This window comes from Pseudacidovorax sp. DMC4, from assembly GCF_056314265.1.
Genome location: NZ_JBQUYR010000009.1, coordinates 1 through 56499 on the forward strand (window position 1 = coordinate 1; position 56499 = coordinate 56499).

General features: G+C 68.2%; 51 protein-coding genes and 1 other RNA gene (1 of these 52 only partly in view). 32 read left to right on the top strand and 20 right to left on the bottom strand.

The annotated features are described in order from the left end of the window. Nucleotides 1-365 precede the first annotated feature (365 nt). The 8 genes from ACT54X_RS17450 to ACT54X_RS17485 all read left to right on the top strand — a co-directional run bounded on the left by ACT54X_RS17450 (nt 366) and on the right by ACT54X_RS17485 (nt 9366). Nucleotides 366-1424 (top strand): LacI family DNA-binding transcriptional regulator, encoded by a 1059-nt coding sequence (locus ACT54X_RS17450; RefSeq protein WP_476347650.1) that lies wholly within the window; start codon nt 366-368, stop codon nt 1422-1424. A 47-nt stretch (nt 1425-1471) separates the two neighbouring features. Next, complete coding sequence (locus tag ACT54X_RS17455; protein WP_476347651.1) at nt 1472-2482, top strand: ABC transporter substrate-binding protein; 1011 nt, start codon at nt 1472-1474, stop codon at nt 2480-2482. Between the two features lie 4 nt (nt 2483-2486). Further along, the gene (locus ACT54X_RS17460; RefSeq protein ID WP_354321833.1) at nt 2487-3290 is read left to right on the top strand and encodes an ABC transporter permease; all 804 of its coding nucleotides are present in this window, start codon (nt 2487-2489) and stop codon (nt 3288-3290) included. 80 nt (nt 3291-3370) lie between these two features. Continuing rightward, nucleotides 3371-4093 (top strand): ABC transporter permease, encoded by a 723-nt coding sequence (locus tag ACT54X_RS17465; protein WP_476347795.1) that lies wholly within the window; start codon nt 3371-3373, stop codon nt 4091-4093. Next, complete coding sequence (locus tag ACT54X_RS17470; protein ID WP_476347652.1) at nt 4083-5141, top strand: ABC transporter ATP-binding protein; 1059 nt, start codon at nt 4083-4085, stop codon at nt 5139-5141. Before ACT54X_RS17465 ends, ACT54X_RS17470 begins: the two co-directional genes overlap by 11 nt. Beyond that, on the top strand, nt 5141-5971 hold the full coding sequence (locus tag ACT54X_RS17475; protein ID WP_354321830.1) for a phosphodiesterase: 831 nt from the start codon (nt 5141-5143) through the stop codon (nt 5969-5971). Before ACT54X_RS17470 ends, ACT54X_RS17475 begins: the two co-directional genes overlap by 1 nt. A 172-nt stretch (nt 5972-6143) precedes the next feature. Continuing rightward, on the top strand, nt 6144-7811 hold the full coding sequence (locus ACT54X_RS17480; RefSeq protein ID WP_476347653.1) for a Na/Pi cotransporter family protein: 1668 nt from the start codon (nt 6144-6146) through the stop codon (nt 7809-7811). An 886-nt stretch (nt 7812-8697) separates the two neighbouring features. Then, nucleotides 8698-9366, top strand: coding sequence for an NAD(P)H-dependent oxidoreductase (locus tag ACT54X_RS17485; RefSeq protein WP_354321828.1), 669 nt, complete (start codon nt 8698-8700; stop codon nt 9364-9366). A gap of 99 nt (nt 9367-9465) precedes the next feature. Here ACT54X_RS17485 and ACT54X_RS17490 read toward each other — a convergent pair whose 3' ends face one another. Together ACT54X_RS17490 and ACT54X_RS17495 are read right to left on the bottom strand one after the other, a co-directional pair. Next, nucleotides 9466-10023, bottom strand: a complete 558-nt coding sequence (locus tag ACT54X_RS17490; protein WP_294378614.1) for a DUF924 family protein — start codon at nt 10021-10023, stop codon at nt 9466-9468. A gap of 127 nt (nt 10024-10150) precedes the next feature. After that, complete coding sequence (locus ACT54X_RS17495) at nt 10151-11164, bottom strand: bile acid:sodium symporter family protein (protein WP_476347654.1); 1014 nt, start codon at nt 11162-11164, stop codon at nt 10151-10153. A gap of 69 nt (nt 11165-11233) precedes the next feature. Here ACT54X_RS17495 and ACT54X_RS17500 point away from each other — a divergent pair, with 69 nt between their 5' ends. Next, nucleotides 11234-12151, top strand: a complete 918-nt coding sequence (locus ACT54X_RS17500; protein WP_476347655.1) for a LysR family transcriptional regulator — start codon at nt 11234-11236, stop codon at nt 12149-12151. Between the two features lie 30 nt (nt 12152-12181). Here the strand turns inward: ACT54X_RS17500 and ACT54X_RS17505 are convergent, their stop codons facing one another. The 12 genes from ACT54X_RS17505 to ACT54X_RS17560 all read right to left on the bottom strand — a co-directional run bounded on the left by ACT54X_RS17505 (nt 12182) and on the right by ACT54X_RS17560 (nt 25014). Beyond that, a complete protein-coding gene (locus ACT54X_RS17505) occupies nt 12182-13177 on the bottom strand; it encodes a quinone oxidoreductase family protein (RefSeq protein WP_354321825.1) in 996 nt (331 codons plus the stop codon). A gap of 85 nt (nt 13178-13262) precedes the next feature. Further along, complete coding sequence (locus tag ACT54X_RS17510; RefSeq protein WP_476347656.1) at nt 13263-14060, bottom strand: SDR family oxidoreductase; 798 nt, start codon at nt 14058-14060, stop codon at nt 13263-13265. A gap of 169 nt (nt 14061-14229) precedes the next feature. Further along, nucleotides 14230-15153 (bottom strand): DMT family transporter, encoded by a 924-nt coding sequence (locus tag ACT54X_RS17515; protein WP_294378605.1) that lies wholly within the window; start codon nt 15151-15153, stop codon nt 14230-14232. A 1-nt stretch (nt 15154) separates the two neighbouring features. Continuing rightward, on the bottom strand, nt 15155-16771 hold the full coding sequence (locus ACT54X_RS17520) for a gamma-glutamyltransferase family protein (protein ID WP_476347657.1): 1617 nt from the start codon (nt 16769-16771) through the stop codon (nt 15155-15157). A 44-nt stretch (nt 16772-16815) separates the two neighbouring features. Next, nucleotides 16816-17781, bottom strand: a complete 966-nt coding sequence (locus ACT54X_RS17525) for a Bug family tripartite tricarboxylate transporter substrate binding protein (protein WP_476347658.1) — start codon at nt 17779-17781, stop codon at nt 16816-16818. 224 nt (nt 17782-18005) lie between these two features. Further along, the gene (locus ACT54X_RS17530) at nt 18006-19517 is read right to left on the bottom strand and encodes a tripartite tricarboxylate transporter permease (RefSeq protein ID WP_294378600.1); all 1512 of its coding nucleotides are present in this window, start codon (nt 19515-19517) and stop codon (nt 18006-18008) included. Nucleotides 19518-19530: 13 nt separating this feature from the next. Continuing rightward, nucleotides 19531-20019 (bottom strand): tripartite tricarboxylate transporter TctB family protein, encoded by a 489-nt coding sequence (locus ACT54X_RS17535; protein ID WP_354321821.1) that lies wholly within the window; start codon nt 20017-20019, stop codon nt 19531-19533. A gap of 115 nt (nt 20020-20134) precedes the next feature. Next, on the bottom strand, nt 20135-21976 hold the full coding sequence (gene tfpB, locus ACT54X_RS17540) for a type IV pilus assembly ATPase TfpB (protein WP_354321820.1): 1842 nt from the start codon (nt 21974-21976) through the stop codon (nt 20135-20137). Further along, nucleotides 21973-22737 carry a class I SAM-dependent methyltransferase gene (locus tag ACT54X_RS17545; protein WP_476347659.1) on the bottom strand — a complete coding sequence of 255 codons (765 nt, stop codon included), beginning with the start codon at nt 22735-22737 and terminating at the stop codon, nt 21973-21975. The genes tfpB and ACT54X_RS17545 overlap by 4 nt, the downstream gene beginning before the upstream one ends. Continuing rightward, nucleotides 22734-23264 carry a DNA-deoxyinosine glycosylase gene (locus tag ACT54X_RS17550; protein WP_476347660.1) on the bottom strand — a complete coding sequence of 177 codons (531 nt, stop codon included), beginning with the start codon at nt 23262-23264 and terminating at the stop codon, nt 22734-22736. Before ACT54X_RS17550 ends, ACT54X_RS17545 begins: the two co-directional genes overlap by 4 nt. 133 nt (nt 23265-23397) lie before the next feature. Beyond that, a complete protein-coding gene (locus tag ACT54X_RS17555; RefSeq protein ID WP_354321817.1) occupies nt 23398-23973 on the bottom strand; it encodes a hypothetical protein in 576 nt (191 codons plus the stop codon). A gap of 198 nt (nt 23974-24171) precedes the next feature. Next, nucleotides 24172-25014, bottom strand: coding sequence for a TatD family hydrolase (locus ACT54X_RS17560; RefSeq protein ID WP_294378595.1), 843 nt, complete (start codon nt 25012-25014; stop codon nt 24172-24174). Between the two features lie 89 nt (nt 25015-25103). On the opposite strand from ACT54X_RS17560, the gene ACT54X_RS17565 reads away from it, so the two are divergent. The 4 genes from ACT54X_RS17565 to ACT54X_RS17580 all read left to right on the top strand — a co-directional run bounded on the left by ACT54X_RS17565 (nt 25104) and on the right by ACT54X_RS17580 (nt 29259). Beyond that, nucleotides 25104-26096, top strand: a complete 993-nt coding sequence (locus ACT54X_RS17565; protein WP_294378594.1) for a S1C family serine protease — start codon at nt 25104-25106, stop codon at nt 26094-26096. Between the two features lie 92 nt (nt 26097-26188). After that, nucleotides 26189-27205, top strand: a complete 1017-nt coding sequence (locus ACT54X_RS17570) for an AAA family ATPase (protein ID WP_294378593.1) — start codon at nt 26189-26191, stop codon at nt 27203-27205. Further along, on the top strand, nt 27206-28204 hold the full coding sequence (locus ACT54X_RS17575; RefSeq protein WP_294378592.1) for a DUF58 domain-containing protein: 999 nt from the start codon (nt 27206-27208) through the stop codon (nt 28202-28204). 14 nt (nt 28205-28218) lie between these two features. Beyond that, on the top strand, nt 28219-29259 hold the full coding sequence (locus ACT54X_RS17580; RefSeq protein ID WP_234195049.1) for a VWA domain-containing protein: 1041 nt from the start codon (nt 28219-28221) through the stop codon (nt 29257-29259). 179 nt (nt 29260-29438) lie between these two features. On the opposite strand, the gene ACT54X_RS17585 is transcribed toward ACT54X_RS17580, so the two are convergent. Then, on the bottom strand, nt 29439-29936 hold the full coding sequence (locus tag ACT54X_RS17585; protein ID WP_017757033.1) for a YciE/YciF ferroxidase family protein: 498 nt from the start codon (nt 29934-29936) through the stop codon (nt 29439-29441). A gap of 147 nt (nt 29937-30083) precedes the next feature. Further along, nucleotides 30084-31349 (bottom strand): NADP-dependent isocitrate dehydrogenase, encoded by a 1266-nt coding sequence (gene icd / locus ACT54X_RS17590; RefSeq protein ID WP_017757034.1) that lies wholly within the window; start codon nt 31347-31349, stop codon nt 30084-30086. A gap of 254 nt (nt 31350-31603) precedes the next feature. Between icd and ACT54X_RS17595 the strand changes: the two genes are divergently transcribed. Beyond that, nucleotides 31604-31789 (top strand): hypothetical protein, encoded by a 186-nt coding sequence (locus ACT54X_RS17595; protein WP_017757035.1) that lies wholly within the window; start codon nt 31604-31606, stop codon nt 31787-31789. Nucleotides 31790-31956: 167 nt separating this feature from the next. On the opposite strand, the gene ssrA is transcribed toward ACT54X_RS17595, so the two are convergent. The 4 genes from ssrA to ompA all read right to left on the bottom strand — a co-directional run bounded on the left by ssrA (nt 31957) and on the right by ompA (nt 34517). Then, nucleotides 31957-32342, bottom strand: a transfer-messenger RNA (tmRNA) gene (gene ssrA, locus ACT54X_RS17600). Between the two features lie 13 nt (nt 32343-32355). Then, the gene (locus tag ACT54X_RS17605; RefSeq protein ID WP_294378591.1) at nt 32356-33033 is read right to left on the bottom strand and encodes an HAD-IA family hydrolase; all 678 of its coding nucleotides are present in this window, start codon (nt 33031-33033) and stop codon (nt 32356-32358) included. Next, entirely contained in the window at nt 33030-33758 is a 729-nt protein-coding gene (gene ubiG, locus ACT54X_RS17610; protein ID WP_294378590.1) for a bifunctional 2-polyprenyl-6-hydroxyphenol methylase/3-demethylubiquinol 3-O-methyltransferase UbiG, read from the bottom strand. The genes ACT54X_RS17605 and ubiG overlap by 4 nt, the downstream gene beginning before the upstream one ends. 99 nt (nt 33759-33857) lie before the next feature. Next, a complete protein-coding gene (gene ompA / locus ACT54X_RS17615; protein WP_043113615.1) occupies nt 33858-34517 on the bottom strand; it encodes an outer membrane protein OmpA in 660 nt (219 codons plus the stop codon). A 230-nt stretch (nt 34518-34747) separates the two neighbouring features. Here ompA and gyrA point away from each other — a divergent pair, with 230 nt between their 5' ends. From gyrA to ACT54X_RS17705, 18 genes are all read left to right on the top strand, one after another. Continuing rightward, the gene (gyrA, locus tag ACT54X_RS17620; protein ID WP_294378589.1) at nt 34748-37387 is read left to right on the top strand and encodes a DNA gyrase subunit A; all 2640 of its coding nucleotides are present in this window, start codon (nt 34748-34750) and stop codon (nt 37385-37387) included. Further along, nucleotides 37384-37998 carry a DUF2059 domain-containing protein gene (locus ACT54X_RS17625; protein ID WP_294378588.1) on the top strand — a complete coding sequence of 205 codons (615 nt, stop codon included), beginning with the start codon at nt 37384-37386 and terminating at the stop codon, nt 37996-37998. The genes gyrA and ACT54X_RS17625 overlap by 4 nt, the downstream gene beginning before the upstream one ends. A 43-nt stretch (nt 37999-38041) precedes the next feature. Beyond that, complete coding sequence (gene serC, locus ACT54X_RS17630) at nt 38042-39163, top strand: 3-phosphoserine/phosphohydroxythreonine transaminase (RefSeq protein ID WP_294378587.1); 1122 nt, start codon at nt 38042-38044, stop codon at nt 39161-39163. A gap of 21 nt (nt 39164-39184) precedes the next feature. Next, nucleotides 39185-40306 carry a prephenate dehydratase gene (pheA, locus tag ACT54X_RS17635; protein ID WP_294378585.1) on the top strand — a complete coding sequence of 374 codons (1122 nt, stop codon included), beginning with the start codon at nt 39185-39187 and terminating at the stop codon, nt 40304-40306. A gap of 8 nt (nt 40307-40314) precedes the next feature. Further along, the gene (locus ACT54X_RS17640; RefSeq protein ID WP_294378583.1) at nt 40315-41184 is read left to right on the top strand and encodes a prephenate dehydrogenase; all 870 of its coding nucleotides are present in this window, start codon (nt 40315-40317) and stop codon (nt 41182-41184) included. Between the two features lie 95 nt (nt 41185-41279). Next, a complete protein-coding gene (locus tag ACT54X_RS17645; RefSeq protein ID WP_294378582.1) occupies nt 41280-43289 on the top strand; it encodes a bifunctional 3-phosphoshikimate 1-carboxyvinyltransferase/cytidylate kinase in 2010 nt (669 codons plus the stop codon). A gap of 209 nt (nt 43290-43498) precedes the next feature. Then, entirely contained in the window at nt 43499-45184 is a 1686-nt protein-coding gene (gene rpsA, locus ACT54X_RS17650; protein WP_354321809.1) for a 30S ribosomal protein S1, read from the top strand. Between the two features lie 60 nt (nt 45185-45244). Continuing rightward, nucleotides 45245-45535, top strand: a complete 291-nt coding sequence (locus ACT54X_RS17655) for an integration host factor subunit beta (protein ID WP_017761062.1) — start codon at nt 45245-45247, stop codon at nt 45533-45535. A gap of 168 nt (nt 45536-45703) precedes the next feature. Next, the gene (locus tag ACT54X_RS17660; RefSeq protein WP_234194829.1) at nt 45704-46021 is read left to right on the top strand and encodes a LapA family protein; all 318 of its coding nucleotides are present in this window, start codon (nt 45704-45706) and stop codon (nt 46019-46021) included. Continuing rightward, nucleotides 46011-47165, top strand: a complete 1155-nt coding sequence (lapB, locus tag ACT54X_RS17665; protein WP_294372441.1) for a lipopolysaccharide assembly protein LapB — start codon at nt 46011-46013, stop codon at nt 47163-47165. Before ACT54X_RS17660 ends, lapB begins: the two co-directional genes overlap by 11 nt. A gap of 114 nt (nt 47166-47279) precedes the next feature. Beyond that, nucleotides 47280-47594, top strand: coding sequence for a ComEA family DNA-binding protein (locus tag ACT54X_RS17670; RefSeq protein ID WP_354321806.1), 315 nt, complete (start codon nt 47280-47282; stop codon nt 47592-47594). A 152-nt stretch (nt 47595-47746) separates the two neighbouring features. After that, nucleotides 47747-48715 (top strand): TRAP transporter substrate-binding protein, encoded by a 969-nt coding sequence (locus ACT54X_RS17675; RefSeq protein WP_294372444.1) that lies wholly within the window; start codon nt 47747-47749, stop codon nt 48713-48715. A gap of 15 nt (nt 48716-48730) precedes the next feature. Further along, a complete protein-coding gene (locus tag ACT54X_RS17680; RefSeq protein WP_294372448.1) occupies nt 48731-49237 on the top strand; it encodes a TRAP transporter small permease in 507 nt (168 codons plus the stop codon). Then, the gene (locus ACT54X_RS17685) at nt 49230-50525 is read left to right on the top strand and encodes a TRAP transporter large permease (protein ID WP_294372449.1); all 1296 of its coding nucleotides are present in this window, start codon (nt 49230-49232) and stop codon (nt 50523-50525) included. Before ACT54X_RS17680 ends, ACT54X_RS17685 begins: the two co-directional genes overlap by 8 nt. 243 nt (nt 50526-50768) lie before the next feature. Then, a complete protein-coding gene (locus ACT54X_RS17690; protein ID WP_294372451.1) occupies nt 50769-52001 on the top strand; it encodes an alpha/beta hydrolase family protein in 1233 nt (410 codons plus the stop codon). A 167-nt stretch (nt 52002-52168) separates the two neighbouring features. Continuing rightward, entirely contained in the window at nt 52169-55135 is a 2967-nt protein-coding gene (locus ACT54X_RS17695; RefSeq protein ID WP_294372453.1) for a monovalent cation/H+ antiporter subunit A, read from the top strand. A 1-nt stretch (nt 55136) separates the two neighbouring features. Continuing rightward, the gene (locus tag ACT54X_RS17700) at nt 55137-55484 is read left to right on the top strand and encodes a Na+/H+ antiporter subunit C (RefSeq protein ID WP_017761071.1); all 348 of its coding nucleotides are present in this window, start codon (nt 55137-55139) and stop codon (nt 55482-55484) included. Next, nucleotides 55481-56499, top strand: partial view of a monovalent cation/H+ antiporter subunit D gene (locus tag ACT54X_RS17705; RefSeq protein ID WP_294372458.1) — the 5' portion only. Its footprint extends 691 nt past the window's final position; only the first 1019 of its 1710 coding nucleotides appear in the window; its start codon is at nt 55481-55483; its stop codon lies off the right edge, out of view. Before ACT54X_RS17700 ends, ACT54X_RS17705 begins: the two co-directional genes overlap by 4 nt.

Here is a 56499-nt window from a genome sequence, read left to right on the forward strand (position 1 = left end):
GTAGGGTCTGAAGCTACCGCCGATGCCTGTCGATGTCCCTACATCCCGGCTCCTCGCCCTTTCTTACGGTTTGGTTGATGGAAACCAAACCATACAAGCCTGTCGAAGGCCCGCCCTTGTGGCAGCAGGCTGCGACAAGCTCGGCCCGAGCGGAGCCAAGAGCGAGGTTCGGTCCAGCAACGGCAGCACCGTCCCGCACCTGCGCGCACGCCGCGCACTTCGCGTACAGCGCCGTGCCTTCCGCTGAAGCCCTGGTGACCATCAGCCGCGGGTAATCCCGGTTCCCGAATGCGTCATGACGGTGTCACATGCGCACCTTCAAATGAAAACGTTTACATGATGTTTTCCATCGAAGGTTTCTCCGCATGAGCATCCAGGCCGTCGCCGACAAGGCCGGCGTCTCCATCGCCACCGTCTCACGCGTGTTCAACGCGCCCGACAAGGTGCTGCCCGCCACGCGCGCGCTGGTGGAGTCGGTCGCGCGCGAGCTGGGCTACCTGCCCAGCGCCAGCGCGCGCACCCTGCGAACCCAGCGCAGCCGGGTGCTGGGCGTCGTGCTGCCCACGCTGCTGAACCCCACCTTCGCCGAATGCCTGCAGGGCCTGGCCCAGGCCGCGGCCGAGGCCGGCCATGCCATCGTGCCGCTGACCACCGGCTACGACCTGGACGCCGAGCAGCGCGCGGTCGACCAGTTGCTCGCCCGCGAGGTCGAAGGCATGGTGCTGGTCATCTCCAACCCGCAGACCTCCGCCGCGCTCGCCCGGCTGCAGGCGCGCCAGCGGCCCTATGTGCTGGCCTACAACCGGCATCCGGCGCATTGCTGTGTGGCGGTGAACAACGAGGCCGCCTCGGCCGAGGCCGTGGCGCATCTGGCCGCGCTGGGGCACCGGCGCATTGCCATGGTCAGCGGCACGCTTGCCCAGTCCGACCGCTCGCAGCAGCGGCACCGCGGCTTTCTGGCCGGCATGGCCGCCGCCGGGCTCGAGGCGCCGCCGCTGATCGAGGTGCCCTTCGTCGAAGCGGCGGTCGACGCGCTGCGCGAACGGCTCTCAGCCAGCGACCGGCCCACTGCCCTGTTCTGCTCCAACGACCTGCTTGCCATCCGCGCCGTGCGCGCCGCGCGCCTGGCCGGCCTGCGCGTGCCGCAGGACCTGTCGGTGATGGGCTTCGACGGCATCGCGCTGGGAGACGAACTCACACCCCGTCTGGGCACCATCGAGCAGCCCGCCGCCGACATCGGCCGCCGGGCCGCGCAGCTGCTGATGGCGGCGCTGGATGAGCAACGCACGCCGGTGCCCGCGGACAGCCTGCTGCTGCCGCACCGCCTGCGCACCGGCGAATCGTGTGCGCCGCCGCCAGTCACGGCGGCCGACGAGCCCGCCTCCCCCACAACCCCCAAGAGCCGATGCCGCCCCGCGCGCTGAACCGGCCTGCCTCTGTCCGTCCCTCTCCCATCCAAAGGAACGCTTCCATGACCTCCAAGCTCCTCGCCGCCACCCGCCTCGCGGTCGCCGCCGCCGGCTTCGCCGCCACGGCCGCCTTCGCGCAGACGGCCATCTGCTACAACTGCCCGCCCGAATGGGCCGACTGGGGCAGCCAGATCAAGGCCATCAAGGCCAGGACCGGCGTCACCGTCCCGCCGGACAACAAGAACTCCGGCCAGGCCCTCGCGCAGCTCGTCGCCGAGAAGGGTAGCCCCGTGGCCGACATGACCTACCTGGGCGTGACCTTCGCCATCCAGGCCCAGAAGGACGGCGTGGTGCAGCCCTACCAGCCCGCCAACTGGAAGGACATCCCCGACGGCCTGAAGGACCCGCAGGGCAACTGGTTCACCATCCATTCGGGCACCCTCGGCTTCATGGTCAACGTGGATGCGCTCAAGGGCAAGCCGATCCCGAAGTCGTGGGCCGACCTGCTCAAGCCCGAGTACAAGGGCCTGGTGGGCTACCTGGACCCGGCCTCGGCCTTCGTCGGCTACGTGGGCGCGGTGGCGGTGAACCAGGCGCGCGGCGGCAGCATGGACGACTTCAAGCCGGCCATCGACTACTTCAAGGCCCTGCAGAAGAACGAGCCCATCGTGCCCAAGCAGACCGCCTATGCCCGCGTGCTCTCGGGCGAGATCGGCATCCTGCTGGACTACGACTTCAACGCCTACCGCGCCAAGTACAAGGACGGCGCCAACGTGGCCTTCGTGATCCCGAGCGAAGGTACGGTGGTGGTGCCCTACGTGATGAGCCTGGTGGCCAAGGCGCCGCATGCGGCCGACGCCAAGAAGGCGCTGGACTTCGTGCTCTCCGACGAAGGCCAGGCCGTGTGGGCCAAGGCCTACCTGCGGCCGGTGCGCGCCAGCGCCATGCCGAAGGACGTGGAAGCGCAGTTCCTGCCCGCCAGCGAATACGCCCGCGCCAAGCCGGTCGACTACGCCAAGATGGCCGCCGTGCAGAAGGCGTTTTCCGAGCGCTACCTGAAGGAAGCGCGCTGAGGCGATGCAGCGACCGCAGCTGATCCTGCTGGCCTGCGCCCTGCCGGCCGGCATCTTCTTCCTGGCCTTCTGGCTGCTGCCCGCGCTGCAGCTACTGGCCCTGCCGGCGCGCGAAGGGGCTTCGGCCTACTTCGCGGTGCTGACGCAGCCGCGCTACCTCACGAGCATGCTGCAGACGCTGGCGCTGTCGGTGGTGGTCACGCTCGCCACCCTGCTGCTGGGCGCGGCCGTCGGCCTGTACCTGGCGCGCCAGCGCTTCGCGGGCCGCCGGCTGCTGCTGGCGGTGCTGACGCTGCCGCTGTCCTTTCCGGGCGTGATCGTGGGCTTCTTCGTGATCCTGCTCGGCGGCCGGCAAGGGCTGGTGGCCGACATCTCGTCCAGCCTGGGCGGCGAACGACTGACCTTCGCCTACGGGCTGCTGGGGCTGTTCCTGGCCTACCTGTACTTCTCGCTGCCCCGGGCCATCGCGGCCTACACGGCGGCGGCCGAGGCCATGGACCCGGCATTGGAAGAGGCCGCGCGCTCGCTCGGCGCCTCGCGCATCGCCATTGCGCGCGACGTGTGGGTGCCCGAGCTGGCGCCCACCACGCTGGCCTGTGGCGCCATCGTCTTCGCCACCGCCATGGGCGCCTTCGGCACGGCCTTCACGCTGGCGAGCAAGTTCGAGGTGATCCCCATCACCATCTACGACGAGTTCACCAACTACGCCAACTTCGCGCTCGCGGCCTCGCTGTCGATCGCGCTGGGGCTGGTGACCTGGGCCGTGCTCTTCATTGCGCGGCGATTCAGTGGGGAGGCCGGCGCATGACCACGGCCCGCAGCGGTACATCGCGCTCGCCCGTGCTGGCGACGCTCACCGGCCTGGTGGCCTTCTTCACGCTGGCGCCCATGCTGCTGTCGGTGCTGGCAGGCCTGGTGACCAACTACGGCCGCGGCTGGCGCAGCGGCTTCACGCTGCGCTGGCTGGTGGAGGTATGGGACAGCTACGGGAGCACCGTCACCGGCTCGCTGCTGCTGGCCGCGACCTGTGTGCTGTGCACCGTGCTGCTGGGCGTGCCCTGCGCCTGGGCCCTGGCACGCAGCCGCACGCGCGCGGCCCGCCTGTTCGAGGAGCTGCTGACGCTGCCCGTGGCCGTGCCGGGCCTGGCCACGGCCCTGGCGCTGATCCTCGCCTACGGCCAGGTGCAGGGCTTTCGCCAGAGCTATGCCTTCATCCTGGTGGGCCATGTCGTCTTCACCCTGCCCTTCATGGTGCGCACCGTGGCCTCGGCCTTCCAGCGGCGCGAGCTGGTGGCGCTGGACGAGGCCGCGCGCACGCTGGGCGCGAGCTTCATGCAGCGTTTCCTGGGCGTGCTGGTGCCGGCCGTGTTCCCGGCCATCGTGGCGGGCTGCCTGATGGTGTTCACGCTGTCGGTGGGCGAGTTCAACCTCACCTGGATGCTGCACACGCCCATGACCCGCACGCTGCCCGTGGGCCTGGCCGACAGCTATGCCTCGGCCCGCATCGAGATCGGTTCGGCCTACACCCTCGTCTTCTTCCTCGTCATCCTGCCCGTGCTCTGGGGCCTGCAGGCCGCCGCGGACTTCATTCGCAAACACCATGGAACTTGAACGAACGGCCATCGACATCGAACGCTGCGCCAAGACCTATGCCGACGGCACGCGCGGCCTGCAGCCCACCGACCTGCATGTGGAACCTGGCGAGGTGCTGGCCCTGCTCGGCCCCTCGGGCTGCGGCAAGACCACGCTGCTGCGCCTGATTGCCGGCCTGGAGGGCATGGACGCGGGCGGACGCATCCTCTTCGGCGGCCAGGACGTGAGCGACCGTCCGGTGGAGCGGCGCAACGTGGGCATGGTGTTCCAGAGCTATGCCCTCTTTCCGCAGATGAGCGTGGCCGCCAACATCGGCTACGGTTTGCGCATCCGCGGCACGCCGGCGGCCGAGGTCGAACGCACGGTGGGCGAGCTGGTGGAGCTGACGCGCCTGACCGGCCTCGAACACAAGCGCCCGTCCGAGCTCTCCGGCGGCCAGCGCCAGCGCGTGGCCCTGGCCCGCGCGGTGGCAGTGCGCCCGCGCGTGCTGCTGCTCGACGAGCCGCTGGCCGCGCTGGACGCCAAGCTCAAGGAGTCGCTGCGCGACGAGCTGGCCGAGTTGCTGCGCCGGCTGCACATCACGGCCGTGCACGTCACGCACGACCAGCAGGAGGCCCTGGCCATCGCCGACCGCTTGGCGGTGATGCGCGGCGGCCGCATCGTGCAGGTGGGCCGCGGCGAGGACCTGTACCGCACGCCGGCCCATCCCTTCGTGGCCGAGTTCCTGGGCCGGGTGAACCGCCTAGACCGCAACGACGCCGCGCGCCAGCAGGGCGTGGTCATGCTGGGCGGCCTGGCGCTGCCCTGCCCCGAAGGCATGGCCGCGCAACCGGCACTGCTGGTGCGGCCTGAGGACATCGAACTCGGCCCGCCGCAGACCGGCTGGGGCCAGGCCCGGGTCGTGCAACGGACCTTCCTGGGCGAGCGCGTGCAGTTGCGGCTGGACACCGGCGACCAGCCGCCGCTGCTGGCCGAGGCTGGCCGCGACTGCCCTTGGCAGCAGGACCAGCAGGTGGGCATCCGCACCACCGCCGACCGCCTGATGCCCGCCACGGAGATTGCCTGATGACCCGACCCACCTTCCTCGTGCAGCTCACCGACCTGCACATCCGCGAACCCGGCCGCCTGGCCTATGGACGTATCGACACCGCGCCCTACCTGCGTGAGGCGGTGGCCAGCGTGCGGCGGCTGCGGCAGGCGCCCGACGCCATCGTCATCACCGGCGACCTGAGCGACTTCGGGCGCGAGGCGGAATACGCGCACCTGGCCGAGCTGCTGGCGCCCCTGGGCGCCACGCCCGTCTACCTGCTGCCGGGCAACCATGACGAGCGGGTGCAGCTGCGCCGCAGCTTTCCCACGCACGGCTACCTGGGCGACGGCGAGTTCGTGCAGTTCAACGTGGCGGTCGGGCCGCTGCGGCTGATCGCGCTCGACACGGTGACGCCCGGCGCCTCGCATGGCTCGCTGTGCAGCCGCCGGCTCGACTGGCTGGCGCGCGAGTTGGAGGCCAGCCGCGGGCAGCCGGTGGTGATCGCCATGCACCATCCGCCCTTCCGCACGCTGATCGGCCACATGGACGACATCGGCCTGCTCGAAGGCGCGGCCGAGCTGGAAGCGCTGGTGCGGCAGCATCCCAACGTGGAGCGCATCATCTGCGGCCACCTGCACCGCGCCATCGACGTGCGCTTCGGCGGCACCGTGGCCAGCACCGCGCCGGCCCCCGCGCATCAGGTCTGCCTGGACCTGGCGCCCGATGCGCCCTCGGCCTGGACGCTGGAGCCGCCCGGCTTTCGCGTGCATGCGTGGGACGGCCAGCGGCTGGTGACGCACCTGGCCGCGAGCGGCGTCTTCGAAGGGCCGTATCCCTTTCATGACAACGGCGCGTTGATCGACTGAACGCCACATCCATGACGGACCAGCCAAGGCCTGCGCTCTGCTGGCGCTGCGCACCCGCATGCAGCGGCCGCAGAGAACTGGTCCTCAGCCTACGGCCAGGCTGGCACGAGGCGTGCAGAATGGTTGCCCCGTTTTCCACTGCCCCTCTTCACGAAGGAGACGCACCCCGTCCATGAAGCACCTGCTGAACCTGCTCGCCGCCGTCGCCCTGCTCGTGTGGGGCACCCATCTCGTGCGCACGGGGGTGCTGCGCGTGTTCGGGGGCGACCTGCGCAGGTTCCTGCAGCGCAGCCTGGGCAACCGCTTCTCCGCGGCGCTGGCGGGCATCGGCGTGACGGCGCTGGTGCAGTCGAGCACGGCGACCTCGCTGATGACCTCGTCCTTCGTGGGGCAGGGCCTGATCACGCTGCCATCGGCCCTGGCGGTGATGCGCGGGGCGGACATCGGCACGGCGCTGATGTCGGTACTGTTCTCCACCGATCTTTCCTGGCTGTCGCCGCTCTTCATCTTCACGGGCGTGGTGCTGTCGATCACGCGCCCGGCCAGCCCGGCGGGTCGCTTCGGCCGCATCCTGATTGGCCTGGGGCTGATGCTGCTGGCATTGCAACTCGTGGTGCAGGCCACCGGCCCGCTGTTCGAGAGCGAGGCCATGCGCGCCGTGATCGCCTCGATCACCAGCGACCTGATGCTGGAGATCACGGTGGGCGCTGCGCTGGCCGTGGTCGCTTACTCCAGCCTGGCCGTGGTGCTGCTGGTGGCGGCGATGGCCACGGGCGCGGTGGTGCCGTTGGACGTGGCGCTGGGCCTGGTGCTCGGTGCCAACCTCGGCAGCGGGCTGCTGGCCGTGCTGACGACGGCCAAGTCGCCGCCCGCAGTGCGGCAGGTGACCGTGGGCAACTTCCTGTTCAAGCTGCTGGGCGTGGTGATCGCGGCGCCCTTTGTGGGGCTGGTGCTGCGTCACGCGCCGACCTCGCTCGTGGATTCGCCGGCGCAGCTGGTCGTGATGTTCCACCTGGCCTTCAACGTGATCGCGAGCGTGGCCTTCATCGGTCTGACGACGGCCGTGGCCAAGCTGTCGATGAAGCTGGTGCCGGTGCCCCGCACGCCGGCCACCGGCTCGCGGCCGCGGCACCTCGACCCTTCTGCACTCTCCACGCCCACCCTGGCCATCTCCAACGCCGCACGCGAGGCGCTGCACCAGGCCGACGTGGTGGAGAGCATGCTGATCGGCGTGCTCACGGTCATCCGCAGCAACGACCTGCGGCTGGCCGAGGAGCTGCGCAAGATGGACGACCAGGTCGACCGGCTCTACTCGGACATCAAGTACTACCTCACCAAGATCTCGCGCGAGGCGCTGGGCGAGGAGGAGAGCCGGCGCTGGACGGACATCATCAGCTTCACCATCAACATGGAGCAGATCGGCGACATCATCGAGCGGGTGATCTCCGACATCGAGGACAAGAAGATCCGGCCGCACCGCAACTTCTCCGAGGCGGGCATGGCAGAGATCGTGGAGATGCACGAGCGGCTGGTGGCCAACCTGCGGCTGGGCATGAGCGTGTTCCTCAACGGCAATGTGCGCGACGCGCAGAAGCTGCTGGAGGAGAAGGTGCGCTTCCGCGATCTGGAGCGGGCCTATGCCAACACCCACCTCACGCGGCTGATGGACCGCACGGCGCCGAGCATGGAGACGAGTTCGCTGCACATCGACCTGATCAGCGACCTGAAGCGCATCAACTCGCACATCTGCTCCATCGCGTACCCGATCCTGGACTCGGCGGGGGCGCTGGCGCCCAGCCGGTTGCGGTCGTCACTGGTCGGGGCGGACGACCCGCACTGAGGGCTTTGACACGGCCCGTTGCTGGCTGCCGCGCGATACAGGTGTCGGTCAGGGCGGGTGCGCCGGTCCGGACGGGGGCGGGCCACCGCCCGGACCGGAACTGACCGCCGGTGCTGCAAGCCCGCAAGCCCGCAGCGACGCGAGGACGCGAGGACGTGAAGAGGCGAAGAATCCGTCCGTATCACCGCCCCCAACAGTTCGGGCTGAGCTCGTCGAAGCCCTGCGCAGCCCTGAAAAGGCAAGGCACGCCTTGAGCATCGTTGCTGCACGGCATGACGCCGGCAATGACCTCGAAGCGCCGCCGAGAGCCCACAGCCTTCGTACCGGCCGATCGAGCACCCGGTGTCCGCGCGCGAGGAATGGCCCGGCGCGGGCGATTTGCGAGGCGGCGAGAAGCGCAGCGGACCCGGCCGCGGGCCTGCCGAAGGACAGGCCCGCTTCGTGATCTGACTCGCGGCGGTTGTTTGAGCGCAGCGCGAAGCGCGCAGCGAGTTCTGCCGCGGGCCGGGTTCGCGAGCATCGCAGCGGAGTCGGCACGCAGTGCCGACCGCCTTGCCATGAGCCCACGCCGGGCCGTTCCTCGCGCGCCCGCCCTGCCCTCAACCAGGCTGGCTCCCCAAGCGTCCCACCAAATCCGCCCAACTCAAACGGTCCATCCACACCCCACCCAGCAGCGCCTCAGCCAACCGGCCCAAGCACGCCAAGTCCGCGGCCACCACAGGCCTGATCCGCCGAGCCCCACCGCACTTACACCATTCGCCGCACCGTTGCTCGCCGTCACGCAGACCACCGGCCGCGCTCGGGATATTGAGCTGACCCAAGGCTGACATCCACGCACCCGCACGATGATCAGCGCCCTCTGAAACCACGCCTGGGAGAAGGCCCGATGAACGACCTGACGAAGCACCACCAAGACGCCACCGGACTGCTGGACACGCTGCAGTGGCGCTACGCCACCAAGAAGATGGATCCCGCCAAGGCCGTGCCGGCCGACAAGGTCGAGCGCATCCTGGAAGCGATCCGCCTCGCGCCCACCTCCAGCGGCCTGCAGCCCTTCGAAGTGATCGTCGTCACCAACCCCGAAGTGCGCCAGCGCATCCAGGCCATCGCCTGGAACCAGGCCCAGGTCACCGAAGGCTCCCACCTGCTGGTCTTTGCCGCCTGGGACCACTACACGGCCGAGCGCATCAACCACATGTTCGACCTGGTGAACGAGGAGCGCGGCTTCCGCAACGAAGGCTGGGAGGCCTACCGCCAGAAGCTGCTGGCCGCCTACCCGGGCCGGCCCGCCGAGCAGAACTTCGAGCATGCCGCCCGCCAGGCCTACATCGGTCTGGGCGCGGCCGTCATCGCCGCCGCCTTCGAGCAGGTCGACAGCACGCCCATGGAAGGCTTCGACCCCGCCGCGCTCGACGAGATCCTGCAACTGCGCGCGCGCGGTCTGCGCAGCGTCGCGATCCTGCCGCTGGGCTACCGCCAGGCCGACGGCGACTGGCTGGTGAACCTGAAGAAGGTGCGCCGCCCGCGCGAGCAGTTCATCACCGAAGTGCGCTGATCGCGCACACCCCCCGTGGCGCGCTTCGGCGCTGCGCTGCGGGGCCTGTCTGTGTTCAGGCTTTGCGCCGGTTCAACGCCGATGATCGACGACGTCGGCTCAACCCGCGAAGCCGCCCTCGGCCAGGAAGGCCTCCTCCTCCGGCGTGCTCTGCCGCAGAAGGATCGCGTTGCGGTGCGGGAAGCGCCCGAAGCGCTCGACGATGTCCCGGTGCTCCTCGCCATGGCGCAGGGCCTCGGGCGCGAGGCGGCGGTAGAGCGCGACCGAGCGCTGCTGGTCGGCCAGCTCTTCCGAATGCGCGAAGGGCAGGCAGAAGAAGAGCCGCAACGGCGGCTCCACCCCCATCTCGTGCCCTTGATCCAGTGCCCGGCTGGCAACGGCCCGCGCGCGCGGATCGGTCGCATACATGTGGGCCGTGCCACGGAAGGCATTGCGCGGGAACTGGTCCAGCAGGATCAGCAGCGCCAGGGCGCCCGTCGGCGTTGCAGCCCAGTCATCCCGTTCACCGCGCGCCGCCGCCAAGTGGGGCTGAAGGTAGCGGTCGAACAGCGCCGCATCGAAGGCATCGCTCTTGCGGAACCAGTTCGGCTGCGAGGCACGCCAGAAATCCACGAGAGCAGCGGCTTCGGGCGGAATGGAGGCGGAAGGCGACGTCATGGGCAGGGGCGGCCGCGCAGGCTGCGACAGGAAAGGGGGCCGGCATGATGCCAGCCATGGTCCACCGGGGCCGTCGAGCCTTCGAATGGACCCGGCTCGCGGCAGCGGCTCTGGAGGAAACGACCGCTCAGGCCGTCCGCGGCGCCGCGGCCGCCGCGCCATCGGCCAGCGCCGGCCCGGCCCGCCGCGCATAGCGCTGCGCCAGCACCGCGCACACCATCAGCTGGATCTGGTGGTACAGCATCACCGGCAGCACGATCGGGCCCACGATGGACGCCGGGAACAGCACATTGGCCATGGGCACGCCGCTGGCCACGCTCTTCTTGGAGCCGCAGAACACGATGGCGATGCGGTCCTCGATGGAGAAACCCAGGCGCTTGGCGATGGTGTTGGTCACGCCCAGCGCCAGGGCCAGCAGCAGCGCACTCACCACCGCCACGGCGATCAAGGCCGACAGCGGCAACTGGTGCCACAGGCCCTTCACCACCGCGGCGCTGAAGGCCGTGTAGACCACCAGCAGGATCGAGCCCTGGTCCACCCACTTCAGCATCTTGGCATTGCGCTGCACGAAGCCACCGACCCAGGGACGCAGCAGGTGACCGGCCACGAAAGGCACCATCAGCTGCAGCAGGATGCGGCCGATGGCGTCCAGCGAGGCATCGGCATGGTGGCCGGGCACCACCAGCAAGTTGACCAGCACCGGCGTCAGCAACACGCCCAGCAGGGTAGAGGCCGAGGCGCTGCACACGGCCGCCGGCACATTGCCGCGGGCCATGGCCGTGAGCGCGATGGACGACTGCACCGTCGAAGGCAGCACGCACAGGTACAACACGCCGGTGTAGAGCGTTGGCGTGACCAGCGGCTGCAGCAGCGGCTTGAGCGCGAGCCCCAGCAGCGGGAACAGCACGAAGGTGCTGGCCAGCACCAGCAGGTGCAGGCGCCAGTGGCCCGCGCCGGCCAGCACGGCCTCGCGCGACAGCCGGGCGCCGTGCAGGAAGAACAGCGCCGCGATGGCGATCGTGGTGAGGGTTTCCATGCCGACCGCCACGCGCCCCTGCGCGGGCAGCAGGCTGGCCAGGGTCACGGTGCCGATCAGCATCAGCGTGAAGCGGTCGGGCAGGAAGCGAGCGAGCGATTTCATGCCGCGATTGGACGCTTTGGCTTCAGCAAAGGGAAATGGATTTATCTGATGGTTTTATGATCCCGCCGCATGAATGTGTCCCTGCGCCAGCTCCGCGTCTTCCTTGCCGTCGCACAGCTGCGCAACTTCAGCCGCGCCGGGCAGGAGGTGGGGCTGACCCAGCCGGCCGTCAGCCGCGCCATCCACGAGCTGGAGTCGCAGCTGGGCCTGAAGCTGCTGGACCGAACCACGCGCGAGGTCGCCCTGACCGAAGCGGGCCGGGCCCTCGCGCTCAAGCTGGCACGCGTGCTGGACGAGCTGGACCAGTCCCTCGCCGAAGTGCGCGACCTGGGCCGCCTGCGCCGCGGCAAGGTGCGGGTGGCCAGCAGCCCGACGCTCTCGGCCTACCTGATGCCGGCCTGCATCGCGGCCTGCGTGCGCGAGGAGCCCGACATCCAACTGCTGCTGCTCGACCGCATCCAGCAGGACGTGCTGACCAGCGTGCGGGCCGGCGAGGTGGACTTCGGCGTGGTGATCGAGCCCTCCGCCGACGAGGACCTGCATTCCGAGGCCATCATGCGCGACCCCTTCGTGCTGGTCCTGCCGCAGGGGCACCGCCTGGCGCGCAAGCCGGCGGTGCCCTGGTCCGCGCTGGACGGCGAGCCGCTGGTGCTGCTGGACCATGCCTCGGGAAGCCGACGGTTGATCGACGAGGCGCTGGCGCGGCACGGCGCGCAATGTCCGGTGTCGCAGGAGCTGGGCCATCCGACCACGGTCTTCCAGATGGTGGTGGCCGGCCTGGGCATCAGCGTGATGCCGGCCCTGGGCCTGCCGCCGGGCGGCTTGAACGGCCTGCAGGTGCGGCCGCTGACGCCCAAGGTGGAACGGGCCATCGTGCTGGTGCACCGGCGCAACCGCCAGCCTTCGCCGCTGGCGTTGCGCGTGTGGGAACTGGTGCGCGCCACCGCGCGCGAGCGCGAAGCGCAGGGCGCCGTTCCCTCCGCCTGAAGTGCCCCGCGCAAGACGAGGCCGCGGCGGTCAGTCCAGCGTGAGCACGGTGCAGCCGGTGGTCTTGCGGGCTTCCAGGTCGCGGTGCGCCTGCTGCACGTCCTCCAGGCGGTAGCGCTGCTCCACCGGGATCTTGACCGCGCCGCTCTGCACCACGGCGAACAGGTCGTCGGCCATGGCCTGGGTGCTTTCGCGCGTGGCGATGTGGGTGAACAGCGTCGGCCGCGTGATGTAGAGCGAGCCCTTGGCGCCCAGCTGGCCGATGTTGACCGGAGGCACCGGTCCCGAGCCGTTGCCGAAGCTGGCCAGCAGGCCGAAGGGCCGCAGGCTGTTCAACGAACCCTCGAAGGTGTCCTTGCCCACCGAGTCGTAGACCACCTTCACGCCCTTGCCGCCGGTGATCTGCCTGACCCGCTCGGCGAAGTCCTCGCGGCTGTAGTTGATGCAATGCGCGGCGCCGTGGGCCAGCGCCAGCTCGCACTTGGCGTCACTGCCGGCGGTGCCGATCAGTTGCAGGCCCAGCGCCTTGGCCCACTGGCAGGCGATCAGGCCGACCCCGCCGGCCGCCGCGTGGAAGAGCACGAAGTCGCCCGGCTGCAGGCCTTCGGCGGGCAGCGTCTTCTTGAGCAGGTACTGCGCCGTCAGGCCCTTGAGCATCATGGCCGCGCCGGTCTCGAAGGAGATCGCGTCGGGCAGCCGGCACACGCAGCGCGCCGGCATCACGCGGCGCTCACAGTAGGCGCCGGGCGGCTGGCTGGCGTAGGCCACGCGGTCGCCCACGGCAAGATGCGTCACGCCCTCGCCCACCGCCTCGACCACACCGGCCGCCTCCATGCCCAGTTGCAGCGGCATGGGAAAGGGATAGAGGCCATTGCGCTGGTACACGTCGATGAAGTTCAGGCCGACCGCATGGTGACGCACACGGATCTCGCCGGCGCCGGGTTCACCGACCTCCACCTCCACCAGCTTCAGTTCCTCGGGACCGCCCTGGCGGTCGATGCGGATGGCTTTGCTCTTCTGGCTCATGGGTTCATCTCCTGGGTTGTCGTGCGGGATCGCAGCCGATGCGGGGCGGGACCGGGCGCCCTTGCAAGGCGCCGGTCGCTGCGGGTCAGTAGGTGCCCGGGTACGCGCCGCCGTCCGCCAGCCAGTTCTGGCCGGTGACATAGGCCGCATGCATGCTGCACAGGAAGGCACAGATGGCGCCGAATTCCTCGGGCGTGCCGAAGCGGCGCGCGGGAATGGTCTTCTTGCGTGCCTCGTGAATGGCGTCCACGCTCTGGCCGGTCTTCTTGGCCGCGGCGGCGGCGGTGCCCTGCAGCCGATCGGTGTCGAAGCTGCCGGGCAGCAGGTTGTTGATCGTCACGCCCTTGGCCGCGAGACCGGTGCGCGCCACGCCGGCCACGAAGCCCGTGAGGCCGCTGCGCGCGCCGTTCGACAGGCCCAGGATGTCGATGGGTGCCTTCACTGAGCTGGAGGTGATGTTGACGATGCGGCCGAAGCCCCGGGCCGCCATGCCGTCCACGGTCGCCTTGATCAGCTCGATTGGGGTGAGCATGTTGGCGTCCACCGCCTTGATCCACGCTTCGCGGTCCCAATCGCGGAAGTCGCCGGGCGGCGGGCCGCCGGCGTTGGTGACCACGATGTCGTAGTCGGCGTGGGAGGCGAAGGCCTGGGCACGGCCCTCGGCGGTGGTGATGTCGGCCGCCACCCATTTGACGAATGGCGCATCGCCACTGGCCGGGCGCTCGGCCTCCAGCCTGGCGGCGGCGGCCTGCAGCGCCTCGGCGCCGCGCGCCACGATCACAACATTAACGCCCTCGCGCCGCAGCGCCTGCGCGCAGCCAAAGCCCAAACCCTTGCTGGCGCCGCACACCAGCGCCGTTCTGCCTGCAATACCCAGATCCATGTGTAGAAGACTCCTAGATGAATGCCGCGCCGGGCCAGCCGTGCGGCGATGGGGCGCAAGGGTAGCGGAGCCGGGCGATCCGTGCTCGGCCGAGGGGAGTGCCTGTACAGCCTGCGGGACCGGCAACCACCGCTGCGCGACCGCCGCGCACGCGCAATGACGAGTGCGCTCAGGGCCGGGTGAAGACGTAGATGCCGGCCAGCACCAAGGCCGTCCCCGCGGCGATCCACACGGTGAAGGGCTCGCCGAGCAGCACCACACCCATCAGCAGCGTGGACATCGGTCCGATCATGCCCGTCTGCGCCGCAACCGCGGGCCCAATGCGCTCGATGGCCATCATCACGGCCAGCACCGGCACGGCGGTGCACAGCGTGGCATTGAGCACCGACAGCCAGACCACCTGCGGCGCCACATCCATCACCGTGCCAACGGGCCGCAGCACCAGGTACTGGCCGATGCACAGCAGGCAGGCCACCGTCGTGGCCAGACCCACCAGTCGCAGCGAGCCCAGTCGTTTGACGAACTCGCCGCTCCACACGAGGTAGATGGCATAGCTGATCGCACTCAGGAAGACCAGGAAGGCCCCCCAGGCCGTCGCACCGCCCTGCCCGAGGCCGAGCTCGTGGCCGAAGACCAGCATGACGCCCGCATAGCTGATGGCCGCGCCCAACAGCTGTTTGCCGCGCACCTTTCGGCGGTACACCGCCCAGCCGAACAGCATCACCAGCGTGGGGTTAAGGTAGAGGATCAGCCGCTCCAGGCTGGCCGAGATGTAGGCCAGCCCGGCGAAGTCCAGGAAGCTCGCCAGGTAGTAGCCCGTGAGCCCCAGCCCGAACACGCCCAGCCAGTCGCGCTGCGTGAGCGGCGGCTTGCCCCGCCCTGCCCACCACGCCATCACCGCGAATAGCGGCAGCGCGAAGAGCATTCGCAGCATGATGAGCGTGACGGCATCCACGCCATGGCGATAGGCCAGCTTGACGATGATGGCCTTGCCGCTGAAGGCGATGGCACCGAACACCGCCAGCAGCAGGCCGGTGCCCATGCCGGCGCGGGCCTTGGGGGAAACGGAGGAAGACGCCGCGCCGCTGCTCATCTCACCAACCGGCGGCGAGGCCGTCGCGCCGCGGATCGCTGGCGATCACATAGCCCTCGGTCTTCGGATCGCCCATGCGCCAGATGAACTGGCCGGCGCCGAAGTCCTGGTACGAGTCGTTGATGACATCGATCTCGTGGCCCATGCCGCGCAGGCCCTCGACCACGCCGGGCGCCATGGCCGACTCCACATTGATGTTCAGCCCGGCGTTGAAGCGCCAGCGGGGCGCATCGCAGGCGGCCTGCGGATTCTGGTGATGGTCGATCATGCGCACCAGCGTCTGCATATGGCCCTGCGGCTGCATGTTGCCGCCCATCACGCCGAAGCTCATCACCGGCTGGCCGTCCTGCGTGAGGAAGCCCGGGATGATGGTGTGGAAGGGCCGCTTGCCCGGGGCCACCTGGTTGGGGCTGCCGTCCTTCAGGCTGAAGCCGTGGCCGCGGTTCTGCAGGCTGATGCCGAATTCCGGCTCCACGCAGCCCGAGCCGAAGCCCATGTAGTTGCTCTGGATGAAGCTGACCATCATGCCGTTCTCGTCCGCGGCCGTGAGGTAGATGGTGCCGCCCTTGACCGGATTGCCGGCCTGGAAGTCCTGTGCGCGATGCATGTCGATCAGTTTGGCACGGCTCGCCAGATAGGCGTCATCGAGCATTTGCTCGGGGGTCACCGTCATCGACGATGGCTCGGACACATAGCGGTAGACGTCGGCGAAGGCCAGCTTCATGGCCTCGATCTGCAGGTGCTGGGCCTGCGCCGAGTCGATGGCCATGTCGGCGATGTCGAAGTTCGACAGGATGCCCAGCGCGATCAGCGCCGCGATGCCCTGGCCGTTGGGCGGGATCTCGTGCAGCGTGTAGCCGCGGTAGTCCTTGCTCACCGGCTTGACCCACTCGGGCTTCCAGTTGGCCAGATCGGCCGTCGTCAGGCTGCCGCCGTTGGCCGCCGAGAAGCGGGCCAGCGCCTCGGCGATCCCGCCGCGGTAGAAGGCCTCGCCGCGCGTCTGGCCGATGGCGCGCAGCGCGCGTGCCGCGGCCGGAAAGCGGAACAACTCGCCCACCTCGGGCGCGCGGCCCCAGGGCATGAAGTTCTGCGCGAAGCCCGGCTGGTTGTGCAGGATGGGCGTGGCTGCGGCCCACTTTTGCTGCACCACAGGTGGGATCAGGTAGCCGCGTTCGGCCACTTCGATGGCCGGCACCATCAGGTCGGCGAAGGGCAGCTTGCCGAAGCGCTCCGACAGCGCGGCCCAGGCGCCGACGGCGCCCGGCACGGTGACCGAATCCATGCCGCGCATGGGTGGTGTGGTGCCATCGGCGCCGTGCTTGCGGCGGAAATATTCGGGCGTCCAGCCCGAGGGCGCGCAGCCGGAGCTGTTCAGGCCATGCAACTGCTGGCCGTCCCACAGGATGCAGAAGGCATCGCTGCCCAGGCCGTTGCTCACCGGCTCCACCAGCGTCATGACGGCCGCGGTGGCGATGGCGGCATCCACCGCGTTGCCGCCCTGGTGCAGCATGCGCAGACCGGCCTGTGCGGCCAGCGGATGGGAGGTCGACACCACGTTGCGGGCGAAGACCGGGATGCGGGTGGAGGGATAGGGGTTGCCGTAGTCGAAGCGCTTCATGGGTCTCTCCTGCAAGGTCCTGTGTGTCTGGGGGTCGAGGGCGGTCAGTCGTTGGTGATCTTGCGCTCGACGATGATCTTCTTCCACTTGGCGGCGTCCTGCGCCACCATGGCCGCGAACTGGGCCGGCGTGCTGGTGGTGGGCTCGATGCCCAGCTTGTCGAGCTTCTCGCGCACCTCGGGATCGGTGATGGCCTGCGCCGCTGCGGTGTTGACGCGCGCCACCAGGTCGGCAGGCAGACCCTTGGGGCCGTACAGGCCGAACCAGGTCACCGATTCGAAGCCCGGCAGCGTGTCGGCCACCGGCGGAAGATCGGGAACCAGCGGGCTGCGCTTGAGCGAAGTGACGGCCAGCGCGCGCAGACGTCCGTCACGCACGAAGGGCAGGCCCGTGGGCAGCGAATCGAACAGCAGGTCCACCTTGCCGCTCATCAGGTCGGGCATGGCCAGGGCCGTGCCCTTGTAGGGGATGTGCGTGACGAACACGCCGGCCATCGACTTGAACAGTTCCGTCGTCAGCTGCACCACGGTGCCGTTGCCGCTGGAGGCGTAGTTGAACTTGCCGGGGTTCTTGCGGGCCAGTTCGATCCATTCCTTGACGCTGCGTGCGGGCGAGCTGTTGGGCACCAGCATGATGCTGGGCGCGTTGCCCACGTGGGCGATGGGCGTGAAGTCGCGCACCGTGTCGTAGGGCAGCCTGGGATTGATCGACGGGCCCACCGAATGCGTGCTGGTGGTGGCCAGCAGCAGCGTGTAGCCGTCGGCCGGCGCCTTGGCCGCCAGATCGGAGCCGATGGCACCGCCGGCGCCGGGCTTGTTGTCCACCACCAGCGCGTTGCCGAGCTTCTCGCCCATCTTCTGCGACAGGGTGCGGGCGAACAGGTCGGTGGCGCCGCCGGCCGGAAAGGGCACGATCAACCGGATGGGCTTGGACGGATAGCTCTGCGCCAGCGCGGCGCCGGCGGGAAGCAGGGACGCCGAGGCGGCCTGCAGGAAATGTCTGCGTTGCATCGTCAAGAGCGAAGAAGAGGGAATGGTGGGTGGCGGTCGGCCCGGCGGCCGCGCGGCGCCGATTGGAACGCTTTCGGGACTGATGAGGAAATGGATTTGGTTGATGAATTCATGCAGCCCATCTATGAATCGCACTGCACTCGCCCGCCCAAAGAAAAACGGCACCCGAAGGTGCCGTTCGTTGGTGCAAGGGGCGTGCCGCTGGCCGCACGCCGCCGCCCCCGTCATTCTTCGACGAAGGCTTCCTCGCGCTTGGACTTGACCGAAGGCAGCAGCACGATCACCAGGAGCAGCACCGCCATCAGCAGCAGGCCGGCCGAGATCGGCCGCGTGACCAGCACGCTCCATTCGCCGCGCGACAGCAGCAGCGCACGGCGCAGGTTCTCCTCCATCATCGGTCCCAGGATGAAGCCCAGCAGCAGCGGCGCCGGCTCGCAGCCCATCTTGATGAAGGCATAGCCCACCACGCCGAAGATGGCCACCATCCACACGTCGAAAGTGTTGTTGTTGGTCGAGTACACGCCGATGGCGCAGAACAGCACGATCGCCGGGAACAGCCACTTGTACGGAATCGACAGCAGCTTGATCCACATGCCGATCAGCGGCAGGTTCAGGATGATCAGCATCAGGTTGCCGATCCACATCGAGGCGATCAGGCCCCAGAACAGTTCCGGGTTGCTGGTCATCACCTGCGGGCCGGGCTGGATGTTGTGGATGGTCATCGCGCCCACCATCAGCGCCATCACCGGGTTGGGCGGAATGCCCAGCGTCAGCAGCGGGATGAAGGAGGTCTGCGCGCCGGCGTTGTTGGCCGACTCGGGGCCCGCCACGCCGCGGATGTTGCCCTTGCCGAACGGGACTTCGCCCGGACGCGGCTTGAGCTTCTTCTCCAGCGTGTACGACGCGAAGGAGGACAGCAGCGCGCCGCCGCCGGGCAGGATGCCCAGGGCCGAGCCCAGCGCCGTGCCGCGCAGCACCGCGGGCGTCATGCGCTTGAAGTCTTCCTTGGTGGGCCACAGGCCCTGCAGCTTGGCGGTGAAGATCTCGCGGTCTTCCTCGGGCTTGGCCAGGTTGGAGATGATCTCGCCATAGCCGAACACGCCCATGGCGATGGCGATGAAGCCGATGCCGTCGGTCAGCTCCGGAATGTCGAAGCTGTAGCGGGCCACGCCCGAATTCACGTCCGTGCCCACCAGACCCAGCAGCAGGCCGAGCACGATCATGCAGATGGCCTTGAGCAGGGAACCGGAGGCCAGAACCACCGCGCCGATCAGGCCCAGGATCATCAGGCTGAAGTACTCGGCCGGGCCGAACTTGAAGGCCAGCTCGGTCAGCGGCGGCGCAAAGGCCGCCAGGATCAGCGTGCCCACGCAGCCGGCGAAGAAGGAGCCCAGGCCGGCGGCCGCAAGCGCCGGCCCTCCGCGCCCCGCCTTGGCCATGGCATGCCCGTCGATCACGGTCACCACCGAGGCCGATTCCCCAGGCAGGTTCACAAGGATGGCGGTGGTCGACCCGCCGTACTGCGAGCCGTAGTAGATGCCGGCCAGCATGATCAGCGCGGCCACCGGAGGCAGTGCGTAGGTCGCCGGCAGCAGCATGGCGATGGTGGCCACCGGGCCGATGCCGGGCAGCACGCCGATCAGCGTGCCCAGCAGGCAGCCGACGAAGGCATAGATCAGGTTCTGCAGCGTGAAGGCCGCGCCGAAGCCGATCGAAAGGTTGGTAATCAGATCCATGGGATTGCGCCGATCAGCCGGTGATGAACGTGGGCCAGACCTGGAACTGCAGCTTCAGGCCGACGATGAATGCGAGGTAGCTGCCCACCGCGAGGATGGTGCCGAGGATCAGCGCCAGCTTGAGCGAGAACTCGGCGCCAGCCAGGGCGGCAATGATCACCAGCGCGTAGATGCCGATGATCAGGCCCATGGCCGGCAGGCCGATGCTGGGCAGGCCGCCCAACAGCACGCCGAACACGAGGTTGGCCGCGATGATGAACACCAGCGGCTTCCAGGCGATCTTGCCGATGGGCTCGCCGTCCACCGTCTCCACGGTCAGCGAGCCGAAGATGACCACCAGGCCCAGGATGGCCAGCACGATGCCCAGCATGAGGGGGAAATACCCCGGACCCATGCGCGCCCCGCTGCCCACGGTGTAGGTCGTGGCGCCCCAGGCGAACCCGGCCCCGACCAGCGTGAACATGAGGCCCGCGAAAAAGTCCTTCTGACTTTTGATCTTCACGAACGGTCTCCACACAAAAAAGAGTGGGCGGATTTTTGGTCAGCCACAAGTCAGCTTCGATGTGGATTCCACCTAACCTGAGTTCAGGGTTAGCCCGGGGTTGCCCCGGCCGCGATCAGCTTCTTTCCTGCAGGGCCGGCGTGGCCGCGAGCACCTCGGCCACGGTGGTCAGCCCCTCGGCGACGCGCAGCAGACCCGCCAGACGCAGCGGCCGCATGCCGTCGGCCACCGCCTGCCGACGCAGCGCACCGATGTCGGGCGCCTGGCCCAGCAGGCCGCGGAAGCTCTCGCTCACCATCATCAGCTCGTACAGGCCGGTGCGGCCGCGGTAGCCGGTCATGCGGCATTCGATGCAGCCGACGGGCTTGTAGGCCCGCACGGTGCCGCCGCTCACGCGCCAGGGCGAAGCCAGCTCATCGAGCGTCTCGCGCGTCACCTCATCGTCGAGCTGCTTGCAGTGCGGGCACAGCGTGCGCACCAGACGCTGGGCCATCACGCCCAGCAGCGTGGCGTTGACCAGGTACGCGGGCACGCCCAGTTCCATCAGGCGCGAGATGGCGCTGGGCGCATCGTTGGTGTGAAGCGTGCTGAACACCAGGTGGCCGGTGAGCGCGGCTTGGACGGCCATCTCGGCGGTGTCCAGATCACGGATCTCGCCCACCATGATGATGTCCGGGTCCTGCCGCATGAGGGCGCGCAGGCCCTCGGTGAAGCCGAAGTCCAGATGGTGCTGCACCTGGGTCTGGTTGAACGAGGGCTCGATCATTTCGATCGGGTCCTCGATGGTGCTGACGTTGACCTCCTCGGTCGCCACGCGGCGCAGCGTCGAATACAGCGTGGTGGTCTTGCCCGAGCCGGTCGGGCCGGTCACGAGGATGATGCCGTGCGGATGCGCGACGAGCGACTTCCAGCGCGCCGCGTCGTGGGCCGAGAAGCCCAGCGCGTCCAGGTCCTTGACCACGGTGTCGGGGTCGAAGATGCGCATCACCATCTTCTCGCCGAAGGCCGTGGGCAATGTGGAGAGGCGCATCTCCACCTCCTCATGCGCTGCCGTGCCGGTGCCGGCGGCCTCGGCGCCGGGCAGCGCCGGGCGCAGGCGACGGGTCTTGATGCGGCCGTCCAGCGGGCGGCGCTTCTCGACCACGTCCATGCGGCCCAGCAGCTTGATGCGGGCGATCATGGCGCTCATCACAGTGAGCGGCATCTGGTAGGCCGGATGCAGCACCCCGTCGATGCGGAAGCGAATCACGCCCTGCTCGCGCCGCGGCTCCAGGTGGATGTCGGAGGCGCGCTGGTCGAAGGCGTACTGCCACAGCCAGTCCACCACCTGCACCACGCTCTGGTCGTTGGCATCGAGCTGGCGGTTGCTGCGGCCGAGCTCCACCAACTGCTCGAAGCTGGTGGCCGCCGCCTGGCCGCCGGCCTTCTGCGCCGCGCGCACCGAGCGCGCGAGGGCGAAGAACTCGGCCGTGTAGCGATGGATCTCGACCGGGTTGGCCACCACGCGCCGTACCTGCCGGCGCGACTGGCGCTCCACCTCGGCCACCCAGTCGGCGATGAAGGGCTCGGCCGTGGCCACGATGACCTCGGTGGGGCCGACCTGCACCGGCAGCACTTTGTGGCGCTCGGCATAGGCCGCGCTCATCACGTCGGCCACCTTGCCCACGTCCACCTTGAGTGGATCGATGCGCAGGTAGGGCAGGCCCGCGCGGCCGGCCAGCCACTCGGTGAGCCGCTCCAGGTCGAGCGGCCGCCCGTCCGCGGCGCCGGTGATGGCCACGTTGGCCAGTCGCACCAGCGGATGCTGGCTGCTCTCGGCCTGGGCGCAGCGGGCGATGGTGCGGTCAGCCTCCTCGCGGCTGATGACGCCGTCCTGCGCCAGCCACTCCACCAGGGTGCGCAACACCACCGGGCCTTGATGGGCGTTCGGCATGCCGGAGCGCGCGGGTCGGGTCATGGCTGCAGGGGTTTGAACACGCGCAGCCACTTGGGCGCCGGCAGGCCCCAGCGCGCCGAGACCACTTCGGCCTGCTGGGCCAGCCGTTCGCGCTTGGGCCGCGACGGGGTACGCTGGGCCAGCACGATGGTGTTGCCTTCACGCGTGGGCTTGAAGGCCCACAGCGCATCGGCGCCGAAGGCCTCGGCGATCTTCTCGACGCTGCGGTCGTAGCTGGAAGAGCGGCCGAAGAGGTTGACCGTCATGCAGCCGTCCTCGGCCAGCACGCCGCGGCAATCGGCATAAAACTCGGCGCTGTCGAGCACGGGCGCCGCCGCCTCGTGGTCGTACAGGTCGACCTGCAGCGCATGCACTTGGCCCTGCCACTGGGCGACGCGCACCTCTTCAGCGGCATCGGCGATCACGACCTGAAGCTTGGCGTCGTCCTGCGGCAGCTTGAACCAGCCGCGGCAGGCGGCCACCACCGCCGGGTTCAGCTCGATGGCGGTGGTGCGCATGCGCAGCTGCTTGCGGCAGAACTTGGTGAGCGAGGCCGCGCCCAGCCCCAGTTGCATGGCATGGCACTTGGCCACCTCGGACGGTTCGACGAAGAGCAGCCAAGCCATCATGCGCTGCACGTACTCCAGCTCGATCTCGAAGGGCGCATCGATGCGCATGGAGCCCTGCACCCATTCCGTGCCCAGGTGCAGGTAGCGGATGTCGCCCCAGTCCGAGAAGTTGACCTCGGGCAGCTCCTGCGGCTTGCTGCGGCGGGCCTTCATGCGCAAAGCCCGTGTCGTGCAAAGACCTCGCGCCACGCCTCGGTCTTGCGCGCCAGGCTCCAGGCGGCATGGGCCGGGCTGGTGGAAGGCAGGCGATGGACGACCACGCCTGTCATGCCCAGCCGCATGGCCTGGGCATGGCTGGCGGCGCCGTTGTGGGCGACGGCTTCGAGGCGGGGAAGATCGAGCTGGCGCAGGTCGTTGGGCTCGGCGTCACGGATGGCGGAATCCAGGCTGCCGGTGCGCCGGCAGCGTGCGTACACGTCCCACAGCCCCAGGCCTCGATCGAGGATCCACCGGCAGCGCCCGGCATAGTCGTGAGAAGGCGGAAGCGGCTGCTCGGGCCAGAGGGCTTGCAAGAGTGTCCAGAGCTGGTTGCGGGAGTTCGCATAATACTGCCGCCTCTCGAGCGAGATGCGGCTCGGGAAGCTGCCCAGGATCAGCAGCCGGGTGTGGGCGGCGACCACGGGCGCAAGCCCTTCCAGGAGCGGCGGCTCGGGTGGGGACGAAGGAGACGACACCGGCATGGCGCCATCATCGCGCGGTCGGCTGCGGCTTCCAGGGCCGCCATGCGAAAGAGCCCGCCGAAGCGGGCTCTTTGCCATGGGCCGGGTGGGCCGCCGATCCCGTGAGATACGGGGCTCGGCGGCACTCACCCCATCACTGCTTGCCGGCTGCCTTGGCCGCTTCGTTCTGCTCGGTGCCGGGGATCTTCTCGCCGATCTTGTCGCCGGCCGTGCGCATGCCGTCGGCCGTCTTGTGGGCCACGTTGGCCGTTGCATCGCCGGCCTTCTGCACGCCGTGCTTGGTCGCGCTGTAGGCTTTCTTGGCACCGCTTTCCGTGGCGTCGACGGCCTTGCCGCCCACTTCCTTCGTCTTGCGATACGCCTTCTTGGCGCCGCTTTCGGTGGCATCGACCGCTTCGCCGCCGACTTCCTTGGTCTTGCGGTAGGCCTTCTTGGCGCCATGCTCGGTGGCGTCGGCCGCCTTCTCGGCGGTGTTCTTGGTGGCGTGGTAGGCCTTCTTGGCGCCGCGCTCGGTGGCGTCGACCGCCTCCTTACCGGTTTCCTTGGCCCGCTCCGTCAGCGTGGGTTGTGCCGTTGCGGGCACGGCCGGCGTCGTCGCGGTGGTGGTCGTCGTGGTCGTGGCGCTGGTCTGCGCGACCGCCGGCAGGCCGATGGCGGCCAGGGCCACGATCAGGGCGGCAGGAAGGGCGCGGAGGTTGTACGTTGTCATCGGAATCGCTCCTTTGGATACGGGCCGCGTGGGGCAGCCCCGGTTTGGGACACACGGGGTGGTGCCCCCGTATGGCCTGCAACGGCAGGCCGTGGCCGAAGGATGACACCGAAGAACGCCTTGCAATCGCTGGAACGCCATGTTGCGACCTCCGCCTACGAAGCCGTATCGGCCGCGTCCGACAGGCCGGCAAGCCCTTCATCCCGCGAGGGGCATCAATGCCGCCAGTCGAGGCACCGCCTGGAGGGCATTTCGCGTCGTGGCCGCTGCCACGTCGCCGACGGGCAGGCCGCGCAGTTCAGCCAGCACCTGTGCGATGCGGGGGACTTCCGCCGGCTCGTTGCGCCCCTGGGGCACGCCGGCTTCGCGGGCCTCCCGGGTTTGGTAGAGCCAGCTGGGCGGGATGTCCGGCGCATCGGTCTCGAGGACGAAGGAGTCGAGCGGCAGTTGCGCCGCCAGTTCGCGCAGCCGGGTCGCCCGCTCGAAAGTCATCGCGCCGCCCAGCCCGAGCTTCAGCCCAAGCGCCAGACACTCCTCGGCCTGCTGACGGCTTCCGACGAAGGCATGGGCGATGCCGCTCCATGGTTGGCCGCCGCCCACTTCGCGCAGTTGGCGCAGCACCTTGTCGACCGAGCGGCGCACATGCAGCAGCACCGGCAGTTGCCGCTGCCAGGCCATCTGAAGCTGACGCCGGAACAGCCGCTCCTGCGTCAGGCCGTCGAGGCCGGGCACGAAATAGTCCAGCCCGATCTCACCCACCGCCACCAGACGCGGATCGTCGGCGTGGCGATCCAGCGCACCTTCCAGGGCCGCGAGCGCCGAATCGCCGGCCCCCGCGGTGCACAACGGATGGATGCCCAGCGCATAGGCATCCTGTTGCGCATGCGCCAGTACCCGCACGGCGTCGAAATTGGAGGCGGATACGGCCGGGATCAGGCACAGCGCCACGCCCGCTTGCCGCGATCGCGCATGCACCTGCGACGCCTGCGCACCGAATTCGGGCGCATCCAGGTGACAGTGGGTATCGATGAAGACCGCCATGCGGGGAGATCATGCCGCAGGGGCTGCAAAGCGGTACGAAGCGTGCTAGGGTGACCCCACCCCTGCATCACTTTTCCGGAGGTGCATCGATGCGCAGGCCCGCCCGCTACAGCCCGTCGCCCCGTCGTCCCGTTGCCGAGGACGAGCCGATGTCCTCTCCGTTGCCGCCAGCGGGAGGGGAAGGCGACGCCCCCTCCCCTGGCCCTTCCGTCCGCCCGGCGGCATGGCAGCCGGGCCGCCGCACCGTGGCGGCACTTACGGTGGCCGTGCTGGCCCTGGGCGCCACCAGCGCTTGGCTGTGGCAGCGCCCGACTACCGGGCTCCAGCTGACGCAGAAGGACATCGACGCCGCCGTGCTCAAGACGCTGCAGACGCAGACGCTGCCTTCGCAGGCGACGCGCGCGGCGGACACGATCCGGCCCTCGGTCGTCCGCGTCGTGAGCTACGGCGAGGAAAAGGAAACCCCCGCCGCGCGGACCGAGAAGCGCGGCCGCAACATGGCGCGCGGCAAACCGCCGGAGGCCTCGGGCCCGCCCGGCGAAGTCGAGCGCGGCATCGGCACCGGCGTGGTCATCGTCGACAAGGGCGTGATCCTGACCAACCTGCACGTCGTCGCGGGCGCGCAGAAGATCAAGGTGACCTTCTTCGACGGCCTGGAATCGGTGGCCACCGTGACCGGCGTGCAGCCCGAGAACGACCTGGCCGTCCTCCAGGCGCAGAAGATCCCCGACGACCTGGTGGCCGCCACCATGAAATCGACCGCCGACCTGCGCCCCGGCGACCAGGTGGTGGCGGTGGGCTTTCCCTTCGGCATCGGTCCGTCGGTCTCGGCGGGCGTGGTATCGGGGCTCAAGCGCTCCTTCCAGTCGCCAGAGGGCAAGCAGGAGCTGTCCAACCTGATCCAGTTCGATGCGGCGGCCAACCCCGGCAACTCCGGCGGCCCGCTGATCAACATGGACGGCGAGGTGCTGGGCATCGTCACCGCCATCCTCAACCCGACGCAGCAGCGCACCTTCATCGGCATCGGCTTTGCGGTGCCCATCGAGAACGCCGCCTCGGCGGTGGGCTCGCCGCCCTTCTGACGCTGTCCGCCGCCCAGCGCCAGCCCGTGCGGCTGGCATCGTGATTGCCCCATCCACAGACCGCCGCCTACCGACCGTCCACCGGAAGCCTCATGACCACACCGACCGCCCTGCCCGACACCGCTGCCACCACCGCCGAGCTGATGGAACAGATCCTCTACCAGGTCAAGCGCGTGGTGGTGGGCCAGGACCGCTTCCTCGAACGGGTGATGGTGGCCATGCTGGCCGGCGGCCACCTGCTGGTCGAAGGCGTACCGGGCCTCGCCAAGACGCTCACCGTCAAGACGCTGGCCGAGACCATGCGCGGCAGCTTCAAGCGCATCCAGTTCACGCCTGACCTGGTGCCGGCCGATCTGGTGGGCACGCGCATCTACAACCAGAAGACCGGCGATTTCTCGACCTCGCTCGGCCCGGTCTTCGCCAACCTGCTGCTGGCCGACGAAATCAACCGCGCGCCCGCCAAGGTGCAGAGCGCGCTTCTGGAGGTGATGCAGGAACGCCAGGTGACCATCGCCGGCGAGACGCACCGCGTGCCGCGCCCCTTCCTGGTCATGGCCACGCAGAACCCCATCGAGACCGAAGGCACCTATCCCTTGCCCGAAGCCCAGGTGGATCGCTTCATGATGAAGGTGCTGGTCGACTACCCCACCGACGACGAGGAGTTCGTCATCGTCCAGCGGGTGATCGGCGAGAAGCTGGAGGCCGCGCCGGTGGCCACCATCGAGCAGCTGGCGGCGTTGCAGGCCCAGTCGCGGCAGGTGTATGTCGACCCGTCGCTGATCCAGTACGCGGTCAAGCTGATCTCCGCCACGCGCAATCCCGAAAAGTTCGGCCTCAAGGACACGCGCCGCTTCATCACCTTTGGCGCCAGCCCGCGCGCCACCATCGGCCTGGCCGAAGGCGCACGCGCTCTCGCCATGCTGCGCGGGCGGGCCTACGTGCTGCCCGAGGACATGAGCGACCTGGTGCCCGACGTGCTGCGCCACCGGGTGACGCTGTCGTACGAGGGCCTGTCGGAAGGCCTCACGCCCGATCTGCTGATCGAGAAGATCATGCGCGCCGTGCCCGCGCCTCCGCGGCCACTCGAACACGACAAGCTGGTGGCCTGAATGAAGCTGTGGCGCCGCAAGCCCGCCGCCCTGCCGGCGGCCAACGACCCGGCTCCCGAGGCCGGGGCGGCCGACCGGCTGCTGCGCCGGCTGGAGTGGACCGTCATCCGCCGCCTCGACGGCCTGCTGCAAGGCGACTACCGCACGCTGATGCGCGGCACCGGCCTGGACCTGGCCGACCTGCGCGAATACCAGATGCACGACGACGTGCGCCACATCGACTGGAACGTCACCGCGCGCCAGCAGGTGCCGCACGTGCGCGTCTTCACCGAAGACCGGGAGATGGCCGCCTGGTTCGTGCTGGATCTGAGCCGCTCGGTGGATTTCGGCTCCGGCCCGAGGGCCAAGCGCGAGATCTCGGCCGGCTTCGTCGGTGTGCTCGCGCGACTGCTCACGCGCCACGGCAACCGCGTGGGGGCATTGGTCTACGGTCATGACCTCGAGGCCGTGCTGCCCCCGCGGAGCAGCCGAACGCACGTGCTGCGGTTGCTGCACGAGATGGAACGCCGTGCGCATGCCGCAACGGACACCAAGGCGCCCCACCGCGGCATGACCCGGCTGGCCGACATGCTGCAGTCGGCAGCAGGATTGATGCCCCGGCGCAGCACCGTCTTCGTCGTTTCCGACTTCCTCACGGAGCCCGGCTGGGAGAAGCCCCTTGCGCGCCTGGCCCAGCGCCACGAAGTGGTGGCCGTGCGCCTGTTCGACCCCCTGGAGCGCGAGCTGCCCGACCTGGGCCTGGTGCCGCTGGCCGATGCCGAAACCGGCGAGCAGGTCTGGGTCGACACCCACGACGCGGCCTTCCGCCGCCGCTTCGCCAAGCTCGCCGCGGAGCGCGAGGACGCCCTGCGCGAGGCCCTGGCCAACGCCGGCGTCGATGCACTGGAGCTCTCCACCGCCGACGATCTGGTCGAAGCCATCGTCCGATTTGCCGACATGCGCCGTCGCCGGGTGCGCGCGACCGGCGCGCCGCCACGACGCGCTGGAGAACTGCGATGAATGCCACGCTGCCCCTGACCTTCCTCTGGCCGCAGTTCCTGTGGCTGCTGCTGCTGGTGCCTGCGCTGGTGCTGCTGTACGTGTGGCTGATCCGGCGCAAGAAGAAGCTGGCCGTGCGCTATGCCAGCCTGTCCATCGTGCGCGAGGCGCTGGGCGCACGGCAGTCGCTGCGCAGGCACCTGCCACCCGTGCTCTTCCTGCTCGCGATCACAGCCATGCTGCTCGCCGCGGCCCGCCCGCTGGCGGTAATCACCCTGCCCTCCAACCAGCAGACCATCATCCTGGCGATGGACGTGTCAGGCAGCATGCGGGCCGAGGACGTGAAGCCCAACCGGCTGGTGGCCGCGCAGGAAGCCGCCAAGGCCTTCATCAAGGACCTGCCGCGCAACGTCAAGGTGGGCGTCGTGGCCTTCGCCGGCAGCGCCAACGTGGCGCAGTTGCCTACCACCAGCCGCGATGAGCTGGTGGCCGCCATCGATTCCTTCCAGTTGCAGCGGGCCACGGCCACGGGCAATGCCATCGTGGTGTCGCTGGCCACGCTCTTCCCCGATGCCGGCATCGACATCGCCGACTTCGGGCCGCAAAGTCGACAGCAGGGCATCTCGCTGGATCGCGCGGGGCGCAAGCCGGCCGAGCCGTTCAAGCCTGTCGCGCCAGGCTCCTACTCGTCGGCCGCAATCATCATGTTGACCGACGGCCAGCGCACCACCGGCGTCGATCCACTGGACGCCGCCAAGGCCGCGGCCGATCGGGGGGTGCGCGTCTATACCGTCGGGGTGGGTACGGTGGATGGCGAAACCATCGGCTTCGAAGGCTGGTCGATGCGCGTGCGTCTGGACGAGGAAACGCTGAAGGCGGTCGCCAACCGGACGGCCGCCGAGTACTTCTACGCCGGCACCGCGCAGGACCTGCACAAGGTCTACGAAACCCTCAGCTCGCGCCTGACGGTCGAAAAGAAGGAAACCGAGGTCTCCGCACTGTTCGCCATCGCGGCGGCCGCCCTGTCGCTGCTGGCAGCGGGCCTGTCATTGCTGTGGTTCAACCGGATTCTGTAAGCCTGCCAGCGGCGCGGCGGCCGAGTGGCGTTGTCAGCGCCGAGTCACTTGCAGGCCCACGGGAGAAAGCACGAAACCCCGCGCTGGCGGGGTTTCGTTCCCGAGCCTGACGGAGGGCGCAGATGCGCCCTTCCGTATCAGGGCACGCGGCAGGCATCAATATGCGGATTGGCGCCGGCTCAGGCGGCAGCCTGCGCCTCGTCGATCTGCATCGCCTCCGCCAACGTGCCCAGCCGCTGGTCCGTGGCCTGCTCCTCGCCCAAAGTCTCCTTGAGCAGCGAGACTGCCTCCTGGAAGCCCAGCTTCTGCGCCACCAGGCACAGCGAGGTGTAGCCGGCGATTTCGTAGTGCTCTGCCTTCTGCGCCGAAGCGATGAGCGCCGCATCGAGCACCGGGCCTGCTTCGATCTGGTCGATGAGCGAGGTCGCTTCCTCGATCAAGCCCTCCATGCCCTCGCACTTGATGCGCTTGAGCTTGAAGCCACACTGCTCGGCGACCTGCTCGATGCGTTCGACCTGCGCGCGCGTCTCTTCCAAGTGGGCTTCGAAGGCGGCCTGCAACTCGGGATTGGTCGCCGCGCGCGCCATCTTGGGGAGCGAGCGGGTCATCTGCTTCTCGGCGCTGTAGGTGTCGGACAGGTCGTGGATGAACAGGTCCTGGACGGTCTTCATGGGCATGGGGAGGCTCCTTGGCAAACGATGGAGCCCCTACCCTGTCATGCCACGTCCATGAGGCTGTAGGAAGCGTCGCGGGGACGCGTGCGCCGCGCTCGATGAAGGCCGTACGCGCCGCCGCAACGTGCGGCGCATCGGGCGGCGGCCCCGTTACTCGGCCATGGCGTCGATCATCACCTGACCAAAGCCGGAGCAGCTCACCTGCGTCGCGCCATCCATCAGCCGCGCGAAGTCATAGGTGACCCGCTTGCTCTGGATCGCCGCCTCCATGGCCCGGATGATCAGGTCCGCCGCTTCCTTCCAGCCCATGTGGCGCAGCATCATCTCGGCCGAGAGGATGCTGGAGCCTGGGTTGACGTAGTCCTTGCCGGCGTACTTGGGCGCCGTGCCGTGCGTGGCCTCGAACATGGCCACGGTGTCGGACATGTTGGCGCCCGGTGCGATCCCGATGCCGCCCACCTGCGCCGCGAGCGCGTCGGAGATGTAGTCGCCGTTCAGGTTGAGCGTGGCGATCACCGAATACTCGGCGGGCCGCAGCAGGATCTGCTGCAGGAAGGCATCGGCGATCACGTCCTTGATGACGATGTCCTTGCCGGTCTTCGGGCTCTTGACCCGCAGCCACGGTCCGCCGTCGATGGGCTGGCCGCCGAACTCGCGCGCCGCCAGGGCGTAGCCCCATTCGCGGAAGCCGCCCTCGGTGAACTTCATGATGTTGCCCTTGTGCACGAGCGTGACACTGGGCTTGTCGTTGTCGATGGCGTACTGGATGGCCTTGCGCACCAAGCGCTCCGTGCCTTCGATGGACACCGGCTTGAGGCCGATGGCCGAGGTCTCGGGGAAGCGGATGGTCTTGGCACCCAGCTCGTCCACCAGGAAGCGGATCAGCTTCTGCGCCTTCTCGGAGCGGGCCTCGTACTCGATGCCGGCGTAGATGTCCTCTGAGTTCTCGCGGAAGATGGCCATGTCGGTCTTGCTCGGCTCGCGCAGCGGCGAAGGCACGCCATTGAAATAGCGCACCGGGCGCAGGCACACGTACAGGTCGAGCTGCTGGCGCAGCGCGACGTTCAGGCTGCGGATTCCGCCGCCGACGGGCGTCGTCAGCGGCCCCTTGATCGAGACGACGTAGTCGCGCACCGCAGCGAGGGTTTCGTCAGGCAGCCAGACGTCGGGACCATAGAGCTGGGTGGACTTGCCGCCAGCATAGATCTCCATCCAGTGGATCTTGCGGGCGCCGCCATAGGCCTGGGCCACCGCCGCATCCACCACTTTGAGCATCACCGGCGTCACGTCGCGACCGACGCCGTCGCCTTCGATGAAGGGGATGATCACCTGGTCCGGCACGTCGAGCGTGTTGTCGGCATTGACGGTGATCTTCCGGCCCTCCGCCGGGACTTGGATGTGCTGGTAGCTGGACATGGATGAGCTTGGGTGGAAGAAGCGCCACTTCGTACGACAACGGTCGCGCTCAGCCGCGGATGGGCCGGCGTGGCAAGGAATTCTAGACGCGGCCCTCCAGGCGACGGGGCGCATGGGGTACCCGCGCGATGTTCACCGGCGCCGTCAACCGGATCGCGTCTGCGCCGTTTTACAAGCAGCCGGCCACGATCCCGTGTATGGCTGAGTGCTCATCAAGGCAGTCCCAAAAACCGTCAATCCCAAAGGATGTTCTTATGAAGAAGCTTCTCGCTTTCGCCACCGCCGGTCTGATCGCCACCGGCGCCTTCGCCCAGGCCCCCGCCGCGGCGCCGACCGACGCGCCGGCCGTGAAGGCCGCCTCGGCCAAGCACACCAAGAAGGCCACCAAGCACAAGGTCGCCCACAAGGCCAAGGCCAAGAAGAGCGTCAAGGCCGCCTGAACGCTGCATCAGCGCATGCACGAAAGCCCGGCACCGCCGGGCTTTTTTGCGGGCTCGCCCCAGCGCTCTGTCTCACAGGGTGCGGCAAGGCAGGCATCAAAGAAATGAGCCCGGATCTGGCTCGCAGTCCGGGCTCGGAGGGCGTTGGCGATAGCAACGCTGATGTGTGGTGGAGCTGGGGGGATTTGAACCCCCGTCCGCAAGCCTTCGCCGCGCAGATCTACATGTTTAGCGCTCTGTTTTGGATCTCGCCACCGGCAACGCGCAGACGCACGCTTTGCCGACAGCCAGCACCCTTAGATCTCGCAACGGCCCAAGGTACCCGGACCGCCGCCAGCCAATGTGATTAACCTTGCAGCCGGGAGGCGTCAGATTGCTCTAACGCCCCCTTGCCCAGCCCATCGGCCGACTGTTGCAAGGCTCGCAGCGATTAGGCTGCGAGTGCGAAACGTTCGTCGTTTGCAGTTAGTTTGTTTGAATCTGTTTTACGAGCACATTCAGCTCGACATGCACCACTGCGGTCCCGAACCCACGTCGAAACCAATGCAGCCCCAGAACCGTTCATTTTAGGCCGACGGCAACCATTGCAAGAGGTCGAGGGGCAAAGAAATCACCGCATCCGCCTCCCAAAGGGTGACATCGGCCTCCGCGCCAAGGTAGCCATAGGCAACGGCAACCGTCCTCATGCCAGCGGCCCGACCTGCGACGATGTCCCTCTGGTCATCGCCCACATAGACGCAGCGGGCAGGGTCCACCCCCATGCGCCGTGCCGCCTCGAGCAACGGCGCCGGATGAGGCTTCGAATGCGGCGTGGTGTCCCCGCTGATGATCGCCCCTGCTGTGCGGAACAACGGCATGCTCCCAGTCAGTGGCACCGTGAAGCGGCTGGCCTTGTTGGTGACCACACCCCAGGGCAGGCGACGAGAGCCGAGTTGGGTGATGAGTGCCTCGACGCCCTCGAAGGCATGGGTGCCATCGAGCATGAGCGCTTCATAGTTCTTGAAGAACTCCTCCCTCAGCTCAGGGAACTGCGCGTCCTCGGGTCGCAGCCCGAATGCCACACCCAGCATGCCTCGCGCACCGGCGCCAGCCATGGACCGGTAGGCGCTCAGCGGCAGCGAGGCCATGCCCCGTTCGACCCGCATCCGATCGGCGGCCGCGCCCAGTTCGGGCGCGCTGTCGACGAGGGTGCCGTCGAGATCGAACAGGACCGCCTGAATGTCCAGCCAGGGCACTGTGCTCATGCGCCGGCCGCCTGGACCGCGCGCCGCGTTGCCAGCATGTAGTTGACACTCACGTCGTCGTTGAGCCAGTAACGGCGGGTCAACGGGTTGTATTGGAGCCCCCGCGAGTGATCGATCATCAGCGATGCCGCCCGGCAGTGCGCCGCAAGCTCCGCCGGCCGGATCAGCTTGGCGTATTCATGGGTTCCCCGCGGCAGCATGTTCAGCACGTACTCCGCGCCCACGATCGCCAGCATGAACGCCTTGGCATTGCGATTGATGGTGGAAAAGAACACCCATCCACCAGGCTTGACCAGCTTGGCGCAGGCCTGAACCACTGAAGCCGGCTTCGGCACATGCTCCAGCATTTCCATGCAGGTGACGACATCAAAGCTGCCGGGAGCCTCTTCGGCCAGCGCCTCCACCGCCACCTCGCGATAGCGCACGCCCTGGGTGCCTGCATCGAGGGCGTGCAATTGCGCGACCTTGAGCGCCTTGCCCGCCAGATCGATGCCCAGGACGTCGGCGCCGCGACGCGCCATGGCATCCGATAGGATGCCGCCACCACAACCAACGTCCAGCACGCGCTGGCCCGCAAGAGGCACCTGCCCCTCGATCCATTCGAGCCGCAACGGATTGATCTCGTGCAAGGGGCGGAATTCGCTGTCCACATCCCACCAGCGGTGGGCCAGTTCAGAAAATTTGGCCAGTTCGGCCGGATCTGCGTTGGGATGAGTTGCCGTCATCGTTGAATTATGGAGTTCGCGTCGAAGTCATCGACCGGATGCGAGGAATGGCCATAAAAAAACCCCGCCGAGGCGGGGTTTTCAGCGGGCTGATCGAAATCAGTTGGCGCGGGTGCCGACCACTTCGATTTCCACGCGACGGTTCTTGGCGCGGCCTTCCTTGGTACGGTTGTCGGCGACGGGCTGCTTCTCGCCCTTGCCTTCGGTGTACACGCGGTTGCGTTCGATGCCCTTGGAGACCAGATAGGCCTTCACGGCTTCGGCACGGCGCACCGACAGCTTCTGGTTGTAGGCATCGGTACCGATGGAGTCGGTGTGACCCACGGCGATGATGACTTCCAGGTTGATGCCCTTGATCTTGGAGACCAGATCGTCCAGCTTGGCACGGCCTTCCGGCTTCAGGACCGACTTGTCGAAGTCGAAGAAGGCGTCGGCAGCGAAGGTGACCTTCGAAGCGGCAACGGCCGGCGGTGCAGGCGGCGCGGGCGGCGTCACGGCAGCCGGGGGCGCAGCAACGGGAGCGGGGGCAGCGGTAACCAGAGCGCCATCGCAACCCACGGCGGCCGTGGCGGGGGTCCAGTTGGCATCGCGCCAGCAGAGTTCGTTGGTGCCGTTCTTCCAGACCAGCTCGCCAGTGCCGTTCTGCCAGTTGTCGATCACGGGACCACCGTTCGCGGCGGTGACCTTGGTCTGCGCGCCGGCGGCCGTGGCGAGCGCAGCGACTGCAAACATCATCGCCACTTTATTCAGTTTCTTCATGGTTCTCCTCTTGGGGAAAAAGCCGCAGCCGCAGCCGCGAAACAAGGACGTCTCAAGTGACCACCACCCAAAACGCTGGAGTTCATTGTGCCATAGGGTCTTTCTCAAACCGGGCGCGCCCGCCCCGGCCGGCGTAGGACTGCAACGGAAAGCCGCACTTGTGTTGCTGTCTCGCGACACCGCGGGCAACGTAAAATCCACCGTTTCGCCCGCCGACCTGCTGCCGCCTCATGACATCGTTCGCCAAGGAAACCCTGCCCATCAGCCTCGAGGAGGAGATGCGGCGCAGCTATCTCGACTACGCGATGAGCGTGATCGTCGGGCGCGCCCTGCCCGACGCGCGGGATGGCCTCAAGCCCGTGCATCGCCGTGTGCTGTACGCGATGCACGAGCTCAACAACGACTGGAACCGGCCCTACAAGAAGTCGGCCCGTATCGTTGGCGATGTCATCGGCAAGTACCACCCGCATGGCGACCAGTCGGTCTACGACACAATCGTGCGTCTGGCGCAGGATTTCTCCATGCGCCACATGTTGGTGGATGGCCAGGGCAATTTCGGCTCGGTCGATGGCGACAGTGCGGCGGCGATGCGATATACCGAAATTCGCCTTGCAAAAATCGCGCATGAAATGCTGGCGGATATCGACAAGGAAACCGTCGATTTCGGCCCCAATTACGACGGCAGCGAAAAAGAACCACTGGTATTGCCCAGCCGCCTGCCCAACCTGCTGGTCAACGGCTCAGGCGGCATTGCGGTGGGCATGGCCACCAACATTCCGCCCCACAACCTGAACGAGGTGGTGGACGCCTGCCTGCATCTGCTTCGCCACCCCGACGCCAGCATCGACGACCTGATGGAGATCGTGCCGGCACCCGACTTCCCGACGGCCGGCATCATCTATGGCATCAACGGCGTCAAGGAAGGCTATCGCACCGGCCGCGGCAAGGTGGTGATGCGGGCCAAGTGCCACTTCGAGGACATCGACCGCGGCCAGCGCCAGGCCATCATCGTCGACGAGTTGCCCTACCAGGTGAACAAGAAGACGCTGCAGGAGCGCATGGCCGAACTGGTGCACGAGAAGAAGCTCGAGGGCATCAGCCACATCCAGGACGAGTCCGACAAGTCGGGCATGCGCCTGGTGATCGAGCTCAAGCGCGGCGAAGTGCCGGAGGTGGTCTTAAATAACCTGTACAAACAGACGCAGCTGCAGGACACCTTCGGCATCAACATGGTGGCCCTGGTGGATGGCCAGCCCAAGCTGTGCAACCTGAAGGACCTGGTGCAGGTCTTCCTGCAGCACCGCCGCGAGGTGGTGACGCGGCGCACGGTGTTCAACCTGCGCAAGGCGCGCGAGCGCGGCCACGTGCTCGAGGGCCTGGCGGTTGCGCTGGCCAACATCGACGAGTTCATCCGCATCATCCGCGAGTCGCCCACGCCGCCGGTGGCCAAGGCCGAGCTGATGACCCGCTCGTGGGACAGCAAGCTGGTGCGCGAGATGCTCACCCGCGCGCGCGCCGACGGCGGCACCATCAATGCCGACGACTACCGGCCCGAAGGCCTGGAGCGCATCTACGGCCTGATGGGCGACGGCCTCTACCGCCTTTCCGAGACGCAGGCACAGGAAATCCTGCAGATGCGCCTGCAGCGCCTGACCGGCCTGGAGCAGGACAAGATCGTCGCCGAGTACAAGGAAGTGATGGCGGAGATCGACGACCTGCTCGACATCCTGTCCAAGCCCGAGCGCGTGTCGGTCATCATCGGCGAGGAACTCGGCGCCCTGCGGCAAGAGTTTGGCCAGACCAAGCTGGGCGCGCGCCGCAGCGAGATCGAATACAGCGCGCAGGACCTCTCCACCGAAGACCTGATCACGCCCACCGACATGGTGGTCACGCTCTCGCACAGCGGCTACATCAAGAGCCAGCCGCTCTCCGAGTACCGGGCGCAAAAGCGCGGCGGTCGGGGCAAGCAGGCCGCCGCGACCAAGGAAGACGACTGGATCGACCAGCTCTTCATTGCGAACACGCACGACTACATCCTCTGCTTCTCCAACCGCGGGCGGCTGTACTGGCTCAAGGTGTGGGAAGTGCCTTCGGGCTCGCGCAATTCGCGCGGCCGACCGATCGTCAACATGTTCCCGCTGGCCGAGGGCGAGAAGATCACCGTGGTGCTGCCGCTGACCGGCGACACGCGCAACTTCCCGTCCGACCGCTACATCTTCATGGGCACGTCGATGGGCACCGTCAAGAAGACAGCGCTCGACGAATTCAGCAACCCGCGCAAGGCCGGCATCATCGCCGTCGACCTGGATGACGGCGATTACCTCATCGGCGCGGCACTGACGGACGGCAAGCACGATGTGATGCTCTTCTCCGATGGCGGCAAGGCTGTGCGCTTCGACGAGAACGACGTACGGCCCATGGGCCGCAATGCCCGCGGCGTGCGCGGCATGATGCTGGAGGACGGGCAGGGCGTGATCGCCATGCTGGTGGCCGAGGATGAGACGCAGAGCGTGCTCACCGCCACCGAGAACGGCTACGGCAAGCGCACCAGCATCACCGAGTACACCCGCCACGGCCGGGGAACCAAAGGCATGATCGCGATTCAACAGAGCGAGCGCAACGGCAAGGTCGTGGCCGCCACGCTGGTGCATGTGGATGACGAGATCATGCTCATCACCGACAAGGGCGTGCTGGTACGTACACGCGTATCAGAAATCCGCGAACTCGGCCGCGCGACGCAAGGTGTCACGCTCATCAACCTCGACGAAGGCGCCAAGCTCAGCGGGCTGCAGCGCATCGTCGAGAACGACGCCAACGCGGCCGCCGATGCGGAAGACGCCGCAGATCCATCCCAGGAGAACCCTCAATGAAGAAACACATCAAGACCGCCCTGATCGGCGCCACGCTCGCTGCAGCCGTCTCCGGCGCCTGGGCCCAGGACAAGGCTGCCCTCATCAAGCAGTTCATCGAGTTGCAGCGTCCGGGCGTGGAAGCGCTGGCGCGGGGCCTGGTCGAAGAGTCGAGCCTGCCGATCGCCCGCGCGGGTGCCGGTTACCTGCAGACGCAAGTGCCCGAGGCCAAGCGCGAAGCCGCCGGCAAGGCCGCCGACGCCGAACTGAAGAAGTACTTCGACGACGCCTATCCGCTGGTGCGCGACAAGGCCGTCCAACTGGCTCCCGCGGCCCTGACGCCGGTGCTGGACCAGAACTTCAATGAAGAAGAGATGCGCCAGCTCGTGGCCTGGGTCAGCTCGCCGGTGAGCAAGAAATACCAGGAACTCAATCCGCAGCTGCAGAACGCGTTGACGGAGAAACTGGTGGCCGAGACCCGCACGTCGGTCGAGCCCAAGTTGCGCGCCCTGGACACCAACGTCGCCAAGGCCCTGGGCGCGCCCACCGATGGTGGTGCGGCCAAGGGCAACGGTGCAAGCAGCAGCGGCACCAGCGGCAGCGCCGCACCCAAGGCCCCCGCCAAGAAGTAACCCCTGCCTGCGCCTCCGCCCGCCGCCCGCCGCCCGCCGCCGAATGACACCCGCCGCCCCACGCCGTCCTTACAACTTCTCTGCCGGCCCGGCCGCCATGCCCGAGGCCGTGCTGCGCCGCGCGGCAGCGGAGATGCTCGACTGGCACGGCAGCGGCATGGGCGTGATGGAGATGAGCCACCGCGGCAAGGAATTCGGCGAGATCATCGGGCAGGCGGAGGCTGACTTCCGCCAGCTTCTGGCGGTGCCGTCCAACTTCCGAATCCTGTTCATGCAGGGCGGTGGGCTGGGCGAGAACGCCATCGTGCCGCTGAACCTCTCGCGCGGTGGCACGGTCGACTTCGTGGTCACCGGCAGCTGGAGCACCAAGTCGCTCAAGGAAGCGGGCCGGTATTGCAAGGCGCGCATGGCCGCCACCAACGCCGAAGGCGGCCATGTGGCGATTCCTGAAGCCGCCAAGTGGTCGCTGAGCGCAGACGCCGCCTATGTGCACCTGTGCTCCAACGAGACGATCAACGGCATCGAGTTCCAGGAACTGCCCGACCTGAAAGCCCTCGGCAGCGACGCGCCGCTGGTCATCGACTTCTCCTCGCATGTCGCATCGCGCAGCGTGGATTGGAGCCGTGTGGGCCTGGCCTTCGGTGGTGCCCAGAAGAACCTCGGCCCCGCCGGCCTGACGCTGGTGGTGGTGCGCGAAGACCTGCTCGACCGCGCCCTGCCGATCTGCCCAAGCGCCTTCAGCTACAAGCTCGTGGCCGAGAACGATTCGATGTACAACACGCCGCCGACCTGGGGCATCTACATGGCGGGCCTGACCTTCCAGTGGCTGCTGCAGCAGAAGGAAGGCGAGCTGACCGGCGTGGCTGCCATGGAGGCGCGCAACATCGCCAAGGCCAAGCTGCTGTACGACTTCATCGACGCATCGGCCTTTTATGTGAGCAAGGTCGATCCGGCCTGCCGCTCGCGCATGAACGTGCCCTTCCTGCTGGCCGACGAATCGCGCAACGAGGCCTTCCTGACAGGCGCGAAGACGGCCGGGCTGCTGCAGCTCAAGGGCCACAAGTCCGTGGGCGGCATGCGCGCCAGCATCTACAACGCCATGCCGCTGGAAGGCGTTCAGGCACTTGTGTCCTACATGAGAGAATTCGAGCGCCTGCACGCCTGAATACAGGCGTGAGTCCGCTCGATGACTGCTGACCAATCCCCTCCCCCCCCCTCCTCCTCCGCCGCCGACAGCCTCGCGCCTCTACGCGAGCGCATCGATGCGCTGGACGCCCAATTGCTCGACCTGCTGAACCAGCGCGCCCATGTGGCAGAACTGGTGGGCGAGGTGAAGAAGCGCGAAGGCACGCCCTACTTCCGGCCTGACCGTGTCGCGCAGGTCATCGAGAAGGTCAAGCGCAACAACCCCGGCCCGCTCAAGGGCGCGCACGTCGAAGCCATCTGGCGCGAGATCATGTCCGCCTGCCTGGCACTCGAATCGCCGCAGCGCGTGGCGGTGCTGGGCCCCGAAGGCACCTTCTGCGAACAAGCCGCCATCGAGTACTTCGGCGGTGCGGCCGATCTGGTGTACTGCGCCACCTTCGACGAAGTCTTCCACGCCACGGCCGCCGGCAGCGCGCAGTACGGCGTGGTGGGCGTGGAGAACTCCACCGAAGGCGCCGTCGCCCGTTCGCTCGACCTGTTCCTGCATTCGCCCGCCCATGTGGTCGGCGAGGTCAGCCTGCTGGTGCGCCACAACCTGCTGTGCAGCCGCAACTCGCTGGACGATATCGAAGTGGTGATGGCCCATCCGCAGGCGTTGGCGCAGTGCCACGGCTGGCTGTCCAAGCATCTGCCGAAGGCCGAGCGGCGCGCCGTCTCCAGCAATGCCGAAGGCGCCCGCCTGGCGGCCACCAACCCGGCGTGGGCCGGCATCGCTGGCGAACGTGCCGCCACGCAGTTCGGCCTGCACATCGTGGCCCATGCCATCCAGGACGATCCGTACAACCGCACGCGCTTCGCCGTCATCTGCCTGCCGCACACGCTGGCGATGCCGCCGGCCTCTGGACGCGACATGACCAGCCTCGTGGTCTCGGTGCCCAACAAGCCGGGTGCGGTGCATGATCTGCTCGTGCCGCTGAAGGAGCACAAGGTCTCGATGACGCGCTTCGAGTCGCGCCCCGCCCGCACCGGCCAGTGGGAGTACTACTTCTACATCGACCTCGACGGCCATCCCAGCCAGCCGAACGTCGCCGCGGCCCTGGCCGAACTGCGCGGCCTGTGCGCGTTCTTCAAGATCATCGGCGCCTATCCCGTCAAGGCTTGAGTCCGAGGATGTTCCAGCAACTCGGCCTGATCGGCTGTGGCCTCATCGGCGGCTCCTTTGCCCTGGCGCTGCGCCAGGCGGGGCTGGTGCGCCGGGTCGTCGGCTACAGCAAGTCGCCCTCGACCACCGAGCGCGCGCGCCAGTTGGGTGTGATCGACACCGGGGCGCCTTCCGCCCTGCAGGCGGTCGCAGGCGCCGACCTCGTGGTGCTGGCGGTGCCCGTGGCCGCGACGGAGTCGACGCTGAGCGCCATCCGCCACGGCCTCGGCGAGCAGACGCTGCTGATGGACGTGGGCTCGACCAAGGGCGACGTGGTGCAGGCCGGCCTTCGCGCGCTGCAGCATCAGGTCGGCAACTTCGTGCCCGCCCATCCCATCGCCGGCAAGGAAGTCGCAGGCGTCGAGCATGCCGAAGGCGCGCTGTTCGTGGGCCGGCATGTCATCCTCACGCCCACCGAACGCTCGCGCGCCGAGCAGGTACAGCGCGCCATCGAGGTCTGGAGCCGGATCGGCGCCCGCGTGCTGACGATGGACGCCGCGAGCCACGATGCCGCCCTGGCGGCGGTGAGTCATCTGCCCCACCTGCTGGCCTTCGCCTTCATGCAGTCCATCGCGCAGCAACCCGATGGCGCCCGCTGGCTCGAACTCGCCGGTCCCGGATTTCGCGACTTCTCGCGCATCGCCGCCGGCGATCCGGCCGTCTGGCGCGACATCCTCTTGGCCAACCGCGAGGAAGTCCTGCGTCAATCGCGCACCTTCCGCGAGGCGCTGGCGGACTTCGAGGCGCAGATCGCCGCAGGCGACGCGAGCGGCCTCAGCGATGCCATCGGCCGGGCCAGCCGTGCCCGCGCCGCCCTGAAGCCCGCCTTCTCCCACTGAGCGCACGCGCGCGTCGGCCGATGGTGATCCTTGTCGCCCCCGCGTTCGAGCGCTGAGTCCCCGATTCCCGCGGCCCTCCTTCATCTGCCTCTTCCATGTACGCCACCGAGTTCCTCGACCTTCCCGCGCTGGCCGGCGCCGGCGGCACCGTGCGGTTGCCCGGCTCCAAGAGCATCTCCAACCGCGTGCTCCTGCTGGCTGCACTGGCCAGCGGCACGACCGAGATCCACGACCTGCTGGATTCGGACGACACCCGCGTCATGCTGGAGGCGCTGGCCCAGTTGGGCTGCACCCTCGCCCGTGACGGCGCGGTGCTGCGCATCGAAGGCCTGGGCGGCCAGGTGAAGCAGCGGCAGGCCGACCTGTTCCTGGGCAATGCCGGCACGGCCATGCGGCCGCTGACGGCGGCGCTGGCGCTGCTGGGCGGCGACTTCCAGCTGCTTGGCGTGCCGCGCATGCATGAGCGCCCGATCGGCGACCTGGTCGACGCCCTGGTGCAGCTGGGCTGTCCCATCGACTACCTGGGCAACCCCGGCTATCCGCCCCTGCGCATCCGCCCGGCCCAGATCTCAGCCCTGCAGCTCGACACCCCGATCCGCGTGCGGGGCGATGTGTCGAGCCAGTTCCTCACTGCGCTGCTGCTGGCCCTGCCACTGGCCGCCGGCAGCCGCGATGTGGTGATCGAGGTGGTGGGCGAGCTGATCTCCAAGCCCTACATCGAGATCACGCTCAACCTGCTCGCCCGCTTCGGCATCCAGGTGCAGCGCGAGGAATGGCGCCGCTTCACCATCCCGCAGGGCAGCCGCTACCTCACGCCCGGGCGCATTCATGTCGAGGCGGATGCGTCCTCGGCCAGCTACTTCATCGGCCTGGGCGCGCTCGCCGCACCGCTGCCGGGGCGCAACGGCATCCGCATCGAAGGCGTGGGCGCCGACTCGATCCAGGGCGACATCCGTTTCATCGACGCAGCCCGCCAGATGGGCGCGCAAGTGGACAGCGGCCCCAACTGGCTGGAGGTGCGCCGCGGCGCCTGGCCGCTCAAGGCCATCGACCTGGACTGCAACGCGATTCCGGACGCCGCCATGACGCTGGCCGTGATGGCGCTCTATGCCGACGGCCCCTGCCGGCTTCGCAACATCGCCAGTTGGCGCGTGAAGGAGACCGACCGCATCGACGCCATGGAGGCCGAGCTGCGCAAGCTGGGCGCCACCGTCGAATCGGGGCCGGACTTCATCGTCGTGCATCCACTGCCCGTCGGCGGCTGGAAGCCGGCCGCCATCCACACGTACGACGACCACCGGGTGGCCATGTGCTTCTCGCTGGCCGCCTTCAACCCCGACCGCCGGCCGCTGCGCATCCTCGATCCGAAATGCGTCGCCAAGACCTTCCCCGACTATTTCGAGACCCTGTTCTCGGTCGTCGCGGCGGACGAGGTGCCGGTGCTCTGCGTCGACGGCCCCACCGCCTCGGGCAAGGGCACGCTGGCGGCCGAGCTGGCGCTGCGGCTGGGCTACCACTACCTGGACTCGGGCACGCTGTACCGCGTGGCGGGTCTCGCGACCCGCCGGGCCGGCCTGGAGCCGGAGCCGGCCCACGAGGCCGCCATCGCCGCCATTGCCCGCGCGCTGCCGCTGCGCTTCGACGCCGGCCGTGTGCTGCTGGCCGACGAGGATGTGACGGACGCCATCCGCACCGAGGCGGCCGGCATGGACGCCTCGCGCGTGTCGGCCCTGCCCGGCGTGCGGGCGGCCCTCACCGAACTGCAGCACAGCTTCCGCCGCCTGCCCGGGCTGGTGGCCGACGGCCGCGACATGGGCACGGTGATCTTCCCCGACGCGCCGCTGAAGGTCTACCTCACGGCCAGTGCCGAGCACCGGGCCGAGCGGCGGCATAAGCAATTGATTTCCAAAGGAATTCCCGCTATACTCGCCGACCTTCGCGCGGACCTGGAAGCACGCGACGCCCGCGATTCGAATCGAAGCGTCGCCCCGCTCAAACCCGCGCAGGACGCCCGCCTCCTGGACAACTCCTTCCTCAGCATCGATCAGTCGGTCGCGCAGGTGTTGGACTGGTGGCGGCAGGTGCAGCCCTTCGAGACGCATTAAGCGCTTTCGTCGGGCTCGGCGCCCCGGCCCTGCCGGGTGCGCCTATCGCTCCAGCCAGGCTCCCCTCGCGCGTCAGCGCACCGGCCTGCTGGTTGTTCAACCTCAACCCCCGGGCTTCACTGCCCAAACCACCGGTTCCAGTCATAGAAACAGCCGCACGCGATGTTGCATGGGCGGCTGGAAACCTGGAGAGACCGGAAGGAAACTCAATGTCCGAATCTTTTGCCGCCCTCTTTGAAGAGTCCCTGAAGCGTTCCGAAATGCGCGCGGGCGAAGTGATCACCGCCGAGGTGGTCCGCGTCGAGCACAACCACGTCGTGGTCAATGCAGGCCTGAAGTCCGAAGCCTACGTGCCGATCGACGAATTCAAGAACGACAAGGGCGAACTCGAAGTCCAGGCCGGCGACTTCGTCTCCGTGGCCATCGGTTCCGTCGAGAACGGCTACGGCGACACCATCCTCTCGCGCGACACGGCCAAGCGTCTGGCTTCGTGGCTGGCGCTCGAGAAGGCCCTGGAATCCGGTGAATTCGTCACCGGCACGACCAGCGGCAAGGTCAAGGGCGGCCTCACGGTGCTGGTCAACGGCATCCGCGCCTTCCTGCCGGGCTCGCTGATCGACACCCGTCCGATCAAGGACCTGACTCCCTTCGAAAACAAGACGATGGAGTTCAAGGTCATCAAGCTCGACCGCAAGCGCAACAACGTCGTGCTGTCGCGCCGTGCCGTGGTCGAAGCCTCGATGGGCGAAGAGCGCGCCAAGCTGATGGAGACGCTGAAGGAAGGCGCCATCGTCCGCGGTGTGGTCAAGAACATCACCGAGTACGGTGCTTTCGTCGACCTCGGCGGCATCGACGGCCTGCTGCACATCACCGACATGGCCTGGCGCCGTGTCCGCCACCCGAGCGAAGTCGTTCAGGCCGGCCAGGAAATCACCGCCAAGATCCTCAAGTTCGACACCGAGAAGAACCGCGTCTCGCTGGGCCTCAAGCAGATGGGCGACGACCCGTGGCTGGGCGTGTCGCGCCGCTACCCGCAGGGCACGCGTCTGTTCGGCAAGGTCACGAACATCGCCGACTACGGCGCATTCGTCGAACTCGAGCCGGGCATCGAAGGCCTGGTGCACGTGTCCGAGATGGACTGGACCAACAAGAACGTGGCTCCCAACAAGATCGTCTCCATGGGCGACGAAGTGGAAGTCATGGTCCTGGAAATCGACGAGGACAAGCGCCGCATCAGCCTGGGCATGAAGCAGTGCAAGGCCAACCCCTGGCAGGAATTCGCGCAGAACACCAAGCGCGGCGACCGCGTCAAGGGCCCGATCAAGTCGATCACCGACTTCGGCGTGTTCGTGGGTCTGGCTGCCGGCATCGACGGTCTGGTGCACCTGTCCGACCTGTCGTGGAACGAAGCTGGCGAGACCGCCGTGCGCAACTACAAGAAGGGCCAGGAAGTCGAAGCCATCGTGCTGGCCGTCGACGTGGACCGCGAGCGCATCAGCCTGGGCATCAAGCAGTTGGACGGCGACCCGTTCACCACCTTCTCGTCCGTCAATGACAAGGGCCAGATCGTGACCGGCAAGGTCAAGACCGTGGACGCCCGTGGCGCCGAGATCGACCTGGGCGGCGACGTCGTCGGCTACCTGCGCGCTTCGGAAATCTCCCGCGACCGCGTGGAAGATGCCCGCAACGTGCTGAAGGAAGGCGACGAAGTCACGGCCGTGGTCACCAACGTGGACCGCAAGAACCGCAGCATCCAGCTGTCGATCCGCCAGAAGGACATGGTCGACCAGCAGGAAGCCATGGCCAGCCTGAACCAGCAGTCGGCCCGCGAGAACGCCGGCACCACCAGCCTGGGCGCCCTGCTGCGTGCCAAGCTGGACGGCAGCGACAAGTAATCGACCCGGATCGCGGCGGGTCGCAGGGGTGCAGACGCCTGAACCCGCCGTGTGCCAGCAATGACACGTTCCGATCTGGTCGAAGAACTCGCCGCCCGCTTTGCGCAGCTCACGCACCGCGATGCCGAGCAGGCCGTCAAGACCATTCTTGACGCCATGAGCGACGCGCTGGTGCGGGGGCATCGCATCGAGATCCGCGGCTTCGGCAGCTTTTCGGTGAGCCGCCGCCCGCCTCGCCTGGGCCGCAACCCGCGTTCAGGCGAAAGCGTGCAGATCCCCGAGAAGCGCGTGCCGCACTTCAAGCCGGGCAAGGCCCTGCGCGAAGCCGTGGACCGTTCGAGCGAGGCATGAGCCAAGCCGCGGCCCTTCGTCCTTTATGGGGGCGGATGGGCCAAGGCCTCCTACTTAGAATCGTCCCGCCATCGGGACCTTCATGACGAGATATTGCCTTCACGCGCCCTGCTTCGTGTGGCCGCTGCCCCCTCACCGGACCGCAGTTCGCACCGGAGTGGCCTGGCGATGAAATACCTCCTGTGGCTGCTCAAGGCAGCCATTTTTTTTACCCTGTTCGCCTTCGCGCTGAACAACCAGCACGAGACCACCGTGCACTTCTTCTTCGGCACCTCCTGGCGCGGGCCGCTGGTGCTGGTGGTGCTCGCGGCCTTCGCCGCCGGCCTGGTGGTCGGTGCGCTCGGCATGCTGCCCGGGTGGTGGCGCCATCGCTCGGCGGCCGCTGCGTTGCGCCAGCCGCCGGCGCCCCCGGACGGTGTGGCAGATGTGCCGCTGACCCCGCCCCCGGTGGCAGAACCCTCCCACGCCCGACGCCATGGACTTTGACCTGAGCTGGCTGCTGCTGGGCCTGCCCCTGGCCTTCGTGCTGGGCTGGCTGGCCTCGCGCCTGGACCTGCGCCAACTGCGCTTCGAGAACCGGCAGGCGCCCAAGGCCTACTTCCGCGGCCTGAACTTCCTGCTCAACGAACAGCAGGACCAGGCCATCGACGCTTTCATCGAGGCGGTCCAGAACGACCCCGACACGCAGGAGCTGCACTTCGCCCTCGGCAACCTGTTCCGCCGCCGGGGCGAGTACCAGCGCGCGGTACGCGTGCACGAGCACCTGCTGTCGCGGGCCGATCTCAACCGCGCCGACCGCGACCGCGCCCAGCATGCGCTGGCGCAGGATTTCCTGAGCGCCGGCCTGCTCGACCGGGCCGAGACGGCGCTGCAGAAGCTGGAAGGCACGCGCTACGAGAACGAGTCCCGGCTCGCCCTCCTCGCCATCTACGAACGCTCGCGCGAATGGGCGCAGGCCGAGGCCGTGGCGACCAAGCTCGATGCCTCCGACCAGGCGAGCTACGCCGCCCGGCGTGCCCATCACCTGTGCGAGCAGGCGGCGGAGCACAGCGCCCGCGGCGATGCGGACGCGGCGCTGCACCTGCTCCAGCAGGCGGCACAGCTTGCGCCCGACGCGCCCCGCCCGGCCATCGACACCGCGGCACTGCAACTGCGTCAGGGACGGGCCATGGAAGCCTGGACCACGTTGTCGGAACTCAGCCGCACGGCGCCGCTGGCCCTGCCGCTTTACGCGGCCGCGCTGCAGCAGGCGGCACAGGCCGCCGGCGAACAGGCCGCGGCCGCAGACCTGCTGCGGACCCGCTACGAAGCCGAGCCATCCATCGATGTGCTCGAAGCCCTCATGGCGCTGGAAGCCACCGGCGGCGACGCGCCACGCGACCGCTACCTGGAGCATCTGGCCCGCCAGCCGGGCTCGCTGCTGGCCGCCTCCCGCTGGCTGGCCGGCGAAACCCTGCGCGACGATGCACGCACGCATCCGCCGGTGCAGCGCGCGCTGGACCAGGTGGCCCGTCCGCAGATGCGCTACCGCTGCGCCGCGTGCGGCTTCGAGGCCCACCAGTACTTCTGGCACTGCCCGGGCTGCCAGGCCTGGGACAGCTATCCACCCCGTCGCGTCGAGGAACTGTGACGCGCTTCACGCGCGCCGGCACTGGATGCATTGACAGCCTCCGTCCGCCTGAATTCTGATGGTCGGGCTGCGCGCAATGCGCAGCGCATTCCAATCACATTCAGGAGGAAATTCATGATGATCAAGAAGCTCGTCGCATCCTTGGTGCTGGGCCTGTCGGCCCTGGGCGCCTTCGCCGCCGTCGACGTCAACAAGGGCAGCGCCGCCGAGCTCGACGCGCTGCCGGGCGTGGGGCCGGCCATGTCGCAGCGCATCGTCGACGCGCGCAAGCAGGGGGAGTTCAAGGACTGGTCCGACCTCATGGCCCGCGTGAAGGGCATCAAGAGCAAGTCCGCCGCCAAGCTGTCGGCCGCCGGCATGACCGTGGGCGGCAAGCCCTTCGACGGTGCCGGTGCCCCGGCCAAGGAAGCCGCCAGCAAGAAGAAATAGGAACGAGGCCACATCGCTCAGACCAGGGCCGCCTTTGGGCGGCCTTGTCGTTTTTGCACCGGCATGCGGCCAGACAAACCCCCAGCCGGTGGCCTGATATTTGCACGTATCCTGGATTTCCATATCTTCAACAACAGTCGGAGCGTTCATTCATGAAGTTCAAGTCCAGCCTCGCACTGGCCACGTTCGCCCTTGCGACCGCCGCGTCCGCCCAGGTCAAGTGGGATCTGCCCACGGCCTATCCGCCGAGCAACTTCCACACGGAGAACCTGGCCAAGTTCGCGGGCGAGGTGGACCAGGCCACCGGCGGCAAGCTCAAGATCACCGTGCACTCCAACGCCTCGCTGTTCAAGGCACCCGAGATCAAGCGCGCGGTGCAAGGCGGCCAGGCGCAGATGGGCGAGATCCTGCTGGTGAACTTCCAGAACGAGTGGCAGGTCTTCGGCGTGGATGGCATCCCCTTCCTGGCCGACAGCTACGACGCCGCCTGGAAGCTCTACCAGGCGCAGAAGCCGGTGCTCTCCAAGAAGCTGGCGGAACAGGGCATCGTGCTGCTCTACACCGTGCCCTGGCCGCCGCAGGGCATCTTCATCAACAAGCCCATCGCCTCGGCGGCCGACCTCAAGGGCGTGAAGTGGCGCGCCTACAGCCCGGCGACCGCCCGCATCGCGGAGCTGGTGGGCGCCCAGCCGGTGACGGTGCAGCAGGCCGAGCTGTCGCAGGCCATGGCCACGGGCGTGGTGGAGTCGTACATGTCCTCCGGCTCCACGGGCTACGACACCAAGACCTACGAGTACATCAAAAACTTCTACGACACGCAGGCCTGGCTGCCCAAGAACGCCGTGCTGGTGAACAAGAAGGCCTTCGATGCGTTGGACAAGCCCAGCCAGGATGCCCTGCTCAAGGCTGGCGCCGACGCCGAGAAGCGCGGCTGGGAGGTCTCCAAGGCCAAGACGCAGGAATACCTCGACCTCCTCAAGAAGAACGGCATGGCCATCCATGTGCCGTCCGCCCAGCTCAAGGCCGACATGAAGAAGGTCGGCGACACGATGATCAAGGAGTGGTCGGAGAAGGCGGGCGCAGACGGCCAGGCAGTGCTCGACGCCTACCGCAAGATGTGACCTCCGGCGCCGGCGATGCGAAAGGCCCTGGACGCCCTCTACGACGCCGCCGCCGGCCTGGCGGCGCTTTCCATGGTGGGCCTGCTGCTCGCGGTGCTCACCTCCATCCTCGCGCGGCAGTTGCACTTCAACGTGCCGGGCATCGATGCCTACGCCGGCTACCTGATGGCCGGCACCGGCTTCCTGGCGCTGGCCCATACGCTGAAGAAGGGCGAGCACATCCGCGTGACGCTCGTGCTCACGGCCATGGGCGTCACGCCGCGCCGCTGGCTGGAGCGGTGGGCGGCACTGGCCAGCGCGGCGCTCGCCGCACTCTTCGCCTTCTACAGCGTGCGGCTGGTCCTGCAGTCGTACGAGTTCAACGACATGTCCACCTCGAACGACGCCACGCCACTGTGGCTGCCGCAGCTGTCGATGGCGATCGGCACGGTCACCTTCGCCATCGCGGCGCTGGACGAATGCGTGCTGGAGTGGCGCGGACGCGTGCGCGAGACCGACGGGGAGATGCTGCGCCATGAGTGACCTCGGCATTGCCGGCCTGCTGATCCTGGCGCTGTTCCTCATCCTCGGCAGCGGCGTCTGGATCGGCCTGACGCTGTCGGGCGTGGCGTGGATCGCCATGCAGCTCTTCACCTCCCGCCCGGCGGGAGACGCCATGGCCGTGACGATCTGGGGCTCTGCGTCGAGCTGGACGCTCACCGCGCTGCCGCTCTTCGTCTGGATGGGCGAGATCCTCTTTCGAACACGGCTGTCGCAGGACATGTTCAAGGGCCTGTCGCCCTGGATGCAGCGCCTGCCCGGGCGGCTGCTGCACACCAACGTGGTGGGCTGCGCGATCTTCGCGGCCGTCTCGGGCTCCAGCGCCGCCACCTGCGCCACCATCGGCAAGATGACCCTGCCGGAGCTGGGCCGCCGCGGCTACCCGCAGGACATGGTCATCGGCACGCTCGCCGGCGCCGGCACGCTGGGGCTGCTGATCCCGCCCTCGATCATCATGATCGTCTACGGCGTGGCGGCGGATGTGTCGATCGCCCGCCTGTTCATCGCCGGCGTCGTGCCGGGCGTGCTGCTGGCGCTGCTGTTCTCGGGCTACATCGCGGTCTGGGCCCTGCTGCATCCGGACCAGGTGCCCGCGCCAGACGGCCGGATGCGCTTCGCCGAGAAGCTGGCTGCATCGCGCAGCCTGATCCCTGTGACGCTGCTCATCCTTGCCGTGCTGGGCTCGATCTACGCCGGCATCGCCACCGCGACCGAAGCAGCCGCCGTGGGCGTGCTGGGCGCGCTGGTGATCTCGGCCGCCCAGGGCTCCCTCCGTTGGCAGACCTTCAAGGATTCGCTGCTGGGCGCGACCCGCCTCTACTGCATGATGGCGCTGATCCTGGCCGGCGCCGCCTTCCTGACGCTGGCCATGGGCTATGTCGGCCTGCCGCGCCACCTGGCGGAATGGATCGGCTCGCTCGGTCTCAGCCGATTCCAGCTCGTGCTGATCCTGGCCGTGTTCTACATCGTGCTGGGCTGCTTCCTGGACGGCATCTCGATGGTGGTGCTGACGATGGGCGTGATCATGCCCACCGTGACGGCAGCCGGCATCGATCCGATCTGGTTCGGCATCTTCATCGTGCTGGTGGTGGAGATGGCGCAGATCACGCCGCCGGTGGGCTTCAACCTCTTCGTGCTGCAAGGCATGACCGGCAGGGACCTGCTCTACATCGCGCGGGTCACCCTGCCGATGTTCCTGCTCATGGTGCTGGCGGTGCTGATCATCTATGCCTTCCCGGCGCTGGTCACCTGGTTGCCGCGCCAGATGTAGAGCGGGCAGCGTCGGCCGCGCCTGTTGCGACTTCGCCGCAACCGCCGGACCTGACCTTGCTCGCCTGCTTTGCTTGGACTACGCTTTTACCTCCAGTTAAGAGTTAGCACATTCAGAAACAACCTGGGAGGGTTGCGGTGGGAGCAAGCATGGGCCCCGGAACGGTGTGCCCGTCCCTCCTGCGGCTGAATGTGACGAGCGATGCGGCCCCGCCGCATCACCACGTCCAACAGGAGGATCCCTATGTTCAAGTTCTTGAAGCCCTTGCTCTTGGCCGGCTTTTTGGCCGCCGCGGCAATCTTGCCCGCACATGCCCAGGCGCCGGTCGCGGCGCCAACGCCGTCCGCGAAGACCATCGCCGGCAACGTGCAGTACGAATTGATCGGCCAATGGGACGTCAACCGGCTCAACACCATCCTGAGCACCGATACGCCGAAGTTCGCCGGCATCACCGTTTCCTACACGCCAGCCCGCACGGGAGTCCGGCTCTACCGCATCAGCTATGACTCGGTCGTTCCGGAGAAGGGCAACAAGCCGATACGCGCTTCGGGCCTGCTGGCGCTCCCCGACAACGCTGGCGCCACGCTGCCGGTGGTCTCGTACCAGCATGGCACGGTGTACGGCCGCCAGGAAGTGCCCGGCTTCCCGGAGCAGTCGCCCGAGACCCAGCTCATGATTGCCCAATTCGCCGGGCAAGGCTATGCGGTGGTGGGCGCGGACTACTTCGGCATGGGCATCTCCACCGAGCCCGAGGGCTACCTGGTCAAGGCCAGCCACCAGCAGGCCTGCTTCGACTTCCTGGTGGCCGCCAAGGGCGTGATGGCCGACCTGGGCCGGCAGTCCAGCAAGCTCTACCTGGCCGGCTGGTCGCAGGGCGGCTTCGTCACCATGGCGCTGCTGGAGAAGCTGGAGCGCTCGGGCGTGAAGGTCGACGGCGCCGCGACGGCCAGCGCCCCGCTGGACCTGGGTGTGGCGATGAGCGGCTTCCTGAGCTACCCGCGGCCCTTCGACGCGGTCTGGCTCAACAGCATCTTCATCCTGTCAGCCTTCTCGTACGAGAACTACTACGGCGTCCCCGGCCTCGCCCGTTCGCTGATCAACGAGCCCTACTACGACGCCGCCCGCAAGGCCTACGAACGCCAACCCTTCAACGCGGCCGACATCCCCAGCGACCTGCACAAGCTGCTGAAGGCGGAGTATTTCGATCCGCACTATTTCGCGGACTCCGCCTTCGGCAAGCTCATCGCCGCCACGCAGTCGTACCGTTGGGTGATCAAGTCCCCGGTGCGCAACTACTACGGCGAAACCGACGAGGCGATCACGGTGGGCGTGGGCCGCATGGCACAAACGTATGCGCAGGCGCTGGGCGCCGGCAATCCGATGGTCGAGGCCGTCTCCACCGGCAAGACCACGCACCGGGGCACCTTTGCCACGGCCGTGCCGCAGTGGAAGGCCTGGTTCGACACCGGCCGCTGATCGTCGCGACGGCACATGCCGCCGGGCGCGGGAGCCTGTGCGCGGGCGGGCCCGCAGCGCCTTGAAAAACGCCTACGGCGACATGGGGCCGAGTCCTCCAAAGACCGGCCGCCATGCAGAGGTTTTTGCAATGGAGGTGGGAAGGTCGGTCGATAGAATCGATTGAGATGCCCCTGGTCGCCCTCGTCCTCCTCCCTTTCCTGGCCAGTGCGCTGGCGGCCATGATGCCGTCCGACGCCCGCAACCGAGGGGCGGCCATCGCGGGATTCACGGCCCTGGGCTGTGCCGTCTTCGCCGCCTGGCAGTTCCCGGCGCTCGCCGCCGGCGAGGTGCTGCAAGAAGGCCATCGGTGGATCCCCACCCTGGGCGTCGACCTGTCCTGGCGCATGGACGGTCTGGCTTGGCTGTTCTGCATGCTGGTGCTCGGCATCGGGGCGTTGGTGGTGCTCTACGGGCGCTACTACATGTCCTCCTCGGACCCGGTGCCCCGCTTCTTCGCCTTCTTCCTCGCTTTCATGGGCGCGATGGTGGGTGTGGTGCTGTCGGGCAACCTGATCCAGCTGGTGCTGTTCTGGGAGCTGACCAGCCTGTTCTCCTTCCTGCTGATCGGCTACTGGCACCACCGCCGCGACGCCCGCCGCGGCGCTCGCATGGCGCTGACTGTCACCGGCGCGGGCGGCCTCTGCCTTCTGGCAGGCGTGCTGCTGCTGGGCCGCATCGCGGGCAGCTACGAACTGGACGTGGTGCTGAATTCGGGCGACGTGGTACGGGCCGATCCGCTCTATCCGCTGGCGCTGGTGCTGCTGCTGCTGGGCGCCTTCACCAAGAGCGCGCAGTTCCCCTTCCACTTCTGGCTGCCGCGCGCCATGGCGGCGCCCACGCCGGTGTCGGCCTACCTGCATTCGGCCACCATGGTGAAGCTGGGTGTGTTCCTCATGGCGCGCCTGTGGCCGGTGCTGTCGGGCACCGACCTGTGGTTCTGGCTGGTGGGCGGCGCGGGCGCCTTCACGCTGCTGCTGGGTGGCTATGTCGCCATGTTCCAGCGCGACCTGAAGGCGCTGCTGGCCTATTCGACGATCTCGCACCTGGGCCTCATCACGCTGCTGCTGGGCATGAACAGCCCGCTGGCCGCCGTGGCGGCGGTCTTCCATGTGATGAACCACGCCACGTTCAAGGCGTCGCTGTTCATGGCCGCCGGCATCATCGACCACGAGACCGGCACCCGCGACATCAGCCGGCTGAGCGGGCTGCTCAAGTCCATGCCCATCACCGGCGCGCTGGCCATCATCGCCAGCGCCTCCATGGCCGGCGTGCCGCTGCTCAACGGCTTCCTGTCGAAGGAGATGTTCTTCGCCGAGACGGTGTTCCTCGACGGCGCGCCCTGGCTGGAAATCGCGCTGCCCGTGCTCGCCACCCTCGCCGGCGCCTTCAGCGTGGCCTATTCGGCACGCTTCGTCTTCGACGTCTTCTTCGGCCCGCGCTGCGACACCGAGGTGCCCAAGCCGCCGCACGAGCCCCCCCACTGGATGCGGGTGCCGGTCGAGTTCCTGGTGCTGCTGTGTCTGGTCGTCGGCGTGGTGCCAGCCTGGTCGGTGGGCGCCTTCCTGGCGACGGCCGCGGCGCCGGTGGTCGGCGGCACGCTCCCCGAATACAGCCTCGCGGTCTGGCACGGCTTCAACCTGCCTCTGGCCATGAGCGTCGTGGCGCTGGCGGGCGGCGCCGCCATCTATCTGATGCAGCGTCGCAGCCGGGCGCATGGCGGCCTGAACCGCACGCCGGTGATCTGGATGTTCGACGGCCAGCGCATCTTCGAGAACCTGCTGGCGCGCCTGTCCCAGCTCGGACGCAATGGCCGGCGCGTGCTCTCGACCAACCGGCTGCAGCCGCAGTTGCTCCTGCTGGTGATGGTGGCGGTGCTCGGCGCGGGCGCCTCGCTGTGGCTGGCGCCTGCCGACACGGGCAGCCGCCAGCGCCTGCCCTTCTCGCCCATGTTCCTGATGACCTGGGTCATCGGCTGCACCTGCGCGGTCGCGGCCGCCTGGCAGGCCAAGTTCCACCGGCTCGCTTCGCTGATGCTGGCCTCCGGGGCGGGGCTGGTGAGCTGCATCACCTACATCTGGTTCTCGGCGCCCGACCTGGCGCTGACGCAACTGGTGGTCGAGACGGTGACCACCCTGCTCATCCTGCTGGGCCTGCGCTGGCTGCCGATGCGCAAGGCCGAAGTCCAGCCCCCGCGCGAGCGCATGCGCCCCTGGGGCCGCCGCGGGCGCGACCTGCTGCTGGCCACGGTGGCTGGCTGCGGCATGGCGGCGCTGGCCTGGTACATGATGACCCGGCCCTTTCCGCAGAGCATCTCCCCCTTCTTCCTGGAACGCGCCCTGCCCGAGGGCGGCGGCACCAACGTGGTCAACGTGATGCTGGTCGACTTCCGCGGCTTCGACACCTTCGGCGAGATCACCGTGCTGGGCATCGTGGCGCTGACGGTCTATGCGCTGCTGCGGCGCTTCCGCCCGGCCGCCGAGGCAATGGCGCTGCCGCCGCAACAGCGGGTGCAGCAGGACCAGGGCGGCACCGACCTCGTCAATCCGCGCCGCGCCACGGACACGGCCATCGGCTACCTGATGGTGCCCGCCGTGCTGGTGCGCCTGCTGCTGCCGCTGGCGGCCATGGTGTCGGTGTACTTCTTCATGCGCGGCCACAATCAGCCGGGCGGCGGCTTCGTGGCCGGGCTGGTGATGTCGGCCGCGTTGATGCTGCAGTTCATCGTCTCGGGCGCGGCCTGGACGGAGGAGCACCTGCGGATCTACCCGCGGCGCTGGATCGCCCTGGGCCTGCTCATCGCGCTGGCCACGGGCGCCGGCGCCATCGCGATGGGCTATCCCTTCCTGACCACCCACACGGCCCATGTCACGCTGCCGGTGCTGGGCGAGTTGCACGTGCCCAGCGCCATGTTCTTCGACATCGGCGTCTTCGCGCTGGTGCTCGGCGCCACGCTGCTGATCCTCACCGCCCTGGCGCACCAGTCCATCCGCAGCCACCGCTGGGCCGAGGAGCAGGAAGAAAAGGCCGCGGCCAGGGCCGCCCTCGAAGCTGCGAATGCCGAGGCCATCCGCATCACTGGCGGAGCCGTCTGACATGGAAGCCGTTCTCGCCATCGCCATCGGCGTGCTCACCGGGTCGGGCGTGTACCTGCTGGTGCGCCCTCGGACCTTCCAGGTGATCATGGGCCTGACGCTCATCTCGTATGCCGTCAACCTGTTCATCTTCAGCATGGGCCGGCTCAAGGTCGACAGCGAGCCGGTGCTGCGCAAGGGCGTGGAGGCCACGCTGCAGAACACGGCCGACCCCATGCCGCAGGCCCTGGTGCTGACGGCCATCGTGATCGGCTTCGCCATGACGGCGCTCTTCCTGGTGGTGATGCTGGCCTCGCGCGGCATCTCGGACACCGACCACGTGGACGGCCAGGAGCGGGAGGAGACATGAGCAACGAAATCCTCGCGCTGCTCGACCGACTGCTCGACGCCACCATGCCGCACCTGGTGGCGGCGCCCATCCTGCTGCCACTGCTCACGGCCGCGCTGATGCTGCTGATGGGCGAGCAGCGCCGGCGCGCCAAGTCGGCACTCACGGTCATCTCCGGCCTGTTCGGCCTGCTGGTGGCGCTCGCCCTGCTGCGCTGGGTGAACACGCCCGACACCGGCGGTGGCCCGGGCTCCATCGGCGTCTACCTGCCCGGCAACTGGGCCGCACCCTTCGGCATCGTGCTGGTGGCCGACCGCCTGTCGTCCATGATGGTGGCGCTGACGGGCGTGGTGGCCTTCGCAGCCTCGATCTATTCCACCTCGCGCTGGGACCGGGCCGGTGTGCACTTCCATCCGCTGCTCCAACTGCAGCTGATGGGCCTGAACGGCGCCTTCCTCACGGGCGACCTCTTCAACCTGTTCGTGTTCTTCGAGGTCATGCTGGCGGCGTCGTACGGGCTGCTGCTGCATGGCTCCGGCGCCCTGCGCGTGCGCGCTGGCCTGCACTACATCGCCATCAACCTGGCGGCCTCGTCGCTGTTCCTGATCGGCGCAGCCATGCTGTACGGCGTGACCGGCACGCTCAACCTGGCCGACCTGAGCCAGCGCATTGCCGAGGTGGCACCGGCCGACCGGGGGCTGCTGCATGCCGGCGTCGCCATCCTGGCCGCCGCCTTCTTCGCCAAGGCCGGCGCCTGGCCACTGAATTTCTGGTTGGTGCCCGGCTACAGCGCGGCGGTGTCGCCCGTGAGCGCCGTCTTCGCGCTGCTGACCAAGCTGGGCGTGTACGTGGTGCTGCGCACCTGGACGCTGTTCTTCGGCCCCGACGCGGGCGACTCGGCGCTGTATGGCCAGCCGGTGATCATCGGCCTGGGGCTGGCCACGCTGACCGTCGGCTCGCTGGGGCTGCTCGGCTCGCAGCGGCTGTCGCACCTGGCGAGCTTCGCGGTGGTGGTGTCGGCCGGCACGCTGCTGGC

Coding starts and splice junctions, on each gene's coding strand:
- ACT54X_RS17450 (WP_476347650.1), top strand. CDS start 366: ATGAGCATCCAGGCCGTCGCCGACAAGGCCGGCGTCTCCATCGCCACC.
- ACT54X_RS17455 (WP_476347651.1), top strand. CDS start 1,472: ATGACCTCCAAGCTCCTCGCCGCCACCCGCCTCGCGGTCGCCGCCGCC.
- ACT54X_RS17460 (WP_354321833.1), top strand. CDS start 2,487: ATGCAGCGACCGCAGCTGATCCTGCTGGCCTGCGCCCTGCCGGCCGGC.
- ACT54X_RS17465 (WP_476347795.1), top strand. CDS start 3,371: ATGCTGCTGTCGGTGCTGGCAGGCCTGGTGACCAACTACGGCCGCGGC.
- ACT54X_RS17470 (WP_476347652.1), top strand. CDS start 4,083: ATGGAACTTGAACGAACGGCCATCGACATCGAACGCTGCGCCAAGACC.
- ACT54X_RS17475 (WP_354321830.1), top strand. CDS start 5,141: ATGACCCGACCCACCTTCCTCGTGCAGCTCACCGACCTGCACATCCGC.
- ACT54X_RS17480 (WP_476347653.1), top strand. CDS start 6,144: ATGAAGCACCTGCTGAACCTGCTCGCCGCCGTCGCCCTGCTCGTGTGG.
- ACT54X_RS17485 (WP_354321828.1), top strand. CDS start 8,698: ATGAACGACCTGACGAAGCACCACCAAGACGCCACCGGACTGCTGGAC.
- ACT54X_RS17490 (WP_294378614.1), bottom strand. CDS start 10,023: ATGACGTCGCCTTCCGCCTCCATTCCGCCCGAAGCCGCTGCTCTCGTG.
- ACT54X_RS17495 (WP_476347654.1), bottom strand. CDS start 11,164: ATGAAATCGCTCGCTCGCTTCCTGCCCGACCGCTTCACGCTGATGCTG.
- ACT54X_RS17500 (WP_476347655.1), top strand. CDS start 11,234: ATGAATGTGTCCCTGCGCCAGCTCCGCGTCTTCCTTGCCGTCGCACAG.
- ACT54X_RS17505 (WP_354321825.1), bottom strand. CDS start 13,177: ATGAGCCAGAAGAGCAAAGCCATCCGCATCGACCGCCAGGGCGGTCCC.
- ACT54X_RS17510 (WP_476347656.1), bottom strand. CDS start 14,060: ATGGATCTGGGTATTGCAGGCAGAACGGCGCTGGTGTGCGGCGCCAGC.
- ACT54X_RS17515 (WP_294378605.1), bottom strand. CDS start 15,153: ATGAGCAGCGGCGCGGCGTCTTCCTCCGTTTCCCCCAAGGCCCGCGCC.
- ACT54X_RS17520 (WP_476347657.1), bottom strand. CDS start 16,771: ATGAAGCGCTTCGACTACGGCAACCCCTATCCCTCCACCCGCATCCCG.
- ACT54X_RS17525 (WP_476347658.1), bottom strand. CDS start 17,781: ATGCAACGCAGACATTTCCTGCAGGCCGCCTCGGCGTCCCTGCTTCCC.
- ACT54X_RS17530 (WP_294378600.1), bottom strand. CDS start 19,517: ATGGATCTGATTACCAACCTTTCGATCGGCTTCGGCGCGGCCTTCACG.
- tfpB (WP_354321820.1), bottom strand. CDS start 21,976: ATGACCCGACCCGCGCGCTCCGGCATGCCGAACGCCCATCAAGGCCCG.
- ACT54X_RS17545 (WP_476347659.1), bottom strand. CDS start 22,737: ATGAAGGCCCGCCGCAGCAAGCCGCAGGAGCTGCCCGAGGTCAACTTC.
- ACT54X_RS17550 (WP_476347660.1), bottom strand. CDS start 23,264: ATGCCGGTGTCGTCTCCTTCGTCCCCACCCGAGCCGCCGCTCCTGGAA.
- ACT54X_RS17555 (WP_354321817.1), bottom strand. CDS start 23,973: ATGACAACGTACAACCTCCGCGCCCTTCCTGCCGCCCTGATCGTGGCC.
- ACT54X_RS17560 (WP_294378595.1), bottom strand. CDS start 25,014: ATGGCGGTCTTCATCGATACCCACTGTCACCTGGATGCGCCCGAATTC.
- ACT54X_RS17565 (WP_294378594.1), top strand. CDS start 25,104: ATGCGCAGGCCCGCCCGCTACAGCCCGTCGCCCCGTCGTCCCGTTGCC.
- ACT54X_RS17570 (WP_294378593.1), top strand. CDS start 26,189: ATGACCACACCGACCGCCCTGCCCGACACCGCTGCCACCACCGCCGAG.
- ACT54X_RS17575 (WP_294378592.1), top strand. CDS start 27,206: ATGAAGCTGTGGCGCCGCAAGCCCGCCGCCCTGCCGGCGGCCAACGAC.
- ACT54X_RS17585 (WP_017757033.1), bottom strand. CDS start 29,936: ATGCCCATGAAGACCGTCCAGGACCTGTTCATCCACGACCTGTCCGAC.
- icd (WP_017757034.1), bottom strand. CDS start 31,349: ATGTCCAGCTACCAGCACATCCAAGTCCCGGCGGAGGGCCGGAAGATC.
- ACT54X_RS17595 (WP_017757035.1), top strand. CDS start 31,604: ATGAAGAAGCTTCTCGCTTTCGCCACCGCCGGTCTGATCGCCACCGGC.
- ACT54X_RS17605 (WP_294378591.1), bottom strand. CDS start 33,033: ATGAGCACAGTGCCCTGGCTGGACATTCAGGCGGTCCTGTTCGATCTC.
- ubiG (WP_294378590.1), bottom strand. CDS start 33,758: ATGACGGCAACTCATCCCAACGCAGATCCGGCCGAACTGGCCAAATTT.
- ompA (WP_043113615.1), bottom strand. CDS start 34,517: ATGAAGAAACTGAATAAAGTGGCGATGATGTTTGCAGTCGCTGCGCTC.
- gyrA (WP_294378589.1), top strand. CDS start 34,748: ATGACATCGTTCGCCAAGGAAACCCTGCCCATCAGCCTCGAGGAGGAG.
- ACT54X_RS17625 (WP_294378588.1), top strand. CDS start 37,384: ATGAAGAAACACATCAAGACCGCCCTGATCGGCGCCACGCTCGCTGCA.
- serC (WP_294378587.1), top strand. CDS start 38,042: ATGACACCCGCCGCCCCACGCCGTCCTTACAACTTCTCTGCCGGCCCG.
- pheA (WP_294378585.1), top strand. CDS start 39,185: ATGACTGCTGACCAATCCCCTCCCCCCCCCTCCTCCTCCGCCGCCGAC.
- ACT54X_RS17640 (WP_294378583.1), top strand. CDS start 40,315: ATGTTCCAGCAACTCGGCCTGATCGGCTGTGGCCTCATCGGCGGCTCC.
- ACT54X_RS17645 (WP_294378582.1), top strand. CDS start 41,280: ATGTACGCCACCGAGTTCCTCGACCTTCCCGCGCTGGCCGGCGCCGGC.
- rpsA (WP_354321809.1), top strand. CDS start 43,499: ATGTCCGAATCTTTTGCCGCCCTCTTTGAAGAGTCCCTGAAGCGTTCC.
- ACT54X_RS17655 (WP_017761062.1), top strand. CDS start 45,245: ATGACACGTTCCGATCTGGTCGAAGAACTCGCCGCCCGCTTTGCGCAG.
- ACT54X_RS17660 (WP_234194829.1), top strand. CDS start 45,704: ATGAAATACCTCCTGTGGCTGCTCAAGGCAGCCATTTTTTTTACCCTG.
- lapB (WP_294372441.1), top strand. CDS start 46,011: ATGGACTTTGACCTGAGCTGGCTGCTGCTGGGCCTGCCCCTGGCCTTC.
- ACT54X_RS17670 (WP_354321806.1), top strand. CDS start 47,280: ATGATGATCAAGAAGCTCGTCGCATCCTTGGTGCTGGGCCTGTCGGCC.
- ACT54X_RS17675 (WP_294372444.1), top strand. CDS start 47,747: ATGAAGTTCAAGTCCAGCCTCGCACTGGCCACGTTCGCCCTTGCGACC.
- ACT54X_RS17680 (WP_294372448.1), top strand. CDS start 48,731: ATGCGAAAGGCCCTGGACGCCCTCTACGACGCCGCCGCCGGCCTGGCG.
- ACT54X_RS17685 (WP_294372449.1), top strand. CDS start 49,230: ATGAGTGACCTCGGCATTGCCGGCCTGCTGATCCTGGCGCTGTTCCTC.
- ACT54X_RS17690 (WP_294372451.1), top strand. CDS start 50,769: ATGTTCAAGTTCTTGAAGCCCTTGCTCTTGGCCGGCTTTTTGGCCGCC.
- ACT54X_RS17695 (WP_294372453.1), top strand. CDS start 52,169: ATGCCCCTGGTCGCCCTCGTCCTCCTCCCTTTCCTGGCCAGTGCGCTG.
- ACT54X_RS17700 (WP_017761071.1), top strand. CDS start 55,137: ATGGAAGCCGTTCTCGCCATCGCCATCGGCGTGCTCACCGGGTCGGGC.